This window comes from Paenibacillus plantarum, from assembly GCF_013141695.1.
GTDB classification, from domain to species: Bacteria; Bacillota; Bacilli; order Paenibacillales; family NBRC-103111; genus Paenibacillus_E; species Paenibacillus_E plantarum.
The window spans coordinates 1-51,689 of record NZ_WHNY01000094.1 but is presented as its reverse complement, the minus strand read 5'-3'; the positions used below and the strand labels follow the sequence as shown (position 1 = coordinate 51,689).

Below are 51,689 nucleotides of genomic sequence, written 5' to 3'. Positions count from 1 at the left end.
CTTCCATAGCTCAGTCGGTAGAGTGCATCCATGGTAAGGATGAGGTCACCGGTTCGATTCCGGTTGGAAGCTCCAGTAATTTTCAAGTAAGGCCCGTTGGTCAAGTGGTTAAGACACCTCCCTTTCACGGAGGTAACAGGGGTTCGAGTCCCCTACGGGTCACCAATATTCCCCACAAAGTGACGTATTGCTGTCGAAGAATATTCCGATTACTTTGCGTGGACCCCAAAAGAATTACATTTTATGGAGGCTTAGCTCAGCTGGGAGAGCATCTGCCTTACAAGCAGAGGGTCGGCGGTTCGATCCCGTCAGCCTCCACCATTAACTTTATATGCCGTTGTAGCTCAACTGGTAGAGCAACTGACTTGTAATCAGTAGGTTGGGGGTTCAAGTCCTCTCGACGGCATGTTATTATTGGGGATTAGCCAAGCGGTAAGGCAACGGACTTTGACTCCGTCATGCCAAGGTTCAAATCCTTGATCCCCAGCCATTTTTTCATAACACATGAGTCATTAGCTCAGTTGGTAGAGCACCTGACTTTTAATCAGGGTGTCGTAGGTTCGAATCCTACATGACTCACCATTTGCCTTATTTACAACATGCGCGTATGGCGGAATTGGCAGACGCACTAGACTTAGGATCTAGCGGGTGACCGTGGGGGTTCAAGTCCCTCTACGCGCATTAAATCCTCACTTGTATTCATACAATTGAGGTACCCTGCGGAAGTGGCTCAGCGGTAGAGCATCGCCTTGCCAAGGCGAGGGTCGCGGGTTCGATCCCCGTCTTCCGCTCCAAAGTTTTATGCGCCCTTAGCTCAGCTGGATAGAGTATTTGACTACGAATCAAAAGGTCGGGAGTTCGAATCTCTCAGGGCGCGCCATTCTTCATTATAAGTTATAAACGTATCGGGACGTAGCTCAGCTTGGTAGAGCACCTGCTTTGGGAGCAGGGGGTCGCATGTTCAAATCGTGTCGTCCCGATCATTTTTCTAAACTACGCGGGCGTAGTTTAATGGTAGAACTTCAGCCTTCCAAGCTGATCGCGCGGGTTCGATTCCCGCCGCCCGCTTACTAAGAAAGAGCCACCTTCGGGTGGCTTTTTCTTTTATCTAGGGAATTGAACCAAGGGTTCGACCGTCCGTACAAACATCTATGAAACAACCCAAATAGGACGAGCGTCCAAATATACCGCCATAGGCTTCCTTAGGAAGCAATTTAAATCCGAATTTGGAGTATTCCCGCCGCCAGCTTACTAAGAAAGAGCCACCTTCGGGTGGCTTTTTCTTTTATTCCAATATACCGTCTAACTCCTTCTAATTAGGAAATAATACAAATCAAAGCAGCGCAGAATCTTATCAATACATTAATTACCACCTAAAAACGTACGGTTTTTTTATTTTAATACTATGTGTAGCGATCAGATTGTGGTAAAATATTCTGAAATGAGTTTTTATAGCGACTAGCTTTTGCAGAGAGAAGCATTAATGCATCATAGTGAATAGATGGGGTGGAGAGTAATGGTAGAGAGTGAGATCGTCCAACAAAAACAAAGTACGAATAACCTGCTGCGTAGAGATATTCGGTTTCTTGGACACATACTAGGCGAAGTTCTTGTACATCAAGGCGGAAATGATCTGCTGGATGTTGTTGAAAGAATTCGCGAAATGAGCAAGTCGTTAAGAGCACACTATGTTATTGAGATCTATGATGAGTTTAAGAAAACGATATCTTCACTAGATCCGGAAATTCGCCATCAAGTGATACGCGCTTTCGCTATATACTTCCAACTAGTTAATATTGCTGAACAAAACCATCGTATTCGCCGTAAACGTGACTACGAGCGCTCATCAGGGGAATCTGTACAACCAGGTTCGATTGAAAGCATTGTACAAGAGCTTAAGAATACGAATGTTCCTTATTCCGAGGTACAAGAAATACTTAAAGCGATCTCTCTAGAGCTCGTAATGACGGCTCATCCAACGGAAGCTATGCGTCGTGCAGTGCTTGATATTAATCTACGCATCTCTGACGATATGATGAAGCTGGACAACCCTAACTTAACGTACCGTGAGCGTGAACAATTGCGTGAGAAGTTGTTGGGTGAAGTGCTTAACTTGTGGCAAACCGATGAGCTGCGTGATCGTAAACCGACGGTAATCGACGAAGTGCGTAACGGCTTGTATTATTTTGACGAGACGTTATTCGATGTATTGCCAGAAGTTTACCATGAGCTTGAGCGTTGTCTAAATAAATACTACCCAGAAGACAAATGGCATGTACCGTCCTTCTTGAAATTTGGATCATGGATCGGTGGAGACCGTGACGGAAATCCATCTGTTAGAGCGAATGTGACATGGGAGACGCTTGGTCTGCACCGCCAATTGGCTTTGCAGAAGTATGAGGAAATCCTGAGAGAATCTTTAGCACACATGAGTTTCAGTAAGAACATTGTGAATGTGAGCGAAGCTCTAATCGATTCGATCCAATGTGATCGCGAAGCGATGGGGAACGTTCAGGATGTTTGGCGCAATGAGAAGGAACCATACCGCATCAAGACAACTTATATGATCGAGAAGATTCATAATACGGGCAATGCGAATGTACCTGCTGCACAGAAGTACAATAGCCCTGAAGAGTTTATTCAAGATTTGCAAGTTATGGAAACTAGTTTACGTGCGCATTTTGCAGACTATGTGGCTGATAAATATATTAAGAAGTTAATACGTCAAGTTGAGTTATTTGGTTTCCACTTAGCTGCTCTAGATATCAGACAGCATAGTAAAGAGCATGAGAATGCGATGACGGAAATTTTGGCGAAAATGGGTATTACGCCGGATTACAGCAAGCTTTCGGAAGATGAGAAAATTTCACTGCTCACGAATGTTTTGAATGATCCACGTCCTATCACGTCTACGTACTTGGATTACACGGAAGGCACGAAAGAATGCCTAGATGTGTATCGCACAGTAGGTAAAGCGCAGAAGGAATTCGGACGTAACTGTATTAATAGTTACTTGATTTCGATGACGCAAGGTGCAAGTGACATGCTTGAGGTTGTTGTGTTTGCCAAAGAGGCGGGCCTATACCGCAGAGAGAGCGACGGAACCGTTACGAGCACTGTTCAGTCTGTTCCGCTTTTTGAAACGATTGACGACCTTCATGCTGCGCCTGGTATCATGAGCACATTGTTAGCGATCCCTGCATACCGAGATAGCATTGATCCTGAAACACAGATACACGAAATTATGCTGGGTTATTCCGACAGTAATAAAGACGGCGGTGTGATTACAGCGAACTGGGAGTTGCGCATGGCGCTTCAAGATATCACAGAAGCGGCGAAGAAATTTGGCGTGAAGTTGAAGTTCTTCCATGGACGTGGTGGGGCATTGGGTCGTGGCGGTATGCCACTTAACCGAAGCATTCTAGCTCAACCGGTTGAAACCCTTGGTGGCGGCATTAAGATTACGGAGCAAGGTGAAGTTCTTTCTTCCCGTTATTCCCTGCAAGGGATTGCTTACCGTAGTTTGGAGCAGGCAACATTTGCTTTGATCACAGCATCGAAGCTGTCCCGTTCCCCACAAAGACACCCGCTAGAAGATAAGTGGGAAAATATTATGCGTGGTATTTCGGAGCAAGCACAGACGAAGTATCAAGATCTTATTTTCAGAGACGAAGACTTCTTAACGTTCTTCAAAGAATCCACACCGCTTCCGGAGATTGGCGAGCTGAATATCGGTTCCCGTCCATCTAAGCGTAAAAATAGCGATAAGTTCGAAGATTTGCGTGCAATTCCGTGGGTATTCTCATGGACGCAAACGAGATACCTGCTACCAGCATGGTATGCAGCGGGCACAGGCTTGCAAAGCTTTGCTCAAGGCAACGAAAGCAACCTAGCAGTCCTCAAAGAGATGTATGAGGATTGGTCATTCTTCCGCACAATGATTGATAATCTGCAAATGGCGTTAGCGAAAGCAGATCTTCTCATCGCGAAGGAATATGGCAGCTTGGTGAAGGAGTCCGCGATTGCAGAGCGTATTTTCAATCTGATCAAAGACGAGTATGAGTTGACGTCTTCAATTATTTTGCAAATTACAGGTCAGCAAGAGATTCTCGATAATGTTCCAGTTATTCAAGAATCCATCAAATTACGTAACCCGTACGTGGATCCACTTAGTTACATGCAGGTTGAGTTGCTTACTGAGCTACGCGCACTGAGAGAAAACAATGAAGACGATGCGATTCTGCTTCGTGAAGTACTACTTACAATCAACGGGATTGCCGCGGGACTTCGGAATACGGGCTGATCCTTACGACAACATAATATAAACTACAGGATGATAAAGTCGGGGGCTTGCAGCAATGCAGGCAGCTCGGCTTTTCCTGTAATTACGGGAATTGCCCAAGTCAGGGGGGCGCGGCAGCATGGGGCGATGGTTGGCAATAGTCCTTGTCCTTATTGGGGCTTCAAGCTACGGCTTGCTTTCATCATATATTAAAATGGCCTATGATCAAGGTTTCACAGATGGGCAAATTACACCTGCTCAGATGACGATGGGAACCGTATTCGTATGGGTATTGATTCTTTTTCACAAGAAGTCGTGGGTAAATCCGTTTAGAGGTCCTTGGATCAAGTTGGGGTTGATTGGGATTTTTGGACTGTCGTTAACGACGGTCGTATATAATATTGCGCTGCAAGAGTTAGATGCTTCCTTATGTATTATTCTTCTCTTTCAATTTACGTGGATGACGATTGCTATGGATTGTATCGTGAAACGGAGATTGCCTAAACGCATGGAAGGGATTGCGATTGCGCTGATTCTGGCAGGGACGATTCTTGCGGTGAATGTGTTTGATACCAACTGGGGAGAGCTCAGTATTCTGGGTATACTATATGGACTTATCTCTGCGTTAGCGTATAGTGTTTTTCTGTTTTTCACGGGACAAGTCGAGAGTTCATTGCCTCCGCTCATGAATTCTGCGATCATGCTGACGGCTGCGCTGCCGATTATGTACGTTTTGTATCCCCCGACTGTTTTTGTTCATGAAAATGGTGGTATGCTGTTGCTGTGGGGATTGCTGCTCGGGTTCCTAGGCCAGGTTGTACCGACCGTTTCATTTAATATCGGAATTCCCAAGATCGGAAGTGCACTTGCAGCAATGCTTGGATCTGTAGAGCTTCCAGTGGCTATTCTTGCGGCTTCTTTACTCATTGGGGAACCGATTACGGGGTTACAATGGGGAGGCATGGTCCTGATTCTAGGTGGAATTATAATTTCTGAATACAAATCGTGATTTCTGACGTATATAGTAGAAGAGGGAATTTTATTATCAATAAATGGATGTTGAATTGTCGAGAAGCCGGAGGAAAACCAATTGAACTTTGTTGAAGCACGACTGGCTAAGCTGGCCAGTAATGGGGATCGCAATGCTTTTGCAGAGCTCGTGGAGCTCTATAAAGACAAGATCTTTCATTTGGCTTACCGCATGCTGAATAACAAGCAAGAAGCCGAAGATGCCGTGCAGGAAACGTTCTTGCGCGTGTATACGAATTTACATCGATATGATGAGAATCAGAAGTTTTCGACGTGGATTTTTCGAATCGGGACAAACTTATGTATTGATAAACTGCGACGAAGAAAGCAAACGTATTCGCTGGATGCCGAAATGACAGATGGCGAAGGCAATGATTATTATGCGATGCTGCCTAGCGATGAGGATACACCAGAGAAACAACTGATTGTCTCTGAAACGCAGGCACAGATTCACCGAGCGATCGAGGCGCTGCCAGAGAAATATAAATCCGTTGTCATTCTCAGGTATCTGCACGATATGTCACTTCAGGAAATTAGTGATGTGCTCGACATGCCCGTCACCACGATCAAAACGCGTGTCCACAGAGGGCGGGAGTACTTACGAAAACGACTGGAGCAGGAGGAACAAGTTGTTAGTACAAATCCTGTTCGAATCTGAAACATATTTGAAATCGAAACGTATGGTATATCACAATATGCAAAAGTCTAAGAAAGGGGTGGCTGTAACGTGAATTGTAAAGAAGCCCTCCCGCTCATACATGAATATCTCGACGGTGATTTACCAAAGACGGATGCTCTACCTTTGAAAGAACATTTGATAGCCTGTCAGGCGTGTCATAATACTTTCAAACAGCTGGAGAAAACGGATGCTTTGGTTAGAATGCTGCCCTCCATTAAAGTACCTGATACGTTAACTGCACAGATTATGAGCGGCTTACCACCGATGAAAAAGAAGAATACCTGGACGGATTGGATTCGCAGACACCCAGCTGTATCGGTTGCTGTGGTTTTCGGAACGGTCATGTTCGGAAGCTTCATATCGATGTGGGATGACGATCAGAATCTTATGGTGCAGGGAAGTAACCTTCAGGATGTCGTTATTCAAGGGGATACAGTAATTGTGCCGCAAGGACATACTGTAAATGGTGATCTTGTGGTCAAACGCGGGGAACTGAAGGTTGAAGGCGATGTAACGGGGAATGTCGTCGTGATCGATGGTTCAGTCAACCTAGCCTCAACGGCGCACATTTCTGGAGAAATCAAACAAGTCGATGAAGCATTGAGCTGGGTCTGGTACAAATTAGGTGAATTCGTAGGAAAAATCACGCCATAACGGAATGTCCCCTTATAGCTGAGACTATAGGGGGCTTTCTTCTTTTTATACATAGGAAAAATGAACCAATTCTCGCGCGATGAGTCTAGATAAATAGAAGTATACTTAGCTTTATGTTATGATTCCTATATAGAGAGAACTTTGTTTAGTCGCCTGGGGGAGAATACAATGGATTTGCTCACGAGCATCTCGGCTAAGGATATTGTCGATATACTCATCGTTAGCTATGTGATTTATAAATTGATCCTAGTGGTGCGTGGGACAAGGGCTATTCAACTGATGAAGGGTATCCTGGTGGTCGTCATTACCTGGGTCATTAGTATTTGGTTTCAGTTAAGTACACTGCAATGGATGGTGAATCAAGCTTTTACGTTCGGGGTACTGGGAGTTATTATTATTTTCCAACCGGAGCTAAGACGAGCCTTGGAGCAGTTAGGTCGAGGTAAGATATTCGGGAGTCGATCTTCTTCAGAAGAGGATCAAGATGTGAATAAAAGAATCAGCGAAGTGATTCGGGCTGCGAATTATTTGGCCAAACGTAAAATTGGGGCTTTGATTGTTTTTGAAAAGGATACGGGACTTACCGACTATGTGGAATCCGGTATTGCCATAGAGAGCAAAATCAGCGGAGAGCTGTTAATTAATATTTTTATCCCAAATACCCCTCTTCATGATGGCGCAGTTATTATTCGGCAAGGGCAGTTGATGGCCGCGGGTTGTTATTTGCCTCTGTCTGAAAATCCGTTCATTTCGAAAGAACTGGGGACTCGGCATCGGGCAGCGATCGGTATGAGTGAAGTCTCGGATGCGATGTGTGTGATTGTTTCGGAAGAGACAGGTCAAATATCGCTAACGATGAACGGACATATCGTACGGGATATTAAAGAGGAATCGTTGATTTCTAAGCTTTTTGAAGAGTTGAAGCCTAAAGCGAAAACAAATGATAAGAACCCTTTCATGAAATGGTGGGGAGGGCGTTCGAATGGATAAATGGTTACGTAATACAAACGTAGTACGGATTGTTGCGCTTGTTGTCGGAATACTGCTTTGGGTAGTCGTCCATATGGAAGAAACGAATATATCCGGGAACACAGCGCTGCGTGAGCGAGTAGAAACGATTAATAATGTCTCCATCACAACCAAATATGATGAAACGCATTACTTCATCTCTTCGATGAATCCTGCTAATGTACAGGTGATTCTGAAAGGGAAGGAATCGTCCGTTAAGAAAGTGACGGCTAGCAATACCTACCAGATTCAGCTGGATTTGACGCAGGTCGGTAAAGGCGACCATCAGGTTACCCTAGCACCGGTCGGAATTCCGTCGGATGTGGATGTGGAGATCGTTCCAAGAACGGTCCACGTCGTGATTGAAGAGTTGCAGATGAAAGAAGTACCTGTCGTCATTAATGTCAAAGGAACGCCTGCAGCAGGCCTCAAAGCGGGACAACCTATTGTGAAGCCAGGCAAGGTGTACATTACGGCACAGACGAGTAAACTCGATCAGATTGAGAATGTCCGCGGCGAGGTATCTGTGGATAAAGCACAATCAGCGGTGACGAAGCAGGTCAGATTGCAGGCTTTTGACAAGGAAGGCAAAGAAGTAACCCTTAACATTAATCCTTCGGTAGTCGATGTCGAGGTGCCTATCACAAGCCCGTTCCAAACGATTCCGTTGCAGATCAAAGTAAGCGGTGAACCTCCTGCAGGATTTGCCATTGCGATGATCACGCAAACCCCTGATAAGGTGACCGTATACGGCGCACAAGATGTCGTAGACCGCCTAGAATTCTATCAAGGGCCGCAGCTTAGTCTGCAGGATGTGAAGGAAACGAAAGATTTTTCACTGGACATTCCTCTCAGGAATAAAGTAACACAATTAGATCCTGCGAAGGTCACGGTTCATGTCGAGGTTGTGCCTTCAATCACGAAAGCTGTAGAAAACATACCGATTACGATTATTGGTCAAAATGAAAATTACGAAACCAAAGTGACGCAGCCAGCCTCGGCTACCTTGAATATTACGGTAGAAGGTGCTCCTGCCATAATTGATCAATTGAAAGTACAGGATATTCAAGCGATACTAGATGTTAGTAATTTGCCACCTGGTAAGCATGAATTGAAAGTAACTTTAAATTTGCCTACTTTCGTGAAGTTAGGACTTCCGCAAGAAGTGAAGGCGATCGTAGAAATCAGCGAGAAAAATGTTAAAGCAGCAAATCCATAATGGGGAATAGAGAAAGAGGAGAATACAAAAATGGGGAAATATTTTGGTACAGATGGTGTGCGCGGTGTCGCGAATGGCGAACTCACACCAGAATTGGCTTATAAGGTAGGACGCTGCGGCGGGTATGTGTTAACAAGACAGGCGAAGCATCCGAAAGTCGTGATCGGGAGAGATACACGCATTTCGGGGCCGATGTTGGAAGCATCCCTTGTAGCAGGATTGTTATCGATTGGTGTTGAGGTGATTCGTATTGGTGTGGTGAGTACGCCAGCGGTTGCTTATTTGACGAAAAAGCTAGGCGCAGACGCGGGTGTTATGATCTCCGCTTCTCATAATCCGGTTGAGGACAACGGGATTAAGTTCTTCGGAGGCGACGGCTTCAAGCTATTGGATGAGACGGAGCTTGAGATTGAACAGCTGCTCGATGCAGCTGTGGATGAACTGCCTCGCCCAGTTGGCGGCGAGATTGGTACGGTTTCGGATCAGCCAGATGCGAAGCATCTTTATCTGGCGTTCTTGAAGGAGACGGTGTCGAAATCGTTCGACGGCGTGAAGGTTGTTCTTGATTGTGCGAATGGCTCAGCCTATGAGCTGGCGCCTTTGATTTTCCGCGAGCTCGGAGCGGAAGTAATCACCATCGGCGCGGAGCCGAATGGGCGCAACATCAACGATTATTGCGGATCCACCCACCCTGAGACGCTACGCGCCGAGGTGGTTAAGCATGGCGCAGCCATCGGGTTGGCTTTTGACGGCGACGCGGATCGTCTGATCGCGATCGATGAGAAGGGCGATGAAGTCGACGGCGACTTCATCTTGAGCATTCTTGGCGATGCGCTGAATCGCAAAGGGAAGCTGAACCACGGCACCATTGTGACGACGGTGATGGCGAATATTGGCTTTTTCAAAGGGATTGAAAAAGCGGGCTTGAAGGCTCTGCAAACAGCTGTAGGCGATCGCTACGTGATGGAAGAAATGCGTAAAGGAGGCTACAACCTAGGCGGAGAGCAATCTGGTCATGTTATTTTCTTAGATTACATCTCGACAGGTGATGGCATTCTAACGGCTTTGCAATTGGTGAATACGCTAGTTGAATCCGGGCGTAAGCTGAGCGATTTGAAAGGGATTATGCGTAAGTTCCCGCAATTGCTTGTTAACATCCGTGTAGCGGATAAAAGCAAGTTGAAGGACAACGCAGTAATCGAAGAAGCGATCCGTAAAGTTGAGGATGAGCTTGGCGATAATGGTCGTGTGTTGGTTCGTCCATCAGGTACAGAGTCCTTGATTCGTGTTATGGCAGAAGGCCCAGACAAGGAACAAGTTGAAGCATATGTTCACGACATTGCAAAGGTAATTCAAGAGCAATTAGTCTAATTCATAGGTTGCTAGTCCCTCATTTTGCTAGAAAATAGCGAGATGGGGGATCCGGCATGCCAAAAACAAGTTGCATTACAGGGTTAAAATGCATATGATGAAGTTACTCAAGAAGGAAAGGCAGGGCAGAGGTTATTCGCAATAAATAGCGCCAGAACTCGCAAGCGGGACGGAAATGTAGCCGAACGGCTGCTACTACGCGGTGAGTTGACGAGGTGAAGGTGTTCGAAACATTCGGCGGGGACCTTCCGGCACGAGGAGTGCCGTTAAGTTGGAGAGCAAAATCGTTCGGGCGACCGGGCAGACAAGTATCCAACATCTATTAACGATTTATTTGAATTTTACACGTAAAGAACGCCCTTATAGATGGTTTATTTCATTATGATTTATGACTGATTGAAAATCAGATCCTTGACAAACAGCCCTTTACGATGCGGCTTATACAAATTTGGAGGTTGTAACTATGTGCGGTATTGTTGGTTATATTGGAAAGCGTAATTCTCAGGAGATTCTATTGGAAGGCCTTAAAAAGCTAGAGTACAGAGGCTATGATTCTGCTGGGGTTGCGGTGTATACGGCGGATGGATTGCAAATTAAGAAGGCTAAAGGCCGTATTGCGAACTTGGAGTCGAAGCTGGATGAAACGCCATTGAACGGAAGCGTTGGCATCGGGCACACACGTTGGGCGACACACGGTAAGCCTTCGGACGTGAATTCGCATCCGCACACCGATAATTCTTTGAAATTCTCCGTTGTGCATAACGGGATTATTGAGAATTATATTACGCTGAAAGAAGAACTAATCGCGAAAGGCCATGTTTTCGTATCGGAGACGGATACAGAGGTCATTTCGCATTTGATCGCAAGTTTGTACGAGGGCGATATCCTCAAAGCGGTTCAGAAAGCCGTGAAGCACATGACAGGTGCGTTTGCGCTTGGTGTTTTGACGGAGTTCGAACCAGATCGCCTCGTTGCTGTGCGTCAAGCTAGCCCGCTTATTATCGGGATTGGCGAAGGCGAGAACTTCATTGGTTCGGATATTCCAGCGATTCTGCAGTATACACGTAATGTGTTCATTCTAAATGATGGCGAAATGGCGCTATTAACGCGGGATGCTGTCGAATTAATGACGTTAGAGGGGAATTTTATTTCCAGGGAAATGTTCCATGTCGATTGGGACATTGTTACGGCGGAAAAAGCCGGATTTGATCATTTCATGTTGAAAGAAATCTATGACCAACCGAAGGCGTACCGCGATACGATGGGAAGTCGTATTTCGGCTGACGGTAAGAGTGTTACGTTGAATGAGCTTACGATTACGCTGGAGGCGATTCGTAACATCAGCCGTGTGCATATCGTCGCGTGTGGAACAGCATTCCATGCGGGTATGGTTGGGAAGTATGTTATTGAAAAAATGGCGCGTATTCCGGTGGAAACGGATGTAGCGTCTGAATATCGTTATCGTTCCCCGATTATCACAAAGGATACGCTTGTGATTGTCGTAAGCCAATCCGGTGAAACGGCGGATACGTTGGCAGCACTTCGTGAAGCGAAACGTTGCGGAGCGCACGTGTTGGCGATTACGAATGTTGTAGGAAGTTCCGTTGCGCGTGAGGCGAACGATATCATTACAACATGGGCAGGACCGGAAATAGCCGTAGCTTCGACGAAAGCGTACACGTCGCAATTGATCGCGTTCTACCTCTTGGGCTTGCACCTGGCGCAAACACTGGGCACGCAAACGCCTGAGGAAATTGCTGAAGTGATCACAGCGATGAAGGAATTGCCTGCGCAAGTTAGCGAGATCCTAGAGCAAGCAGAAGCTTTGAAAGTTGTTGCTGAAGAGATGGCGAAGCATGATAATCTGTTCTTTATCGGCAGAGGCTTGGATTATGCGGTAGCGCTTGAAGGCTCCTTGAAGCTGAAAGAGATCTCGTACATTCACTCCGAGGCGTATGCTGCTGGTGAGTTAAAGCACGGAACACTTGCGTTGATCGAGGATGATATTCCGGTGATCGCGTTAGCGACGCAGCATGAGCTGCTCGAGAAAACCGTGAGCAATATTAAAGAAGTGAAGGCGCGCGGCGCGAACGTGCTGGGTATTGCTGTGGAAGGTGAAACGGAGCTGCAGAAGTCAGTTGATAGCACGTTCATTATTCCTAAAACGTTGGATGTGTTGACGCCGGCGTTGTCTGTCATTCCTTTGCAATTGTTGTCGTACTACGCGTCGTTGGCGCGTGGGAATGACGTTGATAAGCCTAGGAATTTGGCGAAAAGCGTGACTGTTGAATAATTAAATCGAACGATCCTGAGACATCATGTCTAAGGATCGTTTTTTTTATGAAAGTCTATTGCACCAATTGCTCTAAATCTGGCTGTAGTTTATTTCGCAGTGCATAGAGCATGACCGCCCCGACGAGGAAGGCAACGGCATCCGCGATGACGAGCGACCAGACAACACCATGAAAGCCATTCATGCGATTCGCGATATATAGGACAGGGACGAGCGTCACACCCTGCACGATGGCCATGACGAAAGCAGCTTTTCCTTGACCTGTTGCTTGGAATATTCCTGTGAAAAGCGTTGTCGTCCCCGAAATGTATAGGGACAAGAATGTGACATGCAGAATATAGCTGCCTATTTCAATCAATTGCGGGTCGTTCGTGAAGAAGCCAATCAAGTGATCCGAAGTTAAGTACACGATAATACCGAAGACCGTAGCCAACGTGGCAACTATCATGATCGTAAAGCTGATCGTTTTCTTCATCCGTAGCTTATTGGCAGTGAAGGAAAAGGCAATGAGTGGCACAACTCCTTCACATAGCCCCATCAAGATAAACTCAGGGAATTGCAAGAGTCGTGATGAAATTCCGAAACCGGCAACCGCATGATCACCATATTCGATCAGGTAGTGGTTGAAGATTAGACTCATAGCCCCTAGAAAAATGCTCATAATAAATACAGGAACGCCAATTTTGAGGACGTTACTCAGGATCTCTTTCGATGCTTTGAACCATTTCCACGATAGACTAAGGAATTCACTTTTTCTGCCTATATAGATAGCGAAGAAGATGCTTGCCACAACGTTGGAAATGACAGTTGCCGTTGCAACGCCCATCACACCCCCGTGCAGGACAAAGATAACGAGTGCATCAAGAATAATATTGACGATTACGCTTAGAATCATCCCGATCATAGAGGTGATAGCGGATCCTTCGGCGCGGACAATGTTCTCAAGGGCGAAGAATAGGACGACAAACGGCGAACCGATGAGCATGATGGTCACATAGTCTTTCGTGAATGCAAAGGAACTGGCAGTTGCCCCGAGTCCATGAACAATCTGGTCGATGAAGGGTAGTCCCACAATCATCAACACTATACCGAGCGCAAGGCTTGCGTAGAACCCGAAGGAGGATACATGCTTCACCTCATCGTAGCTTTTCTCACCTAATAATCTTGAAATGAACGTACCTGCGCCCATGCCGATCAGATTACCCAGAGCCATAATAGCGGCAAACAACGGTAGGGTAAGCGCTAGTGCGGTCAGCATTTCCGTATTCTGTAGTGTACCAAGGAAATAGGCGTTAAGAATGGAGTAAATCACACTCATCGACATGCCGAGCATCATAGGAACGGCGAAATGAGCAATAGCTTTATAGATCGGTGCTTTTTCGAAATAATGGAGGTTTTCAGTTTCCATAGGGGTCACCCTTTCTCATGTATGGTTAGTTTAAAATTAGTTAGAATTCTAACTATATGATGATCATAACTCCTTTCCTTCATTCAGAAGGAGGGGAGTTACGAGAAGTGAAAGCATTAATATCTACGCCCAAAACGTTCGCCGTGTATTCATCGACATTGGCCTCGATACGTGCAAGAAAACTGAGCAGTAAGTTGGTTTCATCAACTGTAAAGTCTTTAAGTAGCGAATGATCAAACTCTTCAAAATACTGATCGAACGATCCGACAAGCGCTCTCCCGGCCGGGGTTACACGCAATAGGTTGCGACGCTCATCCTTCGGATCAGCCTTACGCACGATGAGGTCTTTCTTCTCCAAATTGTTGACCAGACTGCTGATCGAGGAGCCTTTACGGTTGAAGGTTTTCTCTAAATCTTTCTGGGAAAGTCCACCTTCTTCATTTCCATCAATAAAACGAAGCGCCAGCCCTTGCTCGATAGTCAGCCCATACGCTTCCAGCTTTTTATCAACGCCGATCTTCATCTTGAGACCGATCATACGAAACTGATGTTGTAGATTGCGGTTCTGCTCCATGGTTATCACCTTCAACTCTGAATTAGTTAGAAGTCTAATCGTTAGAACACTAACTAAATATACGGGTTTGGATTTCGTTTGTCAAATCGTTTTTTCGTCCATTCTTTACTGAGCGTTCTTAAACATGTATGATAGCAAGTAACAAGGAAAGGAGGTTATTCAGATGGCAAGACCTAAAGAGTTCGATCAGGAAGCTGCGCTAGACAAAGCGTTGGAGGTGTTCTGGGAGAAAGGTTATGAGAGAACATCGATTCAAGACTTGGTGGAGCATACTGGTGTTCATCGGGGAAGCTTGTATGATACGTTCGGGGATAAGCATAAATTATTCTTAACCTGTTTGGACCGTTTCCGAATGGTTGCGAAGGAACGTGTGTATTACATTTTGGAAGAGGAAGGTGAACCCAAAGAGGTATTGCAGCGCTTCTTTACGAAGCTGATCGATGTATCACTAAGCGATGAGCATCAGCGCCGCGGATGCTTTGTCACGAACACAGCCATGGGCATCGGTAACAGTGATCCTGTTATTTCACTGCGTGTGGAAGCTCATACACTCGATTTGGAAACGACGTTCTATCATTTCCTGATTCGCGCGCAACAAAAAGGGGCACTCAAGAGTAAGTTTGGGATTCGTGAGCTTGCACGGTTTCTTGTAAATACAAGACACGGTCTGCACGTTATGGCCAAAACAGCAACAGATCGCAAAATGTTGGAGGATGCAGCTGCGGTGGCTATGTCGATCTTAGTGTAAAGATGATATAGTCGTCGGTGTTTGCATAATTTTTAAAGAACGATAATTCTTGAATATACCGCATTTTCTTGCGAATTTAATACGTATATTTAGATGTAATTCTATTGGGGATAAGGAATGGTTAGAAATAGTTATTGACCTATCATTCTTAAATGAGGTATGCTGTATGACGTGGGGGAGATGCAGAACGATTGATAAGTAAGAACGCTAAACATACTCTGAAGTGTAAGAGTTTCATGGTCGACATAAAGGCATTTTTTTTGATCTTTTAAAGAATGATCGTTCTTAAATTATTATAAAAACAAACTGGAGGAATTACAATGAACATGACAAATCAAATTGCATTAGTAACAGGAGCTAATAGAGGTCTTGGACGTCAATTCACGATTGAATTGATTGCTAGAGGGGCTAAAGTATATGCAGGTGCTAGAAACCCTGAAACCGTAGATATCCCTGGTGCCATTCCGATCCAATTAGATATTACGGATCCGAAATCGGTAGCCGCGGCTGCAGAAGCAGCAAAGGACGTGACGTTGTTAATTAACAACGCAGGATCATCAACGGGGGCTTCATTGCTCGAAGGTGATTGGGATAACATTCAACTAGAATTCGATACGCATGTGTTCGGTACGCTCGGCATGGTCCGTGCATTTGCACCGATTATGGAGCGAAATGGTGGAGGAACTATTCTGAACGTACTCTCTGCGCTGTCCTGGTTCAGCATAGGTAGCGACGGAGCTTATACCGCTGCTAAATCGGCAGAGTGGGGATTGACTAACGTACTGAGACTGAATTTAGCTTCTCGCAACATAAGAGTTGCCGGTCTGCACGTCGGTTTTATGGATACGGATATGACTGCGAATATTCAGGCGCCGAAAGCTAATCCTACAGATATCGCCAAGATTGCTCTTGATGGCATTGAAGCCGGAAGCTATGAAATCGTAGCCGATGATACGAGTCGTCAAGTGCAGAGCGGCCTTGCAGGTGGCGTGAAGAGTCTGTACCCACAATTATTTCAGGCTAAGGAGTAAATCGTAGATCTCTTAGATAGAGCGAGTCCATAAATACTGAAGGAGGTAACGTGAATGAAAACATTGTCAACGAAAGCAGCCTTCTGGGCTGTAGCCTGGATTTTGACCATCAGTTTGTGGGTCAGTACAGCTCCTACGATTGTTTTTCCTATATATGCTTCAGAATGGCATCTCTCTAAGGCAGTAACGACAGGTATATTTGCAACGTACCCGATTGTACTTATTCTGGTCCTCGTTCTTCTAGGGAACATTTCAGATTACATTGGTCGTCGAAATACGTTATTGATCGGACTTATTTTTCTACTCCTAAGCGCATTAGCATTCGCATCAGCCCCGAACGTGTTCTGGCTGTTCGCTGGTCGTATCTTGCAGGGAATTGGCGTAGGACTCACGGCAGGATCTGGCGCAGCCGCACTTGTCGAATTTAATCCGACGTCGAATAAGAAATACCCTGGATCTATCAATACAATCACACAGGCCTTTGGTCTGTTCCTGGCAACGATTATAGGTGCAGTTCTTATCAAATATGCTCCATCACCGCTGCATTTTAGCTATTGGGTGTTGACCGCTATTGTGATCGTCAGCATGATCCTATCTCTCTTCATTCCTCAAAATAAAACACCGGAATCTATCCGGAAAACGGGCTGGAAGCCGCAAGGCATTCAAATCCCACCTGGTCAATGGGGGCTATACGCATTAGCTGCTCTAGCAGTTGGAACAGGGTTTGCGAATGGTGCAGCCTTCTTGTCACTAGGTGCCCAAATTGCACGTGATGTGATTGGAACGAATGACATTCTTGTCATTGGAACCGTTCTGTCGATAGCGTATCTGCTGGGCGCCGTTAGCGCTACAATTGCAGGGCGCTTGGGTCCTAGAACATCGATCCGTGCGGGGATGATCTCTGTCTTTTTGACAGTGATTATGCTAGTTACTGCTTCAGAGTTGCATTCCTTTGTGTTGTTTGTGATCGCGGCGATTCTCGGCGGACTTGGCTATGGCTTCTCGGCTGCAGGAGGAATCGGGATTGTCGTTATCAACTCGCCTGTTCAGTACCGCGTACAGTTTATCTCGGCTGTGCTGGTCGTCGCTTATTTATTCCAAGGACTCAGTGCCTATAGTGGCGGGGTGATTTCGACGGCTTTCGGCTTCAGCAACGCGATTTGGATTCTGTCTATCGTTGTGGCCTTCCTTGCAATCCTTACCTTATTCCTTTCGATGAAAAACCGTCTGGCCATGGTGTCAGCACCTGTTACGCCGAAGCCGATTGGATAAACGATGACGTTAGTGTAGGTTGTGTTTTATTCCGTTTGCATAGGGTGGGGGGCTATGATAAAATGCAATCAATAAAGGAGTGATTGGGATGACGGAGGAGAGCCACTCACACGACATGTGTGCAACTTCAAGCGAACGAAAGAGTCACCATTCCGATAAAGCCAAGAGTAATCTAATCACCCGATTGAACCGGATTGAGGGGCAAATTCGTGGGGTTAAGGGGCTTATTGAGAAAGATACGTACTGTGACGATGTGCTGAATCAGATTTCATCCATCCAATCCGCGTTAAATGGGGTAAGTAAGCAATTACTTGAGCATCATATGAAAAGCTGTGTGATTGATCGCATTCAAGAAGGCGATGAAGAAGTAATAACCGAGTTATTAACAACGATCAATAAACTCATGAAATGACGGATCTGATCTGGAGATCAAACCAACGTAGCTATAAGGACTTCACCAAATAGGTGAGGTCCTTATGTGAGTTAAACGCTATGTGCTTATTTCTTGATAAGGTTCAACTTAATCGCCTGTTGTTCCGTTAGAATAAACTCCTGTTGAGGCCAAATATCCTCATCTTTATCTCTGCCGAAGAGACGAAGGAGCTCTAGCCATACTCCCTTTTCTATAGCCTCTGCAGCTGTGATCATGATCTTCATAATAAAACACCTCCTGTGTTTTAATTACACGGATCTATTGCTTTTTAAACGAATTAGGCAAGATGTTCCGAAGGTGATCTATGGAATAGGATATGCGCAAGGGAATGAATTCATCCTCATAAAGTCAGATATAATCTATAGGGAATCCTCAAAAAAATAAGTTTTTTGACTTGACTAATATAGGGTAGGGGGGTATACTAAAAACAAGATCAGGTTGTTGAACAATTTCAAGTTGGCCATACTGAAGTAGTCGGTAACCTTTTACCAAGATGAATTAAATCCAACATATAAAGGAGAATGAACGATGCAAAATGTAACGTTGAAAGTAGCAGGCATGTCCTGTAACCACTGTGTGAATTCCGTTGAGGGAGCTTTGAAAACAATAGGTGCTTCAGGGAAAGTCGACTTAGCGAACGGAACGGTTCACGTGGAATTTGATGAAAATAAGCTGACGCAAGAAGCGATTAAAGAAGCGATTGAAGAGCAAGGCTACGACGTCAACTAAAAGAGGTGTAGATGATGGAAAATGCTGATGCTGCAACAAATACGAAGCAAACATCACTGCAGATAACGGGAATGACATGCGCCGCTTGTGCGAATCGCATTGAAAAGGGTTTGAACAAGCTGGAAGGGGTCACGGAAGCCAATGTTAACTTCGCGATGGAGCGAGCAACCGTAACTTATGATCCTAATCGAATCGATGCTGCGAAGATGGAACAAAGCATTCAGAAGCTAGGCTATGACACGGCGAAGGAAGCCGTTGATTTGCAGCTTGAAGGCATGACCTGCGCGGCCTGTGCCCAACGGATTGAGAAGACCCTAAACAAGTTGCCTGGTGTGAGAGCAGCTACGGTAAATTTTGCAATGGAAACGGCCCATGTGGTGTACAATCCAGCCGAGCTTGCGGTATCGGATATGCAGAAGCGGGTGGAGAAACTCGGTTACAAAGCGGTACCTAAACAAGAGCAAGGCGACCCCTCAGAACATAGGCAGCAGGAGATTAGTAAGCAAAAGCGCAAGCTACTGTTATCTGCGATCTTATCATTGCCGTTGCTGTGGTCAATGGTCAGCCACTTTTCGTTTACTTCATGGATTTGGATACCAGAATTGTTCATGAATCCGTGGTTTCAATTGATTATGGCAACGCCGGTTCAGTTCTACATCGGTAGACAATTCTACGAAGGTGCTTATAAAGCGCTGCGAAATGGCTCTGCCAACATGGATGTACTGGTTTCACTGGGGACTTCAGCAGCCTACTTCTATAGTCTGTATTTGACGATCGACTGGGTGATCGGTGGCGCCAGCATGCATCATGGGCCGTCTCTGTACTATGAAACAAGCGCTGTGCTGATTACGTTAGTCATTATGGGTAAATTGTTTGAATCTCTGGCTAAAGGACGGACATCAGAAGCGATTAAGTCTTTGATGGGGTTGCAGGCGAAGACGGCGCTGGTTATCCGCGAAGGCCAAGAGCTCAACATACCCATTGAAGAAGTGGTGACGGGGGATATCGTGCTCGTCCGTCCAGGAGATAAAATTCCGGTAGACGGGGAAGTACTAGAAGGTTTATCCTCTGTTGACGAATCGATGCTCACAGGGGAGAGTCTGCCCGTAACCAAAAAACCTGGTGATGCGGTAATAGGAGCAACCATTAATAAAAATGGAAGGCTTCGCATGCAAGCGACCAAGGTTGGGAAAGATACTGCGCTGGCACAAATTATTAAAGTCGTCGAAGAAGCGCAAGGTTCGAAAGCACCGATTCAACGGGTGGCCGATGTTATTTCAGGTATTTTCGTTCCCATTGTTGTGGGTATTTCACTTGTCGCCTTCCTAGTCTGGTATTTCATAGTGACACCGGGCGATTTTGCTGGGGCTTTGGAGAAAGCCATAGCCATCTTGGTTATTGCCTGTCCTTGTGCGCTGGGCTTAGCGACACCGACTTCGATTATGGCGGGATCAGGGCGCGCAGCCGAACTGGGTATTTTGTTCAAAGGCGGCGAGCATCTGGAGAAGACGCATCAGATTGATGTGATCATTTTAGATAAAACAGGTACGGTCACCAAAGGAAAGCCAGCACTTACCGACGTGTACGCGGAGGGTGACGAAGCGGAATTCCTACGACTTGTAGGCGCCGCGGAGAGAAACTCGGAGCATCCCCTCGCAGAAGCGATCGTGGCAGGGATTAGAGACAGGGGGATTGAACTACCCGCCGTAGAATCATTCGAAGCTATCCCTGGGTATGGCATTAAAGCTATCGTTGAAGGGAAAGAGCTGCTCATCGGGACGCGACGTCTCATGGAGCAAGCCGGTGTAGATGTGAAGGGTACTGATGACGACACGATGTCGAAGCTGGAGGAGTCAGGTAAAACTGCTATGCTTGTTGCCATTGATAAAGGGTACGGGGGTATAGTAGCTGTAGCGGATACGGTGAAAGAAACGTCACATGCCGCGGTTAGCCGTTTGAAGGCTATGGGCCTACAGGTCATCATGATCACTGGTGATAACGAGCGGACGGCCAAAGCGATCGCAGCTCAAGTGGGTATTGAGCATGTTCGTGCGGAGGTTCTACCCGAAGGCAAAGCGGAAGAAGTGAAAAAACTTCAAGCGCAAGGAAAGAAAGTGGCGATGGTTGGAGATGGTATTAACGATGCACCGGCGCTAGCGACGGCTGATATCGGGATGGCGATCGGAACGGGCACGGATGTGGCCATGGAGGCTGCCGATGTGACACTCATGCGCGGGGACTTAGCTAGTATTCCGGATGCGATCTACATGAGCCGCCAAACGATGCGCAACATCAAACAAAACTTGGTCTGGGCACTCGGATACAACACGTTAGGTATACCTATTGCTGCGCTTGGCTTATTGGCGCCTTGGGTGGCGGGCTTAGCCATGGCATTAAGCTCGGTTTCTGTTGTTCTTAATGCACTGCGTCTTCAACGTGTGAAGATCCATAAAGAATTGACCTAATATAGGAGAGAGTAGCGCATGTATATGCATAAAATAGGGCTTATCTCAGCTATGCTCGCGGTACTGTTTCTGAGCGCATGCGGCAGTGTGAGAGAAGCCTCCTCGAGCAAGAGTCAGCATGGCAGTCACGAGGCAGCCGTAAGTCCAGCAAGCACCGATGGGCATAGTGGACATGGGGGCGAAACGCCCAAGGCATCCACGAATCTGAACGCATCATTCACCTTCGGATCGGCAAATCTGAAAGCGAATGAGAGTTCAGAATTAACGATCCAAATTGCGGACGGTGCCGGCAAACCAGTTACTGATTTTCAAGTAAATCATGAGAAGTTGCTGCATTTGATCATTGTGAATCACAATCTATCATCCTTTCAACATATCCATCCGACTTACCAAGGAAATGGCAAGTTTACGGTCAGCACGAGCTTCGATGCAGGTGGGGATTATAAGCTCATTGCTGATTTTATTCCTAGTGGCGGAACGAGCACTACGCTCAGTCAATGGGTGAAGGTTGCCGGTAAAGAGGCGGAACATACCGTGCTTAAAGAGGATCCCAAGCTTCAGCAAGAAGTTAGCGGCAAAGCCGTTGAACTTTCCTTGAGCAGCATGAAGGCCAACGAAGATGTTACGCTCACTTTTACGATTCGAGACGCTCAGACGAACAAAGAGATCACGAATCTGCAGCCTTACTTAGGCGCTGTAGGCCATGTTGTGATTCTGTCAGCCGATGCCGAGAAGTACATTCATGTACATCCGCTTGAGGAGAAGGCTGCGGGTCCTATTGCTAAGTTCGCAACCTCATTCCCAGAAGCGGGAGTCTATAAGCTATGGGGACAGTTCCATCATAACGGAGAAGTGTTTACAGTGCCTTTCGTCGTTAATGTGAAATGATTCCATATAAGCTCATGAATAAGGGGATGTCCCACTGCCGCATCACATATAGATGTAAAACCTACAGCTAATGTGCTCGAATTTGAGGTATTTTCGTGATTAGATGGAAAAAATACAGGTAAATTCTATGAAATTTGAAAAATCGATACAATTGGAGGAATTTAACTACAGGAAATACAGTTAATCATCCGAATTCGCTATATCCGTTTCAAATAGATGGAGTAAATCCAGTTAAATTATGGGAAGTTGTTTTATTCTTCATGTGTCAATAACTAAAAAGAGGCGTTTTAATAAGTCTACATAGACTATTGAGACAGCCTCTTTTCGTTTATTGTGTCCGCGTAACCAACTTCATCTTCAAAACCGTCTCATAGTTGGTAAAATGCACATAATCCCCATGCATCCACAGAAGGAGCGCATCTTCTTGCCCGTTGTTCCTGGCTAGGACGGGTCTCACGTTGTTGGATGCAGAACCACTGGTAATAGCAGTTGATTCCCAAGTTTTACCATAATTGGTCGTGTGCCAATGCTCAATTTCGAATATCCCATTGACTGAACGCGACAGATATACGTTAGCCGGGTTGTCATGATCCAGTATAAGGCCGCCCGAGTAGAAGGGCTCCCGTTCCACGGCGTCTTGCTCGGTTTGCGGGAACCAGGACCCGCCGACTGTCATTTCATGACTCTCCCAGGAGTCGCCGTTCCAATAGCTGTACCAATAGCGGTGGTCCGTATTGGCGTGGAAAACGGCGTACACGATAGCGGGATGTCCTTGGGCATCCACAGCAATATCCCAAATCCATGCCTTCGTATCATGCAGGTTTCCATCGAACACCACATCGGCTTCACGGGGAAGCATAGGCAGGTCAGATAGCGGTTTAATGGTTGAACCGTCTGCATGAGAGAGGTTGCCATCTTGGATGCAGGCGCAGTAGATGCTGTTGTGCGGTTCTATATTGGGGTGCCCGTCAGTAAAAGCAAACCAGATGGTATCCTTGCCATTGCTGGCATATTTGACGTAGGGGCGGGCGCCTTCTCCCATGATTAAGGTTTGGGGTTCTGACCATGTCCCCTCTTTATCGGGTAAGGAACTGAAATTCGGTTTGAAATTACCGCCTCGCCAGAACACATACTGTTTCTGCTCCTGAGGGAGATGAATCGGATTGGGGTATGTATATCCATGCATGCCGCTCGTATTCTCTGGAAGTTCTTGTTCGGCACTAAAGGATGAGATATCCTCTGCCGTTTCCATTTGGCGGTAATACATCGTCTTCCCATTATGAGCAGAGTAGTAGATGATTGCACGTCCATCGGTAGGGATATACAGCGAGGGATTCGCATGATCATCCTTTTGCAAAGTTGGCTTAATCATAACGGAGTTAACTGACCCGTCACGGTGATCATAGGTACCGATCATGACGTGGCCCTGCTTCGTTAACCATCCTACATAGGTTCGGTCCTGCTGCCCGACATAACGGACTGCTCGTGGGTCAGCGAAGAAACACCACGCCCCATCCTCGGTAAAATTCGAATGATGTTCTCCTTGCATAGAAATCAATTCCTCCTTCATATACGTTTCGTCCCTCCATGTATTCGGACGCAGATACGTGGGAATGTCCGGAATTTCCTACATTCTACATCATCCGTTCTGAGCTGTGAAGTTCGAATTTGGCGTGCTTTTTCTGGCAGATCGACCAAGAAAGTCTCTTCATAAACGCCTTATACTGAAAGGTGATTCGAGGGAGGAGAATGCTTCTTATGCAATATCGGAAATTTGGCCATACACAATGGGATATTTCGGAAATCGGTTTCGGAGGCTGGCAGATTGGCGGCGGCGGAGCTTTCGGACAAGTGGATGATCGTCATTCAGTTAAAACCCTGCTTGAAGCCTGGGATCGGGGTGTCAACCTGGTAGATACAGCTCAAATGTATGGGAAAGGCCACTCGGAGGAAGTCATCGGCAAGGCACTCAAGGAATGGCACCACAATCATATTTATATAGCTTCCAAGGTGCAACCCGTTCAATGGCCGCATCCGAATGAGCTTGATCCAACTATGACAGGGCGCTATCCCAAAGCTCACATTCGCAAACAGTGCGAAGACAGCTTGACCAGGCTCGGTGTGGACACCATTGATTTGTATCAGTTGCATGGTTGGTTCCCCAGAGGGTTGGAGGATCGCGAATGGCATGAGGCGTTGATAGAGCTCCAGAAGGAAGGCAAAATCCGAGAATTCGGCGTGTCCATTCGCGATTATCGCCCGCAGGACGGTATTGCGCTAGCAGAGGCGGGGCTGATCCAAGCTGAGCAGGTTGTTTATAATATTTTTGAACAGAGGCCAGCAGAAGAACTGTTACCTGTATGTAAGAAGAATGGCGTGGCTGTCCTCGCCCGAGTGCCCTTTGATGAAGGTTCGCTGATCGGCAGCTGGGTGCCAGAAACCTACGAGACTTTCGCGCCAGGCGATGTTAGACGGAGCTATTTCAAGGGAGAACGTTTCCCGCGGACGTTGGAGAAGGTGGATGCGATCAAACGGATGATCCGTGAATACGATGCGACGATGACGCTTGCCGAAGTTGCACTTCGGTTCTGTCTGTCGGATGAAGCTGTAAGCTGCGTCATTCCGGGGATGCGCAACGTGGAGGAAGTGGAGGCCAATCTCAAAGTTTCAGATGGTCAGCCGTTGCCAACAGAGCTGCTGCAGCAATTGAAAGTGTTCAATTGGCCACGCAATTATCATAATCCGGATACATTGGTGGATCCGTTATGAGTGCTTTTGCTAGATTCCAGAAGCGCCTTAAGGAGAAAGCAGACGATGTCCGAGCCCGTCCCGTCACTTACGTGGCTTTCGGTGATAGTGTGACCCAAGGATGTATGGAATACGCGACCATCGAGCATGAGCAAGTTTACCACAATCTGCTTAAGAATCGCATCGTGAAACGGTATCCTACGACGATTCTGAATGTCATCAATGCTGGTGTATCCGGTGATACGGCTGTGAAGTCGGAGCCGAGATGGCAGCGGGATGTAATCGCGTATCAACCGGATCTCGTTACCATTGGCTTCGGCCTGAATGATTGTCATGCCGGAGAGGCGGGACTTAAGCCTTATTTGGAAAAAATGGACGCGTTCGTGCGAACTGTGAAGCGGGATACAGAAGCAGATCTTCTGTTGCTTACGCCGAACATGATGATGTTGCATGACAACAATTCCATGCATGAGAGGGATAGAACGGTTGTGCCTCGCTTCTCAGATACGGCAGAGAAGGGATATTTGCGGCTGTATACCCTCGCGCTGAGGGAGTATATGGAGCAAGAAAAGCTGGCCTACGTGGATATGTATGCGCTATTCGAGAACTGGTTGCTGGAGGGGCAAGCGCCTCATGTTAGATTGGCGAATGGCATCAATCACCCGGATCGTGCCCTGCATGCCCAATTGGCTGAACGGATCGAAGCGCGGATATTCGAAGAACACGACTAACTTCTATAGAAAGTGAGGAGCACCTCATGTTCGAACAGGCGAAGTGGATATGGAAGTCGGGAGACCGAAGACCGATTAATGAGCACATCCTTTTCCGGAAAACGTTTACATACGAGGTAGAGGTATCTAATCGAGCGACACTGTCTATCTCTGCGGATACCAAGTATCGGTTATGGGTAAATGGGACGGAGCTTGGAGAAGGTCCTATTCGTTCGACTGCGGATCATTGGTATTATGATGAGTTTGATATGACTCACCTATTGCGACCTGCCACGAATGTGATTGCCGTGCAGGTCTGGCACTACGGGCATTCTAATTATCAATATATTGAGAATGAAGCGGGACTTATTGCTGAGTTATCCTTGCACGGTTCCGCCGGTATTCAAGTGATCGGCACAGATGAAACATGGCTTTGTTGTAGGCATGAGGGATACGATGTCGATGTCGTCAAACGTAATGTGAATTTGGGGTGGATGGAAATATACGATGCGAACGCGATGAGCGAACAATGGGTGCTCCCCTCCTACGCTGACGAGAGTTGTTGGGTGAGAAGTGAAGTTGTTGCTCCTTACGGAGGCGCGCCTTGGGGCGGACTGTACCCCCGAGTCATTGAGCCGTTGTCCACACAGATCATCAGGCCGAAGCAGATCCTTGCACTTAGTGAAATTGTACCCATCCGCCAAGTGATATCCGTTAATATGCGGGATAATCTGTATCCAGGCTCGCGGGATGCGAATGCGAAGATATTCAGCGGATTTTTGGCCGTTAGGCTGGTGGCTGAGGCAGAAACCAAAGGTCGTCTAACGTTCGCACATTCCAAATGGAACAGTGTTCAGGGACGGTTCAAGATCGATGACCGCTGGTATGTTCATAATGACGAGATCCAGCTGGCGGCTGGTGAATATCTTTTCATGATGGAAATTTGCGGCGTTCATAATGATTTATTCTGCCATTTGGAATTCGATTTCGATACAGAGCTGCGGTTCGCTCATCCTACTGGTGGCGATCAAGCCGCCTCATTCGTAACCATCGGCCCATTCGAGACGATCGAGTCGTATGCCGATGGCTTTCAGCCTGTATACGGGGGCGTTGAGAAGCGAACTGGTTTGAATCATGAGCATCCGCTGCTGCTGGAAATCGGAGCTTGCACCACCTTGAAGGCATTCGAGGCGTACTATGACATGTGCAAGAATGTTCATCCTAGGCATGTGCTCGTTAACAAAATGATCTATTCGTTGATGATGCGCAAACGATTCGTCAAGCACTATCCCATTACGAACCGGCTGGAGCGAATGCTCCATGACCATCTGCTGCCGACTGTGCTTCCCGATACCGTAGAAGGCGGGGATCTCGAATTTGTATTGGATTTCGGTAAAATATACGTAGGGACGATTGAATTAGAGATTGATGCGGCCCTAGGAACGGTGATCGATGTCTACGGATTCGAAAACCGTGTCAATGGCGTCAATGCCTATACATCCGGCTGCAATAATTCATTCCGGTACATATGTCGTGAAGGTAGACAGGTGTTCAAGAGCTTCACCCGCATGGGCTTCCGGTATTTGATCGTCACCGTGCGCCAAGCGGATACGCAGGTCCATCTGCACCGAATCCAGCTGCATCAGTCTAGCTATCCAGCTACGGATAAAGCGCTATTCCGCTGCTCAGATCCCTTGCTGAATGATATTTGGGAAATTTCTAGGCATACGTCGCAGATGTGCATGGAGGATACGTTCGTCGATTGCCCCACCTATGAGCAGGTATTCTGGGTAGGGGACTGCCGAGTGAGCGCACTTGTGAACTATCAGTTGTTCGGTTCCTATGAACTTGTGAGGCATTGCTTGGAAATGGTACCGCGTTCGCGGAGACAAAGTCCGCTTCTGCTTGCCCTATTCCCTACGGATTGGCAAGCGGCGATTCCGATGTGGACCTTTAGTTGGATCATCGCTTGTAAGGAGTATGTCGACTATAGCGGCGATCGTACATTCTTCGAGGCCATCTATCCGGAAATTAGGATAACACTTGATGCGTATAGGGGGTTTCTCAACGAAGATGGCCTGTTTGATACGAGTTCTTGGAATATGCTCGATTGGGCGCCAATCGATATTCCATCAGTGGGCGTAGTCACAGCGCAGCAGGCGCAGCTAGCTCAATGTCACCGAATCGCAGCGGAGATGGCGGAATCGCTGGGACTATTCAGCGAGGCAGAGAGTCTGCTTCATCACACGGAGCAGTTGAAGAGGGCTATTGATGAACATTTATGGGACGATGAGGCTGGGGTCTACCTAGACGGTATCTATCGTAACGGCAAGCCTTCGACAACGACAAGTCTCCAGACACATGTGTTACTGTATCTGGCGGACTGTCTTGGAGAGCGGCAGGCGGCTATTATCGAGCCTCAGCTGCTGAATCCACCGGAGGATTGGATTAAAATTGGCTCTCCCTTCTTCTCATTCTATTTGTTTGAAGTATGGAAGCGTTTCGGTGAACTCGATCGTACACTGGCGCAGATCAAGACCGACTGGGGCCAAATGATCCGACACGGTGCTACCACCACGTGGGAAACCTTTCAAGTATTCCCAAGGAGTCATGCGCATGCATGGTCGGCAGCGCCGGCTTTTGTCCTTGGGAATCAACTTTTGGGCATTGAGAAAGTGGAGGAGGGCTACCAGAAAATTCGAATCGTCCCGCCTGTGACGGAACTGCTCTGGGCAGAGGGAAGCGTTCCGACTGCTTATGGGCGTATCGATGTTTCGTGGTCGAAGGAAGCAGGAAAACGAGTGATGGGCGTAACTGTTCCACGCGATATTCAAGTAGAGGAAATCCCCGAGCAGTTGGCGGATTGGGACATTCAGATTCATGTGATCGGATAGCGCGGAATGGATCTGTTCAGGCAGGTGCTGACGGTTAAGCTTCTTTCTGACTTTTGCGGAATTTGCCGGGCGAGATTCCGTTCATCTGCTTAAAAAGTTTATTGAAAAAACTCAAGTCGTCGAAGCCGACCTCCTGGGCAATTTGTAATATGTTGCTATTCGTAGAAAGCATCAGCTCTTTCGCTATCCGTATACGAATTTCATTACGGAATTCAATGAAGGTCTTTCCCATGTACTGCTTAAATCTAGATGTGAAGGCAGACTGGCTCATGCCGCACATCTGGCTGACTTGGGCAAGTGACAGCGGATTCGCGTGATGCAGCTCGATAAACTCAGCTACACGCTCAATTATTTTATGCTCAGAGGCTAGCGCCGTCATGGGTTTATGCAGCATTTGATCGTAACAGCGGCTGAGGAATACGAACATTTCGATGAGCCTGGTCTTCACGAGCAGACGATAACCGAGCATCTTCTCGGTGTATTCGCTAAGAATGCGGTCAAGCAGCTGTTTCATCTCGATCCGTTGGTGTGGATTCAACCTGAGATGCGACTGGAAATGCACGGACTGCCGCAGAAAAGGCTCCACATAGAAGAAGTCAACGAACGACGTTACGTTGGATAACGATTGCAGCTCGTGACTCAAGATGGATGGAGCAAACAGGATGTTGTACACGATGAGATGTTCATCCACGAAATAAGCATGCTCGACATCCGGCTCGATGACGAAGACATCACCTTCTTGAATTAGATATTCCGACCCTGCATAGATATGGCGACCCGATCCCTCTACCACATACACAAACTCGACGAATTCGTGTGAATGTGGCTTGACGGATTCTTTTTTTTTGAACGTGTACTGCTCGAGATGAAAGGGGAAGTCGTGCGCTTCCAAGTAACTTTCATTTTGAAATCGGGTCATCGGGCAAGACCTCCGGCAAGGAAGATAAGTGCTTTATTTCTTTTAATCATAGATTATTTCCATCTAGAAGGAAAGCTGGCAAATCACCTTGAAACTCTGACGGATTCACCAAGTCTGCTCCCTTGTACACATGATAAAGTGAGATTAAAGAACAGAAAGTACAAAAGGAGCTGGCTGCCATGACCAACGCAATTCAATCGCTATTAACCTTGGAGCAACGCAAATTTTATCAGGAGAACGGGTTCGTGCAAGTGGATAATGTCCTGAATGAGCAAGAATTAATTGAGCTCCGTCAATGTATGGAAGAAGTGATGGTCGAGGAGTCTGCGTCGCTGTCCTTGCAAACGGATAAAAAAGGCGGCAGCTACTACCGCGTGCTTAACCAGCGTGTTAACGTCTGGCGGGACCATGCCGGCATGCATAAATATTCATTCAACCCGCGGTTTGCGCAGATGGCACTTGAACTTACGGGTGCAAGTGGAATCCGTCTCTTTCACGATCATGCCCTGTGGAAAATGCCAGGCGATTCGAAGCCGACTCCGTGGCATCAAGATTACCCTTATTGGCCGATGGCGGAGCAGGGAGCCATGTCGATATGGATCGCACTCGATGATGTGGATGAGTCGAATGGTTGCATGATGTTCGTACCGAAATCGCAAAATGCCGGTAAACTGAACCATATTGATTTGGCCAATCCGCAAGATTTATTCGAGTTCGTTAAAGGGACCGATTATGAGAATGCGAAGCCTGTGAAGGTGCCGTTAAAAGCAGGAAGCTGTACGTTTCATAACGGACTTACCTTTCACTATGCTCACTCGAATGTAACGGATAAACCAAGACGTGCGCTAGCGATTATTTACATGCCGGATGGAACGACCTTTAACGGGAAGAAGCATGCGATCACGATGGATCTGAACTTGCAGGAAAATCAACCGCTGGCAGGTCGAATGTTCCCATTATTAGCCTCCAGATCGTAAGGAGGAGAGCAGCTATGGAAAAGGATGATATCAAAAGTAAGGAAGACTTGCTTGCCCATCTCGGTGACGATTATGACCGTTATTTGGGCGCCATCGTGCCTCCTATTTTTCAAAACTCGCTGTTTACAAGAAAAACAATCAATCACGGGTATACGTATACGCGGGTTGCAAACCCAACGACGGAGATAGCCGAAATGAAAATCGCAGCGCTCGAGGGCGGGGAGGAAGCACGTTGCTTCTCTTCGGGAATGGCCGCTATAAGTGCTGCCTTGTCCTACTATCTGGAAAAAGATAGCCATGTGATTTGTCCTCGTGCGGCCTACGTGCCAGCGAAAGCATTTCTAGAAACCTACATGAAGAAGTTCGGCTGTGAGGTTACGCTCGTATCAGGGGACAGCATCGAAGAATTCGAGCAAGCAATCCGCCCTAATACGAAAATTATTTACTTGGAAAGTCCGCTATCGAACATTTTCTCGCTCCAGGATCTGAAGGCCATCTCAGCGTTGGCGAAATCTTACGGGATTGCGACGATCATTGATAATACATGGGCGACGCCGCTTTATCAGAATCCCCTTGCCTATGGCATTGATCTTGTGGTTCACTCCGCATCGAAGTATTTGGGTGGACACAGCGATATTCTGGGTGGTGTCATCATAGGCAGCAAGCAGGTTCTGGAATCGATTACAAATAACGAAAGAAGTTTGTTTGGGGCTGTTATGGATCCCCACCAATCTTGGCTGCTCATCCGGAGCCTGCGCACCCTCTCGGTTCGGATGAAGCAGCATCAGGAGAATGGTAGGAAGGTCGCCGCTTTCCTTGAAGGTCATGCTCAAGTATCCGCTGTTTACTATCCAGGCTTGCCCAGCCATCCGCAATACGAGCTTGGGTGCAGGCAGATGTCCGGTTACTCTGGTTTGATGAGCTTCGTGCCTAAGGGCGACAAGCAGCAGATTATGAAGATGATGAAAAGCTTACGCTATTTTGAAGAAGGCCCAAGCTGGGGTGGTTTTGAGAGTCTCATCAATTCACCTGGTCTATGGGTCAACGAGGAGACATCCCTCCTATCAGGAATTCCGATCGGTCTAATGCGCATTTCAGTTGGACTGGAAAGTGCAGATTCGATTATTGAAGATCTAGATCGCGCACTGATCGGAATGACACGTTAGTCGTTAGGGGAAACTGTCGATCGTAAATTGCACGAAGTATGAAGGGGACGAGTGTTAACGTGAGCTATGTACAGGATTGGCGGGCTGTTCAAGAGAAAATTCGGACGGAAGCGTGGGCGAAGACCGTCTATGACACCCTGCTTGAGACCACGGAGTGGTGGGTCCATCATTACGCGGATGATCCAGAGAGAATTACGGGGTGGGGTCACAACTATTTCTGTGAAGCTTGCGGGAGCAGGATTGATTTTGAGAGGGAAGCCCCTCATGTGAATAGCTGCCAAAGTTGTGGCCACGCCAATAAGGGTGCCCGCTTTGATCAAGCATGGAATTATTTGTACCGGGATGAAGCGCATAAACATGTGTTTTACGCAGGGGTGCTGTACCGGCTCACAGGCGATGATCGTTATCCGGCCTACATCCGCAGCGTGCTGTCATTTTATTGTGATCATTATGAACAGCTCCAGGTAGATGTTCCGCCCGGCTATGTAGGCAAAATAGCCGGCATCGATCTCTGCGATGCGGTTGGCATGATTTGGCTGCTGCAAGGGATGGTGATGATTAAGGAGACGTTAAGCACCGCAGAGCTAGAGCGCTACAAAAGCAAGCTATTCGATCCCCAAGTAGAGCTGCTCAACAGCCACTGTACGAGTATTCACAACATTTCGTGTTGGATGAAGGCGGCAGTGGGCATGACGGGGATGTTCTTCGGTGATCGCAGCTACGTGGAGAGAGCTTTGGAGGGACCTTTCGGCTTGCTGCGGCAATTGCAGGAAGGCGTAACTGCGGAAGGATTCTGGTACGAAGGTTCATTTCACTATCATTTCTATTGCGTAGAACCGTTCACGTATTTCCTGTTGTTCGCCCGTATGTATGATGTGGCATGCAAAGGAATGGATGAGATCGTGAAACGGATGTACGTGTTCCCAGCTGAGCTTGTGTTTGATAACGGTGTTTTCCCCAATCCGAATGATGGCTGGCCGAATATCGCGCTGACTCACTATGCGGGTCAGTATGAGTACGCGAATCGATTGTTTCCAGATCCAGCCTTCGAGTATGCACTTTCCAGATCTTACGAGGCGTACTACCGACCAACGATGGCCTATGGAGGGATGATCGAGAATTCACCTGAAGGATGGGTTCAGCGTCTCCTCTTCGGCAAAGGGAAATATGCGGGAGAAGAGATGCTCCGCGTAACGAAAAATTATCCTGCTTCTAACATTTGCTCGTTACGCGCAGGGAAAACGACTTTATTTATGAAATACGGACTGAATACGCGGAGCCATGCGCACCCTGATTTAATGAATATCGAGCTGTTCGACGCGGATTGTTTATGGTCTCACGATATTTCCTCGAATGGCTATGGTTCTTTCTTGTTTCTAGAGTGGCAGCGGAAGACCATCGCTCATAATACGGTTATCGTCGATGGTGTGGATCAGGTCTGTTCGGAGCGGGGAGTTGTCGAACAATTCGAACCGGAGAGGAACCGCATTCGTGCCAAAGCCAAAGATGTGTATCCTGGCGTCGATTATGTTCGCGAGATCCATCTTCAAGAAGGATACATCTCGGATACGTTTGAGGTGATCAGCGCAGACGAACATCAGACAGATTGGCTGTTTCACTGCCAAGGGAAGATGGAGACGGAGTTCGAAACACAGCAGTGCGCGCCCATCGGGAGCGAGTTTGGCTATCAGCACCTCATGAATCTACGTGTATGCTCGACTAGTGATAGCTGGTCGATACGGTGGGTTTTGGCGGAACGAACGTTAACTCTTCGAATGGAAGGCTGCATAGGAACTGATATTTATGTATTCGAGGGGTACGAAGATACAACGGCTAAGAAACGATCCGGTGTATTGGTAAGAAGGCACGGGTGTGGAGCAGTCTATCGTGCCGTGTACACGATAGAGTGAAAGTCATTTCTTCTTATGGGGGTAAACATCAATGGCGAAGAGAATTGAAGTGGACGTAACGGACTACAGCTTCCTTGAAGCTGCATCTTCGTATAGAGGCTCGCTGCTGCGACCCATAGATACCGCAAAACTGCTTAAGATGTGCTTCTGGTTAGAGTTCGAGCTGTCGCGAATGACGATGGGATGGGTCTCGTCTGTGCCAGACTGGGAACTGAAGGGGGAGCTTGTGCGATTGTCGTACCTGCACACCCAGCATATGGTCCATCTGCGTGAACGAATCAGCGAGTTGCCTGGCGCGGATATCAATGATAAAGCCTGGACGCCGAGTGGCCTCCAAGAAGCTTGTCAACGTATTACGCAAGCGGGCGGGCTGATTGAATTTGCTGCGGGCTATAAGTTCATCGTCCAGAAGCTTTATGAGCAGTATACCGCATTTCATGAAACGCTCGATCCGATCCTGGACGGACCGACGTTTGATAAACTGCGATATATCGAGATAGATAAGGAACAGATGATTTCCTGGGGCATTCCTTACGTGAAGTTTGCTTATGTTGAAGATCAAGAGAAACGTGATGCGTATCATAGTTGGTTAGGTTATATCGATCAGGTATGGAAGGTGCTCGAACAATCATCGTCGAAGAAAAAGATCGATTGGCCGGACCATCCGGTTCTCGAGCCAGCGGGTCCGATTCCACTTAAGCCTGCTAACGATCCCAAGTATCCGCATGTCGATCTGACGAAATATAAAAGCGCGATGTTCGATCCGAAATCTCCCACTTACGACAGCTTAAAACATATGATCTTCATCAATGCCAGTGAAATGTCGGCAGTGGAAAGCCTAACCTATCTGTACTACGGCGTACAGAAAATGCCAGTCGATTTCTACCTGGATGTAGCACGGCATACATGGGATGAAGTCCGTCACAGTCAGATGGGGGTTCGCCGATTAAAGCAGATGGGCTATCGCACGGAGGATTTCTCTTGGCACCCGTCCACAGCGCCGACGCCGGAAACGATGAAGCAGGTGTTTCCAGAGTTTTATTCCAGTCTGACCATGGTTATGGAGCCCTGTTCCTTCATTAAGAAGCGCAAGTCGATTGCTGCCTTCATGAAGCACGGGGATCCTCTGTCATCTATCCAATCCGAATATGATATCGCCGACGAGCGCCTTCATGTTGGATTCGGGCAGAAATGGGGTGCGAAGCTATTCGAGCATATGGAGGATTTCATATCGGCACAGAATGCCGCTGAAACAGTCAAACAGATGCATCTTCGCAAAATGGGCTATAGCCAGGATGAGATTAACAAAGTGCTGCACAGCTTTCCAGAATTCTGTGGATTTGCAACAATGGAACTCAATTACGATAAGTATTAATGCACGCAATCCATAGCCGATTACCGTGGAAAGGTTTATAATGCTAACAATACGTGCGTGAGCTGCTGGCTCACGCACTTGCCATTCCATCAGAATGCAGGTGAAGTGTTTGTCTACTGTCATTTCCAAATTTCTGAATTTGAAGCTGCGTACGAAGTTTCTGCTGTCCTTCACCGTTATGATCTTATTAACAGTGCTTATGATTAGCTTCGTTAATTACTACGTTTCTGTCAGCGTAATTAAACAGAATACGTCCGTTTTTTCTCAATATTTAATTGAACAGATAGGGATTAACCTCGAGAAACGGACCAAGGACATCGAGGAGCATGTATTCCAACAATTCCGTAATTCCACGTTGAATACGACGCTAGGTATTTCCGAAGATGCAAGTGAATCCGATTTGTATATCAAAAATAAGGTCATTAGTGAGTTTATGAAAGATCTAGTGTTTTCCAAAGATTATTATTTGTCGGTTATGGTCGTCGATACGGCAGGTAACCCCTACGGGTTCGAACGCAGTGCGACTCAAAACTACAACAAAGACCTGATGAATCTCGATATCGAGAAGATTAAAGATCAGCGTGGCCGCACTTCCTGGGTTCCGGGAAATAGCAACGTTATCTTCATGGAGAAGGCTGTATATGATGTTACATCTAGCCGTTATGTGGGCATTATTATCGTTGGCGTGGACATCAATCTGATCGGCAGCATCTACACGAATGTGGACGAACTTACGCAGGGGAACATCGTCATCCTGAATGAGGGATTGGAACCGCTGATGTTTGACAGGCTTGTTTCCGAGCCGACCCGCTATTTCATCGAAAATAAGATGTACGCTCAGAAGCCCAGTCTCAATCAGGGTTTTCAATTTGAAGGGCAGACGTACATTTCTACTATAATTTCAACACCCTATGACAAGTGGATGATTATCCAAGTCATCGCTGTTAACGAATTAACACGTGGCACAGAAGTTATCAAATTGTGGACATTAAGCACCATTCTCGTCTCGCTATTGCTAGCGTTCATCCTAGCTGTGATCATTTCTAGAAACATCACTGGAAACGTTCGACTGCTGCTCCAGAGCATGACCCACTTCTCTGTGGACTTCACCCATAAGGTTATCGTTCCGAGAAGCAGAGACGAAGTAGGGCTGCTAGCGGAGAAATTCAATTCGATGGCTCAGAAGATTAGCGAGTTAATCCATACCGTCTATGAGGAGAAACTGCTAAAGCAAAAAGCGGAGTATCGCACGCTGCAGTTCGAATATAAAGCGCTGCAGGCCCAGATTGATCCCCATTTTCTCTATAATACATTGGAGTCGATTCATAGCTTAGCCAAGCTGCGTGGGGACGAACAAGTCAGTGAAATGATCTACCTTCTCGGAAAGCTGCTGCGAGAGAGTATCAGCAAGAAAGGGGATATTATCTACCTGCAGGAAGAAGTGGATTTTATTAGGAGTTATTTATCTATTCACCAAATCATCTATGGCAATCGAATTGAGGTTAATTATTATTTTGACACGAGCTTGATGGCCTTTAGGGTCCCTAAATTCATTCTGCAGCCACTCGTAGAAAACTCGATCAAGCATGGCATTGAAGAGAAGGTAGGTAAAGGAATTGTCAGTATCGGCTGCTGGATGAAGGAAGACGTTCTGTATCTTGAAGTATCCGATAACGGCGTAGGCATCGATGAAGAAACGAAGGAACACTTGCTCGACCCACCAGAGCACTCGAAACTGAAACAGAAGGATAAGCATACGAACGTCGGGATCATCAGTGTGCACAAGCGGATTCAAATCTTATTTGGAGAAGCATATGGTTTAAGCATTATGAGTGAAATGGATCAGGGGACAACGATTCGGATTCGTCTTCCAATCCTAACGGAGGAGGGCTCCAGATGACATACAAAGTAGTGGTAATAGACGATAAACCGCTGATTCGGCAAGCGATTGTGCAAACGATCGCCTGGGATAAGCTGAATTGCACCGTAGTCGGTCAAGCGGAGGATGGCATTGAGGGTAAACGTTTAATCAGAGAGCTGCAGCCAGATATTCTCGTAACGGACATCAAAATGCCCGGTTTAAGCGGGCTCGATTTAGCTGAAGAGATGAGTACGGACTTTCCTTTGGCCAAAACAATTCTAATTACTGGCTATCAGGATTTTGAATATGCGAAGAGGGCTGTTCGACTCGGTGTATTTGATTTTATTGTCAAACCGATTAACTACGAAGAGCTAAGCCGAGTAATCGGGGGGGCTGTCGTAGAGATCGATAACAAGCGCAGAGCGAATGAGCATACGGTCAAGATTACCTCTGCTTTCGTCGAGTTGGAGAAACAGCATATCGATGCCATGCCCTCGCTTAGAAGCAAACTGATCGGTGATTTGATTACAGGAACAGACGATATGCAGGAACAGGTGAAGAAACTCGATATCGTGTATAGCCGATACGTTGTGCAAATTGTCCGTATAGCTAATAGAAAGGATCCGTCTAGTGCAGCGAACGCTGTCAAGGTTAAGCAGCAGATGCAGCTCCGCCTATCCGAACAAGCGCATGAGTTGACTGCGAAGCGTGATTTCTATGTTATTGAGTCTCTGCGGAATAATGATCTTATATTTGTATGTTTGTTCCCTAAGGTATTGTCGCAGAGGGAGTTCAGAATGAAGCTGCAGAGCTTCTGCAGCGAGTTTATTGATATAGCCCATGTGAGAGAGCAGGTTTCCTGTCATATCGCGGTTAGTTCCGTGTATAAATCACTTCTTGAGCTGCCGGAAGCTTTCCGGGAAGCTTCTTTGATTATGGATTCAAGCTTTTTCCGGATGGAGGAAAGTGTGTTATTCCCGGATCATAGCCAGCCAGAGAAGGAACTGGGGAAATATTCGATTATTCAGGATTTGGAGCAATTCAATCAAATGTTGGAGGACAAATCCAGCGAAGATGTGATGGCTTATTTGGAGCGTTTTCTACAACAAATTACGGCTTATAGTGAAGGGAATATCCTTGTCGTGAAGGGCTTGCTCTCTGAAGTTTGTCTTGCGGTGGCGCGCTACTATTTCCGTGTAACTGGCGATGAGTTCGGTCTTGGTAAAAGCATCGACCAAATTCTCGAGGATGTATACCGGCTAACGAGTATGAAGGAAGCTTCTACCTACCTCACAACGTTTATTGGGACGATCAAAAAGAAGCTAGAAGGCGGGGAAAAGGTATATTCCCTTGTTGTCAAAAAGGTTATTGATTACATCAACAGTCATATCGCCGATACCATCAACTTGACGTCAACTGCGGAACATTTTGGTCTGAGTTCGAGTTATCTAAGCAGGTTGCTGCGAACAGAAACCGGTATTAATTTCGTGGATTTGGTGTCTAAGGCTCGAATTGAAACCGCCAAGCGTCTGCTGATGGATCCCAAAAATAAGGTGAATGAAGTAGGAGAAATGGTAGGGTATAAGGAATACGCCTATTTCTATCAGGTTTTCAAGAGGCTTGAAGGTCAATCACCCAAAGAATATAAGAACAGAGGTAAAGAAATCTAATAAAAGGGTAAGATTCTCGTATGTAAACTGCTGGACGTGTGCGATACATTATGGTTACAAGCACTTTATAGTGCGTACTAGGAGGTGCTTACCGTGACTATCGCGCAAATACAGCGGCAAGAGATAGAGATCTTGATTCATAAAGTCATTAGCGGAATGAAAAATCTGGAGGCAACGATCCAGGAAGACACGCCAATCAGCATCATTACGATGGATAAATGGGACTGGTCCCAGGGAGTCGGCTTGTTCTCTCTCTATTTGTATTACAAGGAAACCCAGAATCGTGATGTGTTTGCGTATTTAACGGATTGGTTCGACAGTCGGATTCGCGAGGGGCTCCCTCCAAAAAACGTCAATACGATGTGTCCGCTGCTGACATTAAGTTACCTGTACGAGGAAACGCGTAATCCAGAGTATTTGCGGATATGTGAAGAGTGGGTTAGTTATGCAGCAGATGAGATGCCCCGCACGCCTGAGTTTGGGATCACGCACGAGACGATCGATAACGCGAACGAAGGTGAGTTGTGGGACGATACGCTCTATATGACGGCGCTGTTCATGGGCCGGATGGGCATTTTGTTGGCCAAGGATCATTATGTACAAGAAAGTATCCGTCAGTTCCTCGTCCATCTGAAGTATTTGACGGATAAGAAAACGGGACTGTTTTTCCATGGCTGGAGTTTCATGGAGGGTCATAATTTCGCGGAAGCGCTCTGGGGTCGCGGTAATGCGTGGTACACGGCTGGGCTGGTCGACTATCTAGATATCGTCAAGATACCGCTAGGTGTGGAAGTATTCTTGCTTTCTTCGCTAGAACGTCAGATTCAGAAGCTGACTGAGCTGCAAAGACCGAGCGGGATGTGGACGACATTGCTGAACGATCCGACATCCTACGAAGAGACCTCAGCAACTGCGGGTTTTGCATACGGCATTCTAAAGGCAGTTCGCAAAGGCTATATCAGCGAAGTTTACAAAGAAGTTGGATTGAAGGCTCTGCAAGCGGTCATGAATAAGGTTGACGCAAAGGGAGCCGTTCACGGCGTATCTTACGGTACGCGCATGGGGCGTACGCTGCAGTTCTATCGTGATATCCCGATATGTCCGATGCCCTACGGGCAATCGATGACGCTGCTGATGTTGGTGGAAAGCTTACATCATGTCGACTGACTGTACGGAGCAATTGTGGGAAGGTGGGAGGTAAATACATGATTATTGGGAACGAAATCCACAAATATCGGGATGCGATTACAGCTGGTATTTCTGAACTCGTACAAATAAGAAGCATCATGGCCACCCCGGAGCCGGGAAAACCGTTCGGGGCTGGCGTTGATCGTGCTTTGCAATATATGCTCAGCCTGGCTGAATCGTTAGGATTCGAAGTGACGAATGTGGACGGGTATGCAGGTCATGCCGAATACGGACAAGGCAAGGAGATCGCTGCCGTGCTTGTTCATCTGGATACAGTTGAAGAAGGAGAGGGATGGACGTTCCCGGCGTTTGGCGGCGTCATTGAGAATGGCAAGATCATCGGAAGAGGTGCGTCCGATAACAAAGGACCAGCCGTAGTCGCTCTCTATGCGCTGAAAACGCTGATGGATCTAGGCATTACCGGCAATCGCCGTCTCCGATTGATCTTTGGTACGAATGAGGAGAGTGGCATGAAAGACCTCGACTACTATTTCGAGAGGGAGCAGCTTCCAGCAATGGCATTTGCGCCCGATGCTGGCTACCCTATTTTCAATGTGGAAATGGGAAGTATGAACGTGGTGTTCTCCAGTGAACAAGAATCGTCTTCCACGAAAACGCAGCTGACAATCTTGTCTCTGAAGGGTGGTAACATGCTTACACTCATTCCGGAGACCTGCACGGCGTCGCTTTCTCTGACGCAGCTCACCGAAAGACAGGTAGCAAACTTTCACGCTGCGATCAACATTCAGGCGAATATGTCGGCCGCATACGACGAGGATGGCGGTTTGGTGTTAACAGCAGGAAGCGAGTTTCTCGCTGACAGTCTAACAGGATCGCGAAATGCTATAGCAAACATGGTTGCTTTCCTAAGTGGACAAGGACTTACTACCAATTGGGACAGCCTCTTGCACTTCCTCAATAGTAAGATTGGTGCGGAGAAAGGCGGGCAGTCTCTCGGTATCGCATGTAGCGATAGCTTCTCAGGAGCACTGGTCGTATATTTGCGCACCATTTCCTGTGATCTCCATCGTGCGGAAGCACTATGTAATATTCGGTATCCGGTCAGTCATGACGGCGCTGGTATATTATCTGCGGTTGACGCTCTAGCGGGCAAGGATGGCATCCATATTGAGTTGACGCGACATCTGCTTCCCGTGTATGTGCCAGAGACACATCCTGTCATTGTCCGGTTAAGCCGCGCTTACAAGAAAATCACAGGAGATGAAGCCGTGTTGCTGCGTATGGGGGCCGGCACCTATGCCCGTAAAATGCGGAACAATGGTGTCGCATTCGGTGCGGGGCTGGCAGGCGGTGTCGACACCCATGTACATCAAGCAGACGAGTTCGTCTTTATTGATGATATGATGCAGCATGCCGAAATCTGCTTACAGGGCATGTACGAATTATTGATCGATTGACCGAGAGTAAGCGATATAAAGATGAAGTAAAGAAAACTAATAAAAAGTAAAATTTCTAGCATGTCAATCATTTTCACAAGCGAGTACACTTGCAACATACCTAGAAGAATAGGCTGTGCAGCGAATTATTTTACCTGTATAGAAAACGCTTTCAATTAAGGGGTTTCGTGTTTGGAGAAAGGAGCAAGGGTATGGAAGTACAATCACAAAAACGCCATGTAATTGCACAGACGGACAGTAAACCAAGAAACGCTTTTACAAAAGAGCTGTTCAAAAATTACGATTTGTACTTACTGCTTGTCCCAGGCATTATCTTCTTCTTTGTTTTTTGTTATATTCCGATGTTCGGGCTGGTCGTTGCATTTAAGGATTATAACATCTTCAAAGGGATCTTCGATTCGGATTGGATAGGGCTGCATCATTTCAAAGAGATGCTACAGATTCAGGATTTCTATCGGATCGTCCGCAATACCCTGCTGCTTAACGTTCTAGGCCTTATTGTTGGATTCCCAGCACCGATTATTCTGGCGCTAATGCTGAATGAAATCAGGGCGAAATATTTCAAGAAAATATCGCAATCGCTTCTGTATTTGCCACACTTTATGTCTTGGGTCATCATGGGCGGGATTATTTATAATCTGCTTTCCCCGAAATATGGGATCGTCAATAGTATGATGAGATTCCTTGGGATGGAAGAGATCTATTTCATGATCGAGGAGACCTGGTGGGTCATCATCTACACATTGTCCAGCGTATGGGCAGGAGCGGGATGGGGAACGATTATTTATCTTGCAGCGATGACGATGATCGATCCTTCTTTGTACGAAGCAGCAGTCATGGATGGTGCAGGCAGATGGAAAAAAATCGTACATATTACGCTGCCAGGAATTATGCCAACTGTAATTATTCTGTTGATTCTCAATATCGGTCATATGGTATCCATCGGTTTTGAGCATCCTTTTGCCTTGCAGAATCCTGTTGTTACGAATATTTCGGAGGTCATTAGCACATACGTGTACTCCTCGGGGATTAAACAGGGGCAATTCGGAATTACGACGGCCATCGGGATGTCGCAATCCATTATTAATCTTATTCTTGTGCTTGGTGCGAATTATTTTGCCAAGCGTCTGGGTAAAGAAGGACTTTGGTAAAATTCGAATGAGTAGGAGAGTAGAGATATGGCGGCTACTGCACACAAACATGGAAATAGACGCAGCTTATTCGGCAAGTACTCGGGATGGGATGTAAGTTTTAACATTTTTAATTATACCCTGCTGATCCTATTCACTTTCATATGTATATTTCCCTTCATTAATACGTTAGCTAATGCCTTCAGCAGCAGCCATGCCATACAGACGGGTAAAGTTGTGCTTTGGCCTGTCGAATTTCAGCTTGATGCGATGAAATCGGTCGTCACAGATTCCAATATCATCAGATCGTTAGGGGTAACCATCTATATTACGGTAGTCGGTACTGCTCTTAACATGCTATTCTCGATTACAACGGCTTATCCCCTCTCCAGGAAGGATTTGAAGGGACGCAAATATTTTATGAATTTCATGATTGTGACCATGGTTTTCAGCGGCGGTATGATTCCCAGCTACTTGTTGATCAAGTCGCTAGGGCTGTTGAACAGCTTATGGGCGTTGATGCTACCAGGTTTAATCAGCGCGTTTAACGTTATTATCATGAAATCCTTTTTTCAGGATCTCCCTGAAGAGCTGCGCGAGGCGGCCGTCATGGACGGCTGTGGCAATTTGCGTTACTTAGCACAGGTCGTGCTTCCCTTATCCGGTGCCGTATTGGCAACGATAAGCCTGTTTTATGCGGTCGGCCATTGGAACGCCTATTTTGCAGCCGTCCTGTACATCGACGATTCGGCGCTCTATACGTTACAGGTGAAACTGAGGAACATACTGCTCCTTGCCCAGATGGATACTTCATTGGAAACGATGCAATCGTTGGATAATCTCAACGTCATTGAGGAGTCTCTGAAGGGAGCCACAATTGTCTTCGCCACGGTTCCGATTCTCATCGTATACCCTTTCTTGCAAAAGTATTTTGTGAAAGGGTCGTTCCTCGGATCAGTTAAAGGATGAAGCTCAAAGGTGAATAACAAAAAAACTATTAAAATGTCAAAATTATCGAATAGAATCGCATAAGGAAAGAGCCTATATTTACAATGCAAGCGCTTTAAGTTACATGCATTCCCAACCAGATATGGGTGAAATCCCAGTTCAACGAGTAGGCCTGAAATTTCATACTAGGGAGGAAGCGTTATGGTAAAGGTACTTAAAAAAGGGGTATTAGGAAGTATGGCTGTTATGCTCATGCTTTCAGGTTTCTTGGTTGCTTGCTCCAACAAAGATGAGGGCGGAAGCACAGCAACCACTTCACCTAGTGGCAGTAACACAACAACACCAAGTAAAGAACCTGAAAAACCAGCCAAAATCCGTGTCACATTGTGGGACCGCGCTAATGCGCCAGAGGGGCAAAATCTAGGCAATAACCCGATTATTAAATATGTCATTGATGAAACGAAGAAGGTTGGTCTCGATGTGGAATTCGTCTCTCTGCCTAGAGCGCAGGAATCGGAGAAACTGAACGTATGGATGGCTTCCGGTGAAGCACCTGACATTATTCTAACCTACTCCATGGATACGATCTTCAAATACGCGGAACAAGGCGGATTATGGGAGCTGGATTCCTATCTAGCCAAGTATCCAGACTTGATTAAGAATAACAAACTAGCGCTTGACCAAGTGGGCATGTACAAAGGTAAAAGGTATGCGATTCCTGCCCTGAAGGCGAATACATACTCCGGCCCCAACATGAAGATTCGTAAAGACTGGCTTGATGCGCTAGGGATGAAGAATCCGACTACGAACGAAGAATTATATCAGGTACTGAAAGCCTTTAAAGAGAAAGATCCAGGCAACGTAGGGAAAGACAAAGTGATCCCATGGGCGCTCCCTGCGATCAACCAATCCATGAAAGCATTCTACTATGGTCCGATGTTTGGCTTCGGTGTCAATATGGACGGCCCGAGTAACCAGTTCTATGCACCAGATGGCAACTATAAGAATGGTGTCTTCACCTCTTCCGTTGCTACACCTGAAGGGAAAGCCTATTACCAATGGATGAACAAAGTGTACAAAGAGGGGCTGATTTCCAAGGAATTTGTCACGGATGTGAACTCTCAGCAGTTTACGCAACAGGTTAATAGTGGTGTTGCCGGCTTCGTAGATTCCAATGACACACCGTGGAACTTGAATGTGGCCACACGTAAATCGGTCCCAACAGCAACTTGGGTACCTGTAGAACCATTCAAACGTCCGGATGGAACTCAGCTTATGTCAAAAGTATCGGACTACTCCATGCTTGTCGCGGTTCCGAAATCCAGCAAGAATCCGGATGCTGTCTTGAAGTATCTGAACTGGATGGTCCAACCGAAGAACCTTGCGACCGTTCAAAGCGGAATTGAGGGAGTGAACTGGAAGGATGACGGTGGCGTTAAAGTCCAGATTGATCCTGAACTGAATAAGAAAACGACGTGGGTATCTCTGGCGGGAGACCTTGCCATTGTTCAGCAAGGGGGACCCGCATTAAACAAAGAACAACTTCTTAAGTCAGTAGCCCTCTCACTTCCGGACGAGAAGCAGCGAGAAGAGTACGCCAATTCATTCGTAACCTATTATGATATTTTCAAAAAATTCGGCAAACCGAACACGGTGATCGACTCACCTCGACCTGTAGCTCAGAAGACCGTTGCAACCATCGAGAAGAGCCTGTATGAAGGGGTTTCCAAAGTGATTATTTCTACGGATTTCGAGAAGACGTATGCGGAGATGCTTGGCGCATGGGAAAGAGCCGGAGGAAAAGATTACGACAAAGAGATTAGCGACGCTTATAAAACGATGAAAAAGTAACGAGGTTAAATAGAGGGGAGCGAACAGATTTCTGGTTCGCTCTTTTGTTTATATATAATCACAACTTTTTATCTGATATAGGCGTTCCCATCCAGCTAAATGGAAAATGTACAGTTAATTATTGCAAATTCATTCAAATTTCACGATTAGATGGAATTTATGTCGTTAAATCATCGAATTCCATCCGTATTCGCTTGAAATCTTGAAATTACATGGATAATTTCCAGTTAAATCACGGAAACACGAATTAGGCGTGAAATTAGCTGTACAAAATACAGTTACTCTAGTGTTCGGTTCACGGCTGTCCGCATCCCTGCACGAGAGAGGGGCGCAAACGTGGCTGCCGTATACAAAAAGGGACGTACTTCTCAAGTACAGTCCCTTTTCTTGTATTTCTCCATAACGCTCCGTTGTTGAAGGACAGCGGCGGCGTTTTTCTCATTTTACTATACCCGGATGATTGATGAACTATTCAGGTTTGGGTAGATGAAGGAGCTCCGCGAGCTGTGCAGCCAAGAATACTGGCGTGTAGGGCAAATCATTGCGGAGCCAGAAGACAATCGTACCAATGATGGCAGAGGAGCCGTACCAGATTGCGATATCTTTCTTAACCTTAACATTCAAATTGGAGGATGCCTCAATTTTGTCTATTCGACTGGTAATAAAATCAGCGATCAGCTTCAATAACCGTTCCGTGAATACTGGAATACGTTTGGAAGCAAGCAGAATCTTGTAGAAATTTGAATTTTCCGCGATATGCTCGAGCAAGTTAAGTATGATCTGGATGTTAAAACCTGGCGGGTCGGGCGCCTCCTTCAAGATAGTATGAATCTCGGTAATCATATCGTCAGCCAATTTATTAACCATATCGGGAATATCCTGATAGTGAAGATAGAAGGTAACGCGATTAATCGTCGCTCGTTCCGCGATACGATTCACAGTTATTTTCTCAAGCTCATGCTCTTGAAGTAATTCGATAAAGGCATTCCGAATCAAAAGGCGTGTCCGAAGTACACGTGGGTCTAAGCGTTGTGGTTTTGTTGACATGAATGACTATCCTCTCTTTCAAACCAAAGTGATATACGACAATTACTGCAACCTTTGTAGATAATGTAATAGATAGACAACAAATTCATGGAAATTGTAAACTAATAAACATTTATAAAAAAGCTGTTGCTTGTGAACATTAGGATTGATGACTATAATACTATTTACATCAAGTTTATTATACAACACATTGTCAATTAGTTAGAAATTGAATTTGAAAGGAATATGTGAAATGAGTAAACCTGCAGCATTTGATCCTAGTTCTATTAAGAAAGGTCCCCTCTTATTTGTTATGATTCTGGGGGCATTCATCGCTGTTTTGAATCAGACGATTATGAGCGTTGCCTTGCCGCCACTCATGGTCGAGTTCAATATTGCCGCTTCAACAGGACAATGGTTGACCACTGGTTATATGTTGGTTAACGGTGTGTTGATTCCGATCACAGCGTTCCTGATGCAACGCTTTACGACGCGGGAGCTGTTCCAAGCGTCCATGATTATTTTCCTCATTGGTACCATTGTTTCTGCCGTGGCGCCAGGCTTTGAGGTATTGTTGACGGGTCGTCTGATCCAAGCAGCTGGGGCAGGTATTATCATGCCGCTTCTGATGAATGTTATCTTAACAATCTTCCCGGCAGATAAGCGTGGAGGAGCTATGGGCATGGTTGGATTGGCAATCATTTTTGCCCCTGCTGTCGGCCCTGCTCTTGCTGGTTATATTTTGGAACATTATTCGTGGCGTACTCTTTTCTACGGCATCATACCTATTGTTGTTATCGTAATTGGTGTTGCTTTTATCTACCTGAAAAATGTCTCTGAACGTCAATATCCCAAAATTGACATGTGGGGTGCCATTCTTTCAACCATCGGATTCGGTTTCCTTCTTTACGGCTTCAGCAGTGCTGGTGGCAAAGGCTGGTCCAGTGCGGAAGTTATCTTATCTATCATTGTTGGTGTAGTTGCCCTAATTCTATTTACATGGCGTCAGCTCGTTATCAAAGAACCACTATTAGATCTTAGAGCATTCAAACACAATATGTTTACTCTGACAACATTAATTAACATTGCAGTTACCATGGTTATGTATGCCGATATGATGCTGCTTCCGTTGTATTTGCAAAATGCTCGCGGCTATACCGCGTTGGAATCAGGTATCCTTATGCTCCCTGGCGCACTGCTTATGGGCTTGATGATGCCAATAGCTGGTAAGCTGTTCGATAAATTCGGAGCGAAGTGGTTGTCCATTATCGGTATGGTTATTACGATTATTACGACACTTGGATTCATCAATTTGACGGATTCCACAAGTTATACGTACCTAGTTCTCATGTCCACAGGACGACGCTTTGGTATGGCGCTATTCTTAATGCCGATCACGACTGCGGGACTCAATCAATTGCCGGCAAGGTTGAATGCACATGGTACCGCGATATCCAATACCATCAAGCAAGTAGCGGGTGGTGTTGGTACAGCTCTATTGATTACAGTTATGACAACTAGAACGAAATCTCATCTCATCGAGATTATGACGACAGGTAAAGCAGCAACTGCTACGAAAGAAATGATTAAAGAAGCGTCGATTCAGGGGATTAACGATTCTTATCTCGTTATTATTGGAATCGGAGTTGTTGGCTTGGTCTTATCCTTCTTCATCAAACGTGTAGGTCAAGCGGAGGAAGAAGAAACAGAAGTGGTTACAAATCGCAAACCAGTTAGTGCATCGTAAGATAAATAAAAGTCTCTCGATAAAGTGCAGTACGCTCCTTTGGAGTGTGCTGTACTTTTTCTTTTTCATCTAGAGGGATGTCGAATATTTGTGTATAATGAGACAAGTTGACGAACGGACCCGACTTTTCTGAGATTGAAAGGTCAAGTAGTATGTGGAAGGAGTGGAGATAGGTTGTTGGTTCAGAAGTTTAAAATGGCATGGTTCTCGAACGTCCGCAAGGATGTCCTCGCGGGCATAACGGTGGCTTTAGCGTTAATTCCTGAGGCAATTGCCTTCTCGATCTTAGCGGGTGTAGACCCGATGGTTGGGTTGTATGCTTCTTTTTGTATTGCCGTTACGATATCTATTGTAGGCGGGCGCAGAGGAATGATTTCTGCTGCTACAGGGGCCATGGCTTCGTTGATGGGACCTGTTGTGGCGAAATACGGGATCGAGTATTTATTCGCCGCGACGATACTTACCGGGGTTCTCCAGTATGTGATGGGGCTTTTGAAATTTGGCAGATTCATTACATTTATCCCCCATTCGGTCATGACGGGATTCGTGAATGCATTGGCGATCATTATTTTCATGGCACAGTTCCCTAGCTTTGAAGGGGCGAATTGGCAAATGCCACTGATGATTGCAGGCACACTTGCGATTATTTATATATTGCCGAGATTCACACAGGCGGTGCCCTCGCCACTCGTGGCGATCATTGTAATGACTATCATTTCTACGAGTTTGCATCTAGATCTTCGGACGGTAGGAGATATGGGCAAAATTACGCAAGAGCTGCCCTTTTTCCATATTCCACAAATTGATTTGTCTTTCGAACTGATCTGGCGCATGCTGCCGTTCTCCTTAGCCCTTGCGGTTGTCGGCATGACGGAATCCCTGATGACGGCCACGATTGTAGATGAAATGACAGAGACCAAAAGCGACAAAAACAAAGAGGTTAAAGGCCAAGGAATCGCGAATGTGGTCTCAGGGTTATTTGGCGGGATGGCAGGCTGTGCCATGATTGGGCAAACTGTTATTAATGTGAAATCCGGAGGCAGAGCGCGGTTATCGACGTTCGTTTCTGGTGTATTTCTACTTTTCCTTATTCTTGTTCTCGGCGATGTCGTGAAGCAAATTCCCATGGGAGCGCTGGTTGGTGTGATGTTCATGGTATCCATCGGGACCTTCGATTGGAACTCGTTAAGAACGTTGGCAAGAATTCCACGGAGTGATGCGCTGATTATGATTGTGACGGTTGCGATTGTTGTAGCGACATCTGATTTGGCGATAGGTGTTGTATCAGGCGTGATATTAAGCGCATTGGTGTATGGCTGGCGGTCCGCAAGAATCAAGGCTCACACGACGATCGAGAAAAATGGGACCAAGGTATATCGCATCACGGGACAGTTGTTCTTTGGTACGATGGCGCATTTCGTTGAGCTTTTCGATTATAAAAATGACCCAGAATCCATCGTTATCGATTTCACCTCATCTCATGTTTGGGATCATTCGGCCGTGACGGCGATTGCCAAAACCATGCAAAGATACGAGCAAATTAATAAAACCGTAACGATGATTGGCTTGAACGCGGAAAGCAAGCATCTGATGGATCGAGTCGGACCCTTGCAACACTAGGCCTTTCAATGAGGGGTGAGAATTACGTTGAAACATCGTCTAAAGGCATTCGTAGAGCATGCTGCTACATTCCTACATGTTGCATTAATAGGTTCATTCATCAAATGGATTTTCTATGGAAGCCTAGTCGGCATTGTGACGGGGTCCGCTTCTGCGCTGTTCCTAGCCAGCTTAGACCTTGTAACTGAGAAACGAATGAATCATCCATGGTTGTTGTTTCTATTACCCTTAGGCGGGGCGCTAATGGCTTATGTCTATCTGAAAATGGGCAAAAATGCGGGCAGGGGGAATAACCTGATCCTCGAACAGCTGCATGATGGCAAGGAGACGATCCCTTTTCGTATGGCGCCATTGGTGCTCGCAGGGACACTTGTCACGCATGTATTTGGCGGATCAGCTGGTCGCGAAGGGACAGCTGTTCAAATGGGCGGAAGCTTTGCCGAATGGATCGGGCGCATCTTCCGAGTGGACGAGGCTGATCGGAAAATCCTGCTCATGTGCGGCATTAGCAGCGGGTTTGGCTCTGTGTTTGGGACGCCGCTTGCGGGAACCGTCTTCGGCCTGGAAGTGGTCGCCATTGGGATGGTGAGATATCAGGCGCTGATCCCTTGTTTTATTGCCAGCTTGATGGCCCACCTCGTAACCACGGCATGGGGGATCCACCATATTCACTATGTGATGGGGAGTGTCCCTGAGTTATCCACAGGGGTTACACTCAAGGTGGTGATGGCGTCGATTCTATTCGGATTAGCCAGCATCCTATTTAGCGAACTTACGCATGGGATGAAAAAGCTGTATACGCGGCTATTTGCGAACCCGGTGCTGCGAGCTTTTGTCGGCGGTCTTGTGATAATTGCGCTTGTTGCGGTATTCAGAACGAGGGATTACCTTGGGTTAGGCATTCCGCTGCTGCAACAATCCTTTGAAGAGCCCGTTGCTCACTTGGCCTTCTTATGGAAAACGTTGTTTACCTCGCTTACGCTCGGTGCTGGTTATCTCGGCGGGGAAGTAACCCCGCTGTTCGTCATTGGCGCTACGCTGGGCAATTCGTTAGCCGATCTGTTGGGGCTTTCCGCGCCATTCTTAGCGGCGCTAGGGCTAATCGCGGTGTTCAGTGGCGCGACGAACACCCCGCTAGCATGCTTCATCATGGGCGTGGAGCTGTTCGGCTCCGAGGGGATCCTTTACATGTTCATGGCGTGCATCGTGAGCTATTTGTTCTCCGGCCACTCAGGAATCTACACGTCACAGCGAATCGGATTGTCCAAATCGAGAGGACACGCTGTGCCTGAGGGGGCCACACTGGCTTCGATCAAGGTGAAGAAGAAGGAATGAGAGAGAATAGGCCGTCCTGTTGAGTAGATGATTCTATTTCGGGGCGGCCTGTTTTATTTGTTGAAATCCTCGTTTAGTCCGATTTCTCCGAACTAAAACGACGATTGCTTGTGAAAAAGGGGGAATAGTCCGATTCTGCCGAACTATCTAGCCATTTTCCTGGCGTTAGGGTTGTTTGGGGCGATTTAGTTGGGCTATTTCGGACTAATTGAGATTTATTGGCGCGCGCGGTGGGATTAATTCGGCGGAATCGGACTAATGGGTGCCGGGGGAGAGGTTGGGCCGCAACGGAGGCAACAGCAGTAGAGATAGTCGAAATAATCGACTATCTCAGGAGCAAGAGAGGCAACAGCAGAGGAGATAGTCGAAATAATCGACTATCTCGGGAGCAAGAGAGGCAACAGCAGAGGAGATAGTCGAAATAATCGACTATCTCCTTTGCTTCACCAACCTACGCCCACTTGGCTCGAAACGTTTGCGATGCCTTCGCGAGCAACGGCTTGCCGTGGCCGAAGCAAGCGACATTGAACTCCGCCTTCCCTAGGCGGATCAAGTCCTGCTTCGCTTGCGCGAAGTTCTCGTGGCCGATGCTCCAGCCAAGGCCCATCATGTTCGCCGCTGCATCCGCGGCGAACATCACGCCGCCTTGCTTCGGCAGCAGCAAGGCCATTTGCCCTGCGCTATGCGCGGGAGCAGGGATCGTTTGTAAACCAGCAGCGAAATCTAGCGTGTCATTCGCTTTCAGATAGCCGTCGATAGGGAAGGTTTCTATCGGCGTTTCTTTGATGAATAAACGGAACAACAGTTTATTCATGAGTCCAGGCGTAGCCGTCAGCGGACGCTGCGGCTGCCCCTTCTCGACGATCGGCGCATCCACTTCGCTGATATAAATCTTCACATGCGGAATCTCTCGCTTCAGTGCAGCTGTACCACCTACATGGTCAGGATGACCATGTGTAAGTAGAATGCTCTTCAAGTCAGACGGCTTATGGCCGATGGCTTGGATTCCCTCCAAGATTTTGGGAGCACTTCCGGGTGTACCAGTATCAATGAGAATAAGCCCGTCCTCCGCTTGAATCAAGTAAGCATTAACGGTCCCAAGTGGTAAAAAAA

Annotated in this window: 39 protein-coding genes and 10 tRNA genes; 42 read left to right on the top strand and 7 right to left on the bottom strand. The window is 46.8% G+C overall.

Annotated features, from left to right (window positions below; all coding sequences use genetic code 11):
* Nucleotides 1–90: 90 nt before the first annotated feature.
* From GC096_RS38250 to glmS, 18 genes are all read left to right on the top strand, one after another.
* Nucleotides 91–165, top strand: a tRNA-Glu gene (locus tag GC096_RS38250).
* 80 nt (nt 166–245) lie between these two features.
* A tRNA-Val gene (locus GC096_RS38245) sits at nt 246–321 on the top strand.
* A 12-nt stretch (nt 322–333) separates the two neighbouring features.
* Nucleotides 334–406: transfer RNA gene (locus GC096_RS38240), tRNA-Thr, on the top strand.
* A gap of 9 nt (nt 407–415) precedes the next feature.
* A tRNA-Gln gene (locus GC096_RS38235) sits at nt 416–490 on the top strand.
* 16 nt (nt 491–506) lie between these two features.
* Nucleotides 507–582: transfer RNA gene (locus GC096_RS38230), tRNA-Lys, on the top strand.
* Between the two features lie 19 nt (nt 583–601).
* Nucleotides 602–681: transfer RNA gene (locus GC096_RS38225), tRNA-Leu, on the top strand.
* Nucleotides 682–719: 38 nt separating this feature from the next.
* A tRNA-Gly gene (locus GC096_RS38220) sits at nt 720–794 on the top strand.
* 9 nt (nt 795–803) lie between these two features.
* Nucleotides 804–880 (top strand) — tRNA-Arg (locus GC096_RS38215).
* A 26-nt stretch (nt 881–906) separates the two neighbouring features.
* Nucleotides 907–980, top strand: a tRNA-Pro gene (locus tag GC096_RS38210).
* A 17-nt stretch (nt 981–997) separates the two neighbouring features.
* Nucleotides 998–1,068 (top strand) — tRNA-Gly (locus tag GC096_RS38205).
* 448 nt (nt 1,069–1,516) lie between these two features.
* The gene (ppc, locus tag GC096_RS38200) at nt 1,517–4,303 is read left to right on the top strand and encodes a phosphoenolpyruvate carboxylase (protein WP_171638549.1); all 2,787 of its coding nucleotides are present in this window, start codon (nt 1,517–1,519) and stop codon (nt 4,301–4,303) included.
* 118 nt (nt 4,304–4,421) lie between these two features.
* Entirely contained in the window at nt 4,422–5,291 is an 870-nt protein-coding gene (locus GC096_RS38195) for a DMT family transporter (RefSeq protein WP_171638548.1), read from the top strand.
* A gap of 81 nt (nt 5,292–5,372) precedes the next feature.
* Nucleotides 5,373–5,969, top strand: coding sequence for an RNA polymerase sigma factor SigW (gene sigW / locus GC096_RS38190; protein ID WP_171638547.1), 597 nt, complete (start codon nt 5,373–5,375; stop codon nt 5,967–5,969).
* 69 nt (nt 5,970–6,038) lie between these two features.
* Nucleotides 6,039–6,644, top strand: coding sequence for a zf-HC2 domain-containing protein (locus tag GC096_RS39460; protein WP_171638545.1), 606 nt, complete (start codon nt 6,039–6,041; stop codon nt 6,642–6,644).
* A 168-nt stretch (nt 6,645–6,812) separates the two neighbouring features.
* Entirely contained in the window at nt 6,813–7,634 is an 822-nt protein-coding gene (gene cdaA, locus GC096_RS38180) for a diadenylate cyclase CdaA (protein ID WP_171638542.1), read from the top strand.
* On the top strand, nt 7,627–8,871 hold the full coding sequence (locus GC096_RS38175; protein ID WP_171638540.1) for a CdaR family protein: 1,245 nt from the start codon (nt 7,627–7,629) through the stop codon (nt 8,869–8,871). The genes cdaA and GC096_RS38175 overlap by 8 nt, the downstream gene beginning before the upstream one ends.
* 30 nt (nt 8,872–8,901) lie before the next feature.
* Nucleotides 8,902–10,242: a phosphoglucosamine mutase gene (gene glmM, locus GC096_RS38170; protein ID WP_171638538.1), complete on the top strand. Its 1,341-nt coding sequence runs from the start codon at nt 8,902–8,904 to the stop codon at nt 10,240–10,242.
* Nucleotides 10,243–10,705: 463 nt separating this feature from the next.
* On the top strand, nt 10,706–12,535 hold the full coding sequence (gene glmS / locus GC096_RS38165) for a glutamine--fructose-6-phosphate transaminase (isomerizing) (RefSeq protein WP_171638536.1): 1,830 nt from the start codon (nt 10,706–10,708) through the stop codon (nt 12,533–12,535).
* A gap of 55 nt (nt 12,536–12,590) precedes the next feature.
* Here the strand turns inward: glmS and GC096_RS38160 are convergent, their stop codons facing one another.
* Both GC096_RS38160 and GC096_RS38155 read right to left on the bottom strand, forming a co-directional pair.
* Nucleotides 12,591–13,943, bottom strand: coding sequence for an MATE family efflux transporter (locus tag GC096_RS38160; RefSeq protein ID WP_171638535.1), 1,353 nt, complete (start codon nt 13,941–13,943; stop codon nt 12,591–12,593).
* A gap of 79 nt (nt 13,944–14,022) precedes the next feature.
* Complete coding sequence (locus tag GC096_RS38155; protein WP_171638534.1) at nt 14,023–14,517, bottom strand: MarR family winged helix-turn-helix transcriptional regulator; 495 nt, start codon at nt 14,515–14,517, stop codon at nt 14,023–14,025.
* A gap of 163 nt (nt 14,518–14,680) precedes the next feature.
* On the opposite strand from GC096_RS38155, the gene GC096_RS38150 reads away from it, so the two are divergent.
* The 4 genes from GC096_RS38150 to GC096_RS38135 all read left to right on the top strand — a co-directional run bounded on the left by GC096_RS38150 (nt 14,681) and on the right by GC096_RS38135 (nt 17,980).
* Nucleotides 14,681–15,265: a TetR/AcrR family transcriptional regulator gene (locus GC096_RS38150; RefSeq protein WP_171638533.1), complete on the top strand. Its 585-nt coding sequence runs from the start codon at nt 14,681–14,683 to the stop codon at nt 15,263–15,265.
* A gap of 320 nt (nt 15,266–15,585) precedes the next feature.
* Nucleotides 15,586–16,296, top strand: coding sequence for an SDR family oxidoreductase (locus tag GC096_RS38145; protein ID WP_171638532.1), 711 nt, complete (start codon nt 15,586–15,588; stop codon nt 16,294–16,296).
* A gap of 54 nt (nt 16,297–16,350) precedes the next feature.
* Complete coding sequence (locus GC096_RS38140) at nt 16,351–17,568, top strand: MFS transporter (protein WP_171638531.1); 1,218 nt, start codon at nt 16,351–16,353, stop codon at nt 17,566–17,568.
* A gap of 88 nt (nt 17,569–17,656) precedes the next feature.
* Nucleotides 17,657–17,980: a metal-sensitive transcriptional regulator gene (locus GC096_RS38135; RefSeq protein WP_056618141.1), complete on the top strand. Its 324-nt coding sequence runs from the start codon at nt 17,657–17,659 to the stop codon at nt 17,978–17,980.
* Between the two features lie 86 nt (nt 17,981–18,066).
* On the opposite strand, the gene GC096_RS38130 is transcribed toward GC096_RS38135, so the two are convergent.
* On the bottom strand, nt 18,067–18,225 hold the full coding sequence (locus GC096_RS38130) for a hypothetical protein (RefSeq protein WP_171638530.1): 159 nt from the start codon (nt 18,223–18,225) through the stop codon (nt 18,067–18,069).
* 304 nt (nt 18,226–18,529) lie between these two features.
* On the opposite strand from GC096_RS38130, the gene GC096_RS38125 reads away from it, so the two are divergent.
* Genes GC096_RS38125 through GC096_RS38115 form a run of 3 tightly spaced genes read left to right on the top strand, consistent with a single transcriptional unit; the run spans nt 18,530 to nt 22,083 of the window.
* On the top strand, nt 18,530–18,730 hold the full coding sequence (locus tag GC096_RS38125; protein ID WP_171638529.1) for a copper ion binding protein: 201 nt from the start codon (nt 18,530–18,532) through the stop codon (nt 18,728–18,730).
* Between the two features lie 11 nt (nt 18,731–18,741).
* Nucleotides 18,742–21,195, top strand: coding sequence for a heavy metal translocating P-type ATPase (locus GC096_RS38120; RefSeq protein ID WP_376769559.1), 2,454 nt, complete (start codon nt 18,742–18,744; stop codon nt 21,193–21,195).
* Nucleotides 21,196–21,213: 18 nt separating this feature from the next.
* Nucleotides 21,214–22,083 carry a DUF8832 domain-containing protein gene (locus GC096_RS38115; RefSeq protein WP_246303294.1) on the top strand — a complete coding sequence of 290 codons (870 nt, stop codon included), beginning with the start codon at nt 21,214–21,216 and terminating at the stop codon, nt 22,081–22,083.
* A 328-nt stretch (nt 22,084–22,411) separates the two neighbouring features.
* Here the strand turns inward: GC096_RS38115 and GC096_RS38110 are convergent, their stop codons facing one another.
* Nucleotides 22,412–23,632: a BNR-4 repeat-containing protein gene (locus GC096_RS38110; RefSeq protein WP_171638528.1), complete on the bottom strand. Its 1,221-nt coding sequence runs from the start codon at nt 23,630–23,632 to the stop codon at nt 22,412–22,414.
* A gap of 209 nt (nt 23,633–23,841) precedes the next feature.
* Between GC096_RS38110 and GC096_RS38105 the strand changes: the two genes are divergently transcribed.
* Genes GC096_RS38105 through GC096_RS38095 form a run of 3 tightly spaced genes read left to right on the top strand, consistent with a single transcriptional unit; the run spans nt 23,842 to nt 28,435 of the window.
* Entirely contained in the window at nt 23,842–24,852 is a 1,011-nt protein-coding gene (locus GC096_RS38105; RefSeq protein WP_171638527.1) for an aldo/keto reductase, read from the top strand.
* The gene (locus tag GC096_RS38100; RefSeq protein WP_171638526.1) at nt 24,849–25,562 is read left to right on the top strand and encodes an SGNH/GDSL hydrolase family protein; all 714 of its coding nucleotides are present in this window, start codon (nt 24,849–24,851) and stop codon (nt 25,560–25,562) included. Before GC096_RS38105 ends, GC096_RS38100 begins: the two co-directional genes overlap by 4 nt.
* A gap of 26 nt (nt 25,563–25,588) precedes the next feature.
* A complete protein-coding gene (locus GC096_RS38095) occupies nt 25,589–28,435 on the top strand; it encodes a family 78 glycoside hydrolase catalytic domain (protein ID WP_171638525.1) in 2,847 nt (948 codons plus the stop codon).
* A 34-nt stretch (nt 28,436–28,469) separates the two neighbouring features.
* On the opposite strand, the gene GC096_RS38090 is transcribed toward GC096_RS38095, so the two are convergent.
* Nucleotides 28,470–29,354, bottom strand: coding sequence for an AraC family transcriptional regulator (locus GC096_RS38090; protein WP_171638524.1), 885 nt, complete (start codon nt 29,352–29,354; stop codon nt 28,470–28,472).
* Nucleotides 29,355–29,533: 179 nt separating this feature from the next.
* On the opposite strand from GC096_RS38090, the gene GC096_RS38085 reads away from it, so the two are divergent.
* From GC096_RS38085 to GC096_RS38035, 11 genes are all read left to right on the top strand, one after another.
* Nucleotides 29,534–30,331: a phytanoyl-CoA dioxygenase family protein gene (locus tag GC096_RS38085; protein ID WP_171638523.1), complete on the top strand. Its 798-nt coding sequence runs from the start codon at nt 29,534–29,536 to the stop codon at nt 30,329–30,331.
* A 14-nt stretch (nt 30,332–30,345) separates the two neighbouring features.
* On the top strand, nt 30,346–31,497 hold the full coding sequence (locus tag GC096_RS38080; protein ID WP_171638522.1) for a trans-sulfuration enzyme family protein: 1,152 nt from the start codon (nt 30,346–30,348) through the stop codon (nt 31,495–31,497).
* A 59-nt stretch (nt 31,498–31,556) separates the two neighbouring features.
* Entirely contained in the window at nt 31,557–33,407 is a 1,851-nt protein-coding gene (locus GC096_RS38075) for a heparinase II/III domain-containing protein (protein ID WP_171638521.1), read from the top strand.
* 31 nt (nt 33,408–33,438) lie between these two features.
* Nucleotides 33,439–34,782, top strand: a complete 1,344-nt coding sequence (locus GC096_RS38070) for a DUF455 family protein (protein WP_171638520.1) — start codon at nt 33,439–33,441, stop codon at nt 34,780–34,782.
* Between the two features lie 109 nt (nt 34,783–34,891).
* Nucleotides 34,892–36,682, top strand: coding sequence for a sensor histidine kinase (locus GC096_RS38065; protein ID WP_171638518.1), 1,791 nt, complete (start codon nt 34,892–34,894; stop codon nt 36,680–36,682).
* Nucleotides 36,679–38,313: a response regulator transcription factor gene (locus GC096_RS38060; RefSeq protein ID WP_171638516.1), complete on the top strand. Its 1,635-nt coding sequence runs from the start codon at nt 36,679–36,681 to the stop codon at nt 38,311–38,313. The genes GC096_RS38065 and GC096_RS38060 overlap by 4 nt, the downstream gene beginning before the upstream one ends.
* Before the next feature lie 93 nt (nt 38,314–38,406).
* Nucleotides 38,407–39,480, top strand: a complete 1,074-nt coding sequence (gene bglB / locus GC096_RS38055; RefSeq protein ID WP_312886428.1) for a beta-galactosidase BglB — start codon at nt 38,407–38,409, stop codon at nt 39,478–39,480.
* A gap of 38 nt (nt 39,481–39,518) precedes the next feature.
* Complete coding sequence (locus tag GC096_RS38050; RefSeq protein ID WP_171638514.1) at nt 39,519–40,919, top strand: Sapep family Mn(2+)-dependent dipeptidase; 1,401 nt, start codon at nt 39,519–39,521, stop codon at nt 40,917–40,919.
* A 191-nt stretch (nt 40,920–41,110) separates the two neighbouring features.
* Complete coding sequence (locus GC096_RS38045; RefSeq protein WP_171638511.1) at nt 41,111–42,070, top strand: ABC transporter permease; 960 nt, start codon at nt 41,111–41,113, stop codon at nt 42,068–42,070.
* Nucleotides 42,071–42,097: 27 nt separating this feature from the next.
* Nucleotides 42,098–43,018 (top strand): carbohydrate ABC transporter permease, encoded by a 921-nt coding sequence (locus GC096_RS38040; protein ID WP_171638509.1) that lies wholly within the window; start codon nt 42,098–42,100, stop codon nt 43,016–43,018.
* Nucleotides 43,019–43,198: 180 nt separating this feature from the next.
* Nucleotides 43,199–44,848, top strand: a complete 1,650-nt coding sequence (locus tag GC096_RS38035) for an extracellular solute-binding protein (RefSeq protein WP_171638507.1) — start codon at nt 43,199–43,201, stop codon at nt 44,846–44,848.
* 468 nt (nt 44,849–45,316) lie between these two features.
* Here the strand turns inward: GC096_RS38035 and GC096_RS38030 are convergent, their stop codons facing one another.
* Nucleotides 45,317–45,895, bottom strand: coding sequence for a TetR/AcrR family transcriptional regulator (locus tag GC096_RS38030; RefSeq protein WP_171638505.1), 579 nt, complete (start codon nt 45,893–45,895; stop codon nt 45,317–45,319).
* A 232-nt stretch (nt 45,896–46,127) separates the two neighbouring features.
* Between GC096_RS38030 and GC096_RS38025 the strand changes: the two genes are divergently transcribed.
* From GC096_RS38025 to GC096_RS38015, 3 genes are all read left to right on the top strand, one after another.
* Nucleotides 46,128–47,621, top strand: coding sequence for a DHA2 family efflux MFS transporter permease subunit (locus GC096_RS38025; protein WP_171638503.1), 1,494 nt, complete (start codon nt 46,128–46,130; stop codon nt 47,619–47,621).
* A 177-nt stretch (nt 47,622–47,798) separates the two neighbouring features.
* Entirely contained in the window at nt 47,799–49,241 is a 1,443-nt protein-coding gene (locus GC096_RS38020; RefSeq protein ID WP_376769560.1) for a SulP family inorganic anion transporter, read from the top strand.
* Between the two features lie 27 nt (nt 49,242–49,268).
* Nucleotides 49,269–50,576, top strand: coding sequence for a voltage-gated chloride channel family protein (locus tag GC096_RS38015; RefSeq protein ID WP_171638501.1), 1,308 nt, complete (start codon nt 49,269–49,271; stop codon nt 50,574–50,576).
* A 451-nt stretch (nt 50,577–51,027) separates the two neighbouring features.
* Here GC096_RS38015 and GC096_RS38010 read toward each other — a convergent pair.
* A partial coding sequence (locus GC096_RS38010) for an MBL fold metallo-hydrolase (RefSeq protein ID WP_171638499.1) occupies nt 51,028–51,689 on the bottom strand: 662 nt, incomplete at its 5' end.

What these genes read in the sequence shown, in the direction of transcription:
- GC096_RS38030 (WP_171638505.1), bottom strand. Translation starts at nt 45,895, where the DNA reads ATGTCAACAAAACCACAACGCTTAGACCCACGTGTACTTCGGACACGC.
- glmS (WP_171638536.1), top strand. Translation starts at nt 10,706, where the DNA reads ATGTGCGGTATTGTTGGTTATATTGGAAAGCGTAATTCTCAGGAGATT.
- GC096_RS38175 (WP_171638540.1), top strand. Translation starts at nt 7,627, where the DNA reads ATGGATAAATGGTTACGTAATACAAACGTAGTACGGATTGTTGCGCTT.
- GC096_RS38135 (WP_056618141.1), top strand. Translation starts at nt 17,657, where the DNA reads ATGACGGAGGAGAGCCACTCACACGACATGTGTGCAACTTCAAGCGAA.
- GC096_RS38155 (WP_171638534.1), bottom strand. Translation starts at nt 14,517, where the DNA reads ATGGAGCAGAACCGCAATCTACAACATCAGTTTCGTATGATCGGTCTC.
- ppc (WP_171638549.1), top strand. Translation starts at nt 1,517, where the DNA reads ATGGTAGAGAGTGAGATCGTCCAACAAAAACAAAGTACGAATAACCTG.
- GC096_RS38090 (WP_171638524.1), bottom strand. Translation starts at nt 29,354, where the DNA reads ATGACCCGATTTCAAAATGAAAGTTACTTGGAAGCGCACGACTTCCCC.
- GC096_RS38080 (WP_171638522.1), top strand. Translation starts at nt 30,346, where the DNA reads ATGGAAAAGGATGATATCAAAAGTAAGGAAGACTTGCTTGCCCATCTC.
- GC096_RS38105 (WP_171638527.1), top strand. Translation starts at nt 23,842, where the DNA reads ATGCAATATCGGAAATTTGGCCATACACAATGGGATATTTCGGAAATC.
- GC096_RS38130 (WP_171638530.1), bottom strand. Translation starts at nt 18,225, where the DNA reads ATGAAGATCATGATCACAGCTGCAGAGGCTATAGAAAAGGGAGTATGG.
- GC096_RS38070 (WP_171638520.1), top strand. Translation starts at nt 33,439, where the DNA reads ATGGCGAAGAGAATTGAAGTGGACGTAACGGACTACAGCTTCCTTGAA.
- GC096_RS38095 (WP_171638525.1), top strand. Translation starts at nt 25,589, where the DNA reads ATGTTCGAACAGGCGAAGTGGATATGGAAGTCGGGAGACCGAAGACCG.
- glmM (WP_171638538.1), top strand. Translation starts at nt 8,902, where the DNA reads ATGGGGAAATATTTTGGTACAGATGGTGTGCGCGGTGTCGCGAATGGC.
- GC096_RS38060 (WP_171638516.1), top strand. Translation starts at nt 36,679, where the DNA reads ATGACATACAAAGTAGTGGTAATAGACGATAAACCGCTGATTCGGCAA.
- cdaA (WP_171638542.1), top strand. Translation starts at nt 6,813, where the DNA reads ATGGATTTGCTCACGAGCATCTCGGCTAAGGATATTGTCGATATACTC.
- GC096_RS38120 (WP_376769559.1), top strand. Translation starts at nt 18,742, where the DNA reads ATGATGGAAAATGCTGATGCTGCAACAAATACGAAGCAAACATCACTG.
- GC096_RS38100 (WP_171638526.1), top strand. Translation starts at nt 24,849, where the DNA reads ATGAGTGCTTTTGCTAGATTCCAGAAGCGCCTTAAGGAGAAAGCAGAC.
- GC096_RS38040 (WP_171638509.1), top strand. Translation starts at nt 42,098, where the DNA reads ATGGCGGCTACTGCACACAAACATGGAAATAGACGCAGCTTATTCGGC.
- GC096_RS38085 (WP_171638523.1), top strand. Translation starts at nt 29,534, where the DNA reads ATGACCAACGCAATTCAATCGCTATTAACCTTGGAGCAACGCAAATTT.
- GC096_RS38025 (WP_171638503.1), top strand. Translation starts at nt 46,128, where the DNA reads ATGAGTAAACCTGCAGCATTTGATCCTAGTTCTATTAAGAAAGGTCCC.
- GC096_RS38145 (WP_171638532.1), top strand. Translation starts at nt 15,586, where the DNA reads ATGAACATGACAAATCAAATTGCATTAGTAACAGGAGCTAATAGAGGT.
- GC096_RS38195 (WP_171638548.1), top strand. Translation starts at nt 4,422, where the DNA reads ATGGGGCGATGGTTGGCAATAGTCCTTGTCCTTATTGGGGCTTCAAGC.
- GC096_RS38150 (WP_171638533.1), top strand. Translation starts at nt 14,681, where the DNA reads ATGGCAAGACCTAAAGAGTTCGATCAGGAAGCTGCGCTAGACAAAGCG.
- GC096_RS38115 (WP_246303294.1), top strand. Translation starts at nt 21,214, where the DNA reads ATGTATATGCATAAAATAGGGCTTATCTCAGCTATGCTCGCGGTACTG.
- GC096_RS38160 (WP_171638535.1), bottom strand. Translation starts at nt 13,943, where the DNA reads ATGGAAACTGAAAACCTCCATTATTTCGAAAAAGCACCGATCTATAAA.
- GC096_RS38045 (WP_171638511.1), top strand. Translation starts at nt 41,111, where the DNA reads ATGGAAGTACAATCACAAAAACGCCATGTAATTGCACAGACGGACAGT.
- GC096_RS38050 (WP_171638514.1), top strand. Translation starts at nt 39,519, where the DNA reads ATGATTATTGGGAACGAAATCCACAAATATCGGGATGCGATTACAGCT.
- GC096_RS38110 (WP_171638528.1), bottom strand. Translation starts at nt 23,632, where the DNA reads ATGCAAGGAGAACATCATTCGAATTTTACCGAGGATGGGGCGTGGTGT.
- GC096_RS38035 (WP_171638507.1), top strand. Translation starts at nt 43,199, where the DNA reads ATGGTAAAGGTACTTAAAAAAGGGGTATTAGGAAGTATGGCTGTTATG.
- GC096_RS38125 (WP_171638529.1), top strand. Translation starts at nt 18,530, where the DNA reads ATGCAAAATGTAACGTTGAAAGTAGCAGGCATGTCCTGTAACCACTGT.
- GC096_RS38140 (WP_171638531.1), top strand. Translation starts at nt 16,351, where the DNA reads ATGAAAACATTGTCAACGAAAGCAGCCTTCTGGGCTGTAGCCTGGATT.